We start from the raw sequence: 46,462 nt of genomic DNA, 5'->3' as shown, positions 1-46,462 counted from the left end.
ACGTTAATAATTAACCAACCAGCAAGTTGCTAAGACACTTGAATTGATGATGAGACAGTCAGACTGATCTACTAAAAACCTTAGCTCGCCATAGGCTCATAATGAAGCCGCAAGGATGATAAGGACAGTAGAAGCAGATATCCATCAGGGCCAGAGGCATACCTCAATAACAGGCCGAATATATGGGTGCAATGAACTCTTCTCAAAATTGATATCGAATGTCTTGCAAACCGGATGGGTCCATATATGACGAACTGGCAGTTAGATATGGAAGTTGTTCGTCTTGGAGAATCCAAGGGCGAAGGCCTACGGCCGCTTTGAGCGCGAGATATGGATATCGAGCTGGCTATTTAACATGGACGTTTTTGATAGGACGAGCAGTCCTCATTGGTCGGGTATGGGGTGAGTGACAATTGTCTAACGGTGAGCTGAGCGGCAACAGCGATCTTATCCACACGCCTCAGTGCTTCGACTCTAAATTCAGCGATTTTCTATGTCGCCATGATTCACCTTGCTAAGTGATTTAACTCACTTAGCAAGGTGTCTAAAGGTGTTGCTAGGTCTCAAATAGTCTACTGGTCAAATCCGTTGCGATTCTGACTGCTGAGATTATGCTAACTCAGGCACTGCAGAACCACTTCGTTCAACCCTACAAGCTCCAAAGTGAATAACCTGATATTCTGCTCCAGATTTTTTGATCGCTTCAAAAATATCAGAGAGATGTCGTTTATGCTTTTTATCCGTGACCAATGCAATATCAACATCTGGACTATATTTTCCATTTTGATGTTGCTGTATTAAGGCATGAGTATTTTCATGATGGTATAAGGCATAATCTTTCACTCTCCCGCCCTCAGTGACGCCATCTTTCTTATAAGTCGCCAAGTTCAGCATGTCATCTCGAATACTCTCAACCGACTTATTTCGACTATTCGCTAAGAGAACTAAATCGCTTTCACTGAGCCCTAGATGGGGCTCTAATCCTTTAAGCGCATCATTTGGTCGTTTATTCACTTCTGAAAGTACACTCGGCCCTTTAGTGAAGTTTTTATCCTCAGTATAGAAATCTATACGTAATCCAGTGGGTACATGTGTCCATCCATCACCGACCTGGCGGCGAAAGGCGGTTGACTTATTCTCAAGCTCTTTCCATCCGCCGTGAGTCAAAATAACTAATTGTTTAGCATGACCTGTTTGGCTTATCGCTATGCCATTATGATTGAAGACCCTTGGTGATATTTGTGCTGCTACATTTGGGATATTCCGAACACTTTTTACATTTTTGGAAAAATCATTTTCGCTTTTCCCTACAGTGCCAAATATTGATTGAGTGGAAGCTATGGGAATAATGGGTGATAAAATTGATTTTGGCATACAGACCTAAAAAGTTGAACTATAAGAGTTGGCATTCTTATCTTATATATCATTAATATCACTAGAAAATTTCCGAAGTATTCTGTAAAAATATTCCGTTAGTTCTTTTTACACTGAAAGAGATAAAAGAATAGATACACCTAATCTTAATGGCGCGTAGTCAACTTCTGGCTATGTGATTCTCCGTGATGAGGATGCCGGGTTTATGAAAGCACCGGGATTACATTGGCAAGATGATCTTAGTCTTATAGTCACTAGACCGATAAGAGCGGACTGATAAGTGGTGAGCTGGCATTTAGCTTCTTCTGTCACGAGTGTTCTTCTCCTGAGGTTGAAGTCGTGATGATTGAAAGCCAGATTAATCTAAACTATAGGGTATGTGGGCTGTGAAGAGATTCACAGCAGATGTAGTTTATATCTTTACTATCTGTTAGTAATTTGATGACCCGCCCATTGTTAAACTTTCAGCAATCATGGCAGTAAAAAAGACTTTCAGGTTTCTGAGGAGTTTAGGGAGATTAAGCACTGGCATGTAAGTGACCGTTGGCGGCATGGATGCCGCCGTCGAGCCTATAGGGATATATTTACGGCGAGTCACTGGAATGACAGTGCTTAATAATTACATTATTCGCTGACTTGAAAATTTCTAGATCTTTAGAACACACCAATAAGTGAAATACGGCGTAATGTAAAAACAAAACCCCAGTAAAAACTGGGGTTTATTATTTAAGCCTATGCTGGCAAACGTTAGCCAGCCAAGCATACAAATTATCGCGTTATTTGATAAACGCGAACGCATCACCGTAGAGATGTGCTTCTTCTACACCAATCTCGCGGAAGATTTCCCGTGCTGCACCCACCATGTCGAAACGGCCAGCGATATAGATGTCGTAGCCATTTAAGCTGACAAAATCTTGTTTGATTTGCGCTAACAGATTAGCGGTTTTGCCTTGCCAATTAGCGGGAGCTTCTTCGATAACTGGCACGAAGTGTAACCAAGGGTGAGCGTCGTGCCACTCGCGGGCGATGGTTTCAAAATACATGGCATCTTGGGTGCGACAACCCCAATACAGCATAGTTTCAACTTGTTGGCCGAGGGCGATTTGGTGCTCAATGATACTTTTAATGTAAGAGAAACCTGTGCCGCCGGCGATTAACAGGCGAGGACGAATGCTTTCGTGACGCAGGTGGGCTTCGCCGCCTGGGGCTTCGATGTCGATAGTGCTGCCGTCAATAGCGCAGGCTTTCAGGCGCTCGACCACTTGCATTGGGTAGCTTTCACTTACAGCGGCGCCAATGTGTAATTCGATCAGCTCGGCGTTTGGCGCTGATGCGATAGAGAAGGGGCGTTTATCTTTTTCACCCATGACAACACATAAGTATTGCCCCGCTTGGAAATCGAAGGCGGTTTCAGGCCTTAACAATACTTGATATACGGCATCGTTAAATGGGTTAACTTTCTCTATCTTACAACGTATGGTTTTCATCAAACTTCCTTTGCACCTTTCTTCAACAGTATGTGTCTAGGTGTCGCTTTAGAGGCCTGTTATTGGCCTATTCTCTTGGCTAAAGCCGATACTTGAGTAATGGCTTAAGCTGAATTATAGGGTTGGGCTGTCGTCTATGCCTAACTCATCCCAGATTGAGTCGATCTTTTGTTTTACTTTTGGATCCATCACGATTGGCGTGCCCCATTCGCGGTTGGTTTCACCTTCCCACTTATTGGTGGCATCGAGTCCCATTTTTGAGCCTAAGCCCGCAACGGGTGAAGCAAAATCGAGGTAGTCGATCGGGGTGTTTTCGATCATCACGGTATCGCGTTTAGGGTCCATACGGGTGGTGATCGCCCAGATCACATCCTGCCAGTCACGGCAGTTCACATCTTCATCCACTATGACAATAAACTTAGTGTACATAAATTGGCGCAGGAAAGACCAAGCGCCCATCATCACTCGTTTGGCATGTCCCGGATATTGTTTGCGAATGGAGATCACTGCCATGCGGTACGAACAGCCCTCAGGTGGCAGATAAAAATCAACGATCTCAGGATATTGCTTACGCAAAATCGGCACAAACACTTCGTTTAATGCGACCCCCAGCATGGCAGGCTCATCCGGTGGACGGCCAGTGTAAGTGCTGTGGTAGATGGCATCTTTACGCTGAGTGATGTGAGTAACGGTAAATACTGGAAACTTATCGGTTTCGTTGTAGTAACCCGTGTGATCGCCGTAGGGGCCTTCTTCCGCCAGTTCCTCAGGATCGATATAGCCTTCGAGGATGATTTCACTGGTGGCGGGCACTTCTAAGTCACAGCTTAATGCCTTACAGACTTCGGTACGTTCACCGCGTAGTAAACCGGCAAAAGCGTATTCGCTCATGGAGTCGGGGACTGGGGTGACGGCACCTAAAATGGTCACAGGATCGGCGCCGAGTGCGACCACAACCGGATAACGCTCACCGGGGAATTGTTGTTTAAAATCAGCAAAATCTAACGCGCCGCCACGGTGGGACAACCAGCGCATGATCAGCTTGTTTTTACCCAGTAATTGTTGGCGATAAATGCCTAAATTCTGACGACTCTTGCGCGGGCCTTTGGTGATGGTTAAGCCCCAGGTCACCAGTGGCGCGACATCGCCCGGCCAGCAATGCTGAATAGGCAATTTAGTTAAATCGACCTCATCGCCGGTTTTGATGATTTGTTGGCAAGGCGGATTACGCACTGTCTTTGGCGGCATATTCAAGGCTTGCTTGAACATAGGGATCTTAGCTATCGCGTCTTTAAAACCCCGAGGTGGCTCGGGTTCCTTTAAAAAGGCTAACAGCTCGCCCACTTCGCGCAGGGCTAATGGGTCGTCTTTGCCGAGTGCCATTGCCACACGTTTTGGCGTACCAAACAGGTTTACCAACACGGGCATGTGATGATTTTTGGGATTTTCAAATAATAGCGCAGGGCCTTGAGCGCGTAATACGCGATCGGCGATCTCTGTCATTTCTAAATGAGGATCAACTGGGTAGCTAATGCGTTTGAGTTCGCCATTGGCTTCTAAGTGATCAATAAAGCTGCGTAAATCCTTAAAACTCATGTGGAAATAGCCTCTGCGGTGAAAATCCGTGTGGCGCGCACTATAGCATTTTTCTGTTTTAGGGTTAACCAATTCAGTGATCTTCAAGCTTAGGAAGCGTAAAATGGTTACCAGTAAGTCGCGATAGATCTCGCTTACGCCCTTTATTTCGAGGTTTATATGAATATTCCTGTATGGTTTGCTCAAGAAAAGTGTGTTCAAAGTCAATCACATGGCGCGCATAAGCGGTCGCTAAAGTGCTTGGTTTTATCGCTTGCCGTGGGGATCTCACTTTTGGGGGCGCTCAGTGTGCCGACTGTGGCGGTGGCCGGAAATAGAGGCTATTCGGATCAAGACGAACGCCACGGTCATCGTGATAGCTACAGTCGTGGCGATAGTCATTACAATAATCGTCATGACAATTATTACGACAACCGCCATGTGCGTAAAGATAATCGCCATTATCGTCCCTATTATCGACCTTATTACCCTTGGGGTTTAGGACTGGGTTTAGGGCTCGCTACGGGGTGGGGATCGGGTTGGAATGTCGGTTATGGTGTGAACACCCATTGGAACAATGATTGGGGTTGGAATACGTCGCGTGACGCTTACGCTCGAAATTACTGGAACTCGCCCTATTCGGGCATAGGTTTGTCGATTCCTATGCGCTACGACGATGAACCTGTGGCCATTTCTGCACCTGTACGGGTAACAACCAGTATGCAGTATTCTGCGAGTGAAGGCCGTATGGTGTCGAGTATGCCTGTAAATATGGCCGGACAATCGACTGGGCAACTGGTGTCGCAAACTAGTAATGCCGCAGGCAAAACAGCTGCAACTCCGCGCCCACGCGCACCGCACAGTGTGTCTAGCTTGCCGAGCAATGCTAGGGTTGTACAGCAGGATGGTCGTACACTTTACGAGTGGCAAGGCACGCTTTACGCCTACGACTGGAACAGTCAAACCTATCAAGAACAGTTAGTCAGATAGATTTACATTACGTAAATGACTGAGAAATTGGAGCCCCTTAGTAGGCTCCAATTTATTTATCATCTTTTATCATCTTTTATTATCTTTTTATTAGTGAGTTATACCAATCACATTAAATATCTAATCAGTTCAGAGCCTCACAGGTATCTCAATCCAAGGCGCATTGACGCAGAAATGGTATTCCCTTTTAAGTCAATGCAACACGGGAGTGGGATGCCTGTGTGGCTCCCGAAGGGCGGGTTTCAACGCGCTTTATACTGCGTTTAAGGCTTTCGACAGAGCACCACTATGCCTTCAAGCCTTCGCCTTGTCTAAAGCGCGTTGAACTCCCGCTGAATGAACAGATATTTGATTCGATTGGTATTAGCTAGTTGTCGTTTTATAGCATAGCGGAGAAGAGGTTTGAATACTGTTAGAAATCAGGCTGCCCAAAACCAGCATAAGGGCGCCAGTACATTATGGGTGTTACTTGCCTTAGCACTCGGAACATTCGCTTTAGGCACCACAGAATTTGCTTCCATGACCTTAGTGCCTTATATCGCGAGTGATTTAGGGGTAGAGGTTGCCCATGTGAGTTATGCCATTAGTGCCTATGCGCTGGGGGTTGTGGTCGGTTCGCCAATTATCATGGTGCTAGCCGTTAGGGTCAGACGGCGAACACTCTTGATTGCCTTAGCCGCGTTAATGGCGGTGGCCAATGGCTTAAGTGCGTTAGCGCCATCATTGAATTGGTTAATCTTTTTTCGTTTTCTCAGCGGCTTGCCCCACGGCGCTTATTTCGGCGTGGCTATGTTGCTCGCCGCCTCTTTAGTGCCACCAGAAATGAAGGCCCGCGCCGTATCGCGGGTGATTATTGGCCTTACGCTGGCGACGATTATCGGTGTGCCGTTTGCGACTTGGATGGGGCAAACTGTGGGCTGGCGCTCGGGCATTGGCATAGTGGCGATTCTGGCGACCATTACCGCGATAATGGTGTATTTTTTAGCACCTAATCAAGCCGTGCCCGCTGATGCGAGTCCCAAAAAAGAGCTACAAACCCTTAAAAATCGTGAGGTCTGGCTGACGCTCGGCATCGCCGCCATTGGCTTTGGCGGTATCTTCTGCGTGTATACCTATCTGGCTGAAACCTTAATCCAAGTGACACAAGTCGAGCCGTTTAAGATCCCAATCATGATGGCAGTATTTGGTATTGGCGCAACATTGGGGACCTTAGTGTGTGGTTGGGCGGCGGATAAGTCGGCCTTAGCGGCGGCGTTTTGGTCGTTAGTGTTAAGCACTGTGGTATTAGCGATTTACCCGAGTTTGACCGGACATTACTGGGCGCTGATGCCCGTGGTATTTTTTGTCGGTTGTGGGTTAGGGCTTGCCACTATTGTGCAAGCCAGATTGATGGATGTGGCACCCGATGGGCAAGCCATGACAGGCGCTTTAGTGCAATGCGCCTTTAATCTTGCCAATGCTATTGGCCCTTGGGTGGGCAGTTTAGTGATCCTGTCTGGACAAGGCATTGCCGCGACAGGTTATGCGGCGTCTTTGTTGTCATTGGGAGGACTGTTGATGTGGTGGCTGACCCACAGAGAAAGCCGTCGCGTCGTTACCCTAAATACAGCGAACTGCGCCGACTAGCGAGTGCTAAGGAAGAGACGCAGTGGTCATATTCTGCGTCTCGAATCCGCACATTTAGCCCCTTTGTATGGTGATATCGGCGATATAACCATGCTCTGTGGCAACTAAGGCTTGTTTGAGCATGCCTGCCGCTTCATCGGCGGACATAAAGCTTGAGGTATCTAAAGCCTTACCGCTACTGGGCCAAAAGCCTGTGTCCATGCCGCCGGGATACACGGCAATCAACTTCATTGGGCTTTGTTTAAGCTCTAATCGCACCGACTCGATAAATCCCCGCACCGCCCATTTTGCCGCGCAGTAAGTGGATTCTCCCGCCTTGGCGGCCAGTGCTGCGGTGGACATGACCACAACCACAGTGACTGCTTGATCTTTATAGCGTTTCACTAATTCCCGCACTAACAGAATCGTCGAGGTGACATTGTTATTGAGCAGGCTCTGGATATCGCTGGCGGTTTGGGTTTCAATCGCACCAAAGTAGCCGCTGCCCGCACAGTGGATCACGGTTTTAGGGGCTTGCGTTAGGCCATCGAACAGGGCTTCGAGACTCGATTCACTGGCGAGATCGGCGGTGATCGCGGCGATCGTTTTGTTGGAGAAGGGCGTTAATGCATTGGCGACGGTTTGTAGACGCTCGGCATGGCGGCCTGTGAGTGTCAGTGCTTCGTTCTCTTTGGCGTAGAGCGATGCGAGTGCCGCGCCTAAACCACTGCTGGCGCCGGTAATTAATATCATAGTGACCTCGGTTAATGCTGTCTTGGCTTGAAAACCGCATCTTAAACTCAAGTGCGCTTCAATTCATGGGAAGGCGAGCGGTTAGATTAAGGTAAATAGCGGCTGATCGAATGCCACTTCATTGCCGTCTTTGGCCCAAATAGCGCTGATCACGCCATCGCGCTCGGCTTGGATGGGATTCATCATTCTCATCGCTTCGATAATGCAGACAACTTCACCTTGGCTCACACGTTGACCGACTTTAACCAGCGGCACATCATCGAGTTCTGCCGCCGCGTAAAAAGTGCCGACCATAGGTGAGACTTGTACAAAACCTTCTGTACTTGGCGTAATGCCTGTTTGCGAATGGCTTGTTTGCTTTGCCTGTTCACTCAAAGGCGCTACTCGTGCTATGGCTGGCGTTTGCGATGACTGCATATTGGCTGGCATAGGGCTGTAGCGGGTGATGCGAATTGATTCTTCACCTTCTGTGATCGCCAGTTCTGCTATGTCAGATTCTTGTACTAACTCAATGAGTTTTTTAATTTTACGAAGATCCATTGCCATTTATCTGCCCTTGCAAAGCACGCTATTGAATGGGATTACTGTTGCTGGTTGAGCCGCTTAATGGCTGCCGCCAGTGCAAACTCATAACCTTGTGAACCGAAACCGCAAATCACGCCTATCGCCTTATCGGAAAAATAGGAATGGTGGCGAAAGGCTTCACGGGCGTGCACATTGGATAAATGCACTTCAAAGAACGGAATTGCCACGCCAAGCAGGGCATCACGCAGGGCGACGCTGGTATGGGTAAAGGCGGCGGGATTGATAATAATCATCTGGGCATCGGTTGCATGAATCGCATTGATTAGCTCAAATTCGGCGTTGGACTGAATATGTTCGAGCTCAACTCCCGCCAACTTTGCCTGCTGATTTAACTCCGCCACTATGTCGGCTAAGGTTTGATGACCATAAACGCTGGGCTCGCGGCGGCCTAAGAGGTTGAGATTGGGGCCATTGACGAGCAAAATTTTGTGACTCATTGCGCTTTCCTTTACGGCATGCCTTGGGATTTATGCTGGGATTAAAGTTGGAATAAATTTATTTCAGTTTTCTACATAGGCCATTAACTTAACCTGTTCAAATCGATTTTGCATTATCCGTTAGTCAATTGTGTGCGAGCTGATCATGTGCGAGCCGATTATACCTTTGAAATCCTGTGCCATTGTTGGCTGGGTTCAATTGCGGTTATTTCTCTGGTACCGAGTTAGCAATTGCCTAAGTTGACTGTCAGTTGAGTTAATTGTCATCTAAGTTAACTGTCACCTAAGTTAATAGTCACTCTTCTGTTGACGCATGGCCTTAGTGGCACCTTTTTGTTTCTTGGTTTCTAATCGCCGAGTTTGGCTGCCTTTAGTGGCGCGGGTGGGGATGCGTTTTTTCTGCACTTCACCGACACTGGCAATCAAGGCGATAAATTGCTCCAAGGCTGTTTGGCGGTTGGCATCTTGGCTGCGACTCGCTTGACATTTGATGATGATTTTGCCGCTTTTAGTGATGCGGTGATCCGCCTTGTTGAGCAAGCGTTCTTGGTAAAACTCGGGTAATGATGAGCTTTTAATATCGAAAATCAGCTGCGCAGCGGTGGACACTTTATTTAAGTGCTGGCCGCCTGCACCACTCGAACGGATAAATTGCCACTCGATTTCATTTTCCTGAAGTTCCACACGGTTTGAGATTTTTATCATGGCAAACTTAGGCATTTTTCAGCATGGATTGAGAAGCCATCAATAATGACTTATGGCTTTCCAATAGATTTGTTATCATCGGGCGCATTCTTTGCCGCTGCATTGGCTAAAGCCATTGCCTGCAAAAGTGTTCTCGATTCGGAGTGCCTCTATGTTATGCCAAATCCCCGATATTGCTAAGGGTGTTATCAGTCTTTTTGCCAGTGGCCGACTATCCTCCACCGATTATCGGACCCGTTTACAGCCAGCGATTAAGAGTTATCGTAAGGATTGGGGCCAAGTTTGCCTGTATATTGAGGCGGATGTGTTACTCGAAGGCTGGGAATTTGAGTCGCTGACTGGTAGTGGTGAAGTCCAGTTACCGAATTTTGAAGCCTTAGTATTTGTGGGCGGCCCTGATTGGGTAGGAAATGCGGTGCGCTTACTCGGGCCTTTTATGCAGGGCGAAGTGGCTTGGTTTCCACTCGAACAGAAAGCCAAAGCGATTGCTTGGATCACTAAGCGTTCGAATATTTAATGGTCTAATTTAGGCCATATTTACAAGGAATTAAGTATGTCATTATTGAAATCGGGCTCTGTTTCTTCGCTGACAGTTTCTAAGGTCAGTGCGATTGCGTTAGTCTTGGCATTTACCGCTGGACTGAGTGCCTGCGCGCCAGAAGTGGGCAGTGATGCTTGGTGTAAACAGATGAAAAATAAGCCGTCTGGCGATTGGACTGCTAACGAAGCCGCTGATTACGCTAAGCACTGTGTATTTTAAATAAGCACTGTGTATTTAAATAAGTGCTGTGTGTTTAAATAAGCACTGAGTGTTTAAGTCAGCGTTAGCCTTTAGAGATCACAGCTTGAAAGACTTTGCTTGCGAGCTGTGAACTTATGTTTATCATACGGGTCAGATGTTCGGTTATCCGTTATTTGCTATAGGTGATATTTGAATTCTACCGCTAAGCCATTTTTTACTCGAATGGTAACCCTACTGATAGCCATTATCGTGCTGCAATTTGCCGGCGCGAATTTGGGTGCGCATCAGTTACATGCGGGCAATGGTGCGGAAGAAGCTGAGAATCATCCCCATCTGCAATTTAGTGCCCAAGTGACCACTTTGGCCCAATGTGTCGATTGCGTTTGCCCAAGCGAGCAAGCCTTAGGCTTTGCGGACTCCACGGGTGTCACCAGTAATCACGCGGGTGAGAACCAAAGCAACGGATTTCATTCCCACTTAGTGAAAACCACTGAAATACAAGATTTTGACCTATGCCTCGACTGTCAATGCCATGGCGGTCATGTGGCGCTGTTATCTCAGGCAGTGAGTCAGCCTGTACAGGCGTTAGAAAGCGTCTATCTGCCTACCGATGTATCCTATTTCCCGCCTGAAAATTTACCTAAATACCGCCCTCCTATCGCTTAATTCTCCAATATTCGGCTTATTTCTCGGCCTAGGACGATTGATTCATCTGATTGGATCTCATTCTATTTTGCCGCGTGATAAGTCCGTTATGTTCATCCCCCAAAAGATACGCTTGAACTGATGCTCGCAGCGTTAACTGTTGGAGCCGTCATTGGCTTTTTAGCCGTTACTGTATTGCTTGGCGGGATGATTCGATCGGCGCTTATTTGCCATGCCCAGAACGATATGATTGCTTTGCATTGAGCTATGTAAATGAAGCTCACATCTAGCCGTTTCGCTTTGGGCGCAAAAGTCAGCCGATCCACATTCGATATTGTTAGGATTTGCGATGAAAAAAACGATTCTCGCCCGTACTTTAGTTTGTCTGTTTAGATCGGGCTTGTTTAGCTGCGGATTAGTATTGGCCGCCGGATTGGTAGCCTTTGCCCTCGCGGCAGAAAATGATTCTCTTGAAGTCAACGTCCTTGAAGTCAAGGTCCTTGAAACCAAAGCCTCTGAGGCTAATGCCCCTGAAATAAATGCCTCTGAAGTTGAGGCATTTAAGGCGCAATCACTGGGTTTACCCGCCAAAGAAACCGACACGGCACATGTCAACTTTGGCCAATGGTTGCCTGAGTTACTTACACAGTTCAATCAGTTACCTGAAGTTCAGGTGCAACTAGTAAGGCAGCAACAAGCCAAACTGGCCATTCAGGCGGCAGATCGCGCTGTGTATAACCCAGAACTTGGGCTTAATTATCAAAATGCTGATACAGATGCTTATAGCTTAGGGCTGAGTCAAACCCTCGATTGGGGTGACAAGCGCGGCGTGGCGACACAGCGTGCCGAGCTTGAAGCGCAAATCCTTTTAGCAGACATAGGGTTAGAGCGTAGCCAAATGTTGGCCGAACGCTTACTGGCCTTGGCAGAACAGGCGCAAAGCCGTAAGGCGCTGACCTTTGCCGAGCAGCAATTAAGGTTTACCAAGGCGCAGCTCAATATTGCTGAGCAGCGATTGGCGGCGGGGGATTTGTCTAACGTCGAGCTGCAATTGATACAACTCGAAGTCGCCTCTAATACTGCCGACTACGCCTTAGCCGAGCAGGTGGCCTTAGTGGCCGATGGCAAAGTAATTGAATTACTTGGGGATAATAATTTCGCTTTTAGTGAGTTTATCAAAGAGATCCATTTCTTTGTGACTCAGGCTAAGCAAGCGCCAGCGGCCGAGTTGGGCACCTCTACATCAGCCTTGCCAGCACTGGCGAGTGCTTATCAGCAAGTGCTGCTCGCCAGAGTTAATGTCATGCAAGTCAAAGCGGAAGCTTCGGCTGACCCGACTATTAGCCTAGGCGCTGAAAAGGAAGGCACGGACAATAAGCTCGGTGTCGGCGTGTCGATTCCTCTACAAGTTCGCAATAACTACAGTGAGTTACAGGCAGTGGCCGATAAGGGCATCGCTATCGCGGAGCAAGGCTATCTTGCCCGTGAGCGAGTGCTTACCGCTAAGCAGAAACAATTCCTCTATGCGTTACCGCGTTTACTTGAACGTTACCAAGACTGGCGTGAGTTAGTGCAAGTGTCAGGTGCTAAAGCCGCTAAATCCTTAAGCCAACAATGGCAGGCGGGGGATGTGAGTACTAGCGAGTACTTACAGAGCCGTCGTCAGTTAGCCGCCAGTTATTTGGTGGGCTTAAACCTAGAAACGGCTATCTATCAAAGTTGGTTAACTTGGATGGGCGAAAGCGGCCAGCTTATGCCTTTTATCGAAAAGCTCAACTCAGTCCCTTCGATAACATCTAATACCACCGCACGCACAGTAAACCCATGAGGTCACAATAATGAATTCAAATACTCAACACGAAAATGTCCTTCAACTGGATGCTGTAACGACGCTTGAAAAGCGTCGGTTTAACCTATCAAAAATTGCGCTCGCATTATTCGTGCTGAGCACGCTGGCATTTCTCGCTCAGCCTGTATTGGCTGGCGGTGATCACGCATCCGTCGCTAAGGAAAGCGGCGATTCGGTAACGCAAACGTCGCCGACGGATGAACACGGCGAACAGGCGTTGAAATTGACCGAAGCGCAGCAAGCCTTGGCGGGGATTAGCTTGTTACCTTTGTCGAGCAATAGCTTGAACCTCGCCAATTTGAATCTCGATATTAGGGCGACGGCGACCTTAGTGGTGGATCGCGATCGAACCGCGACCCTTGCGCCGCAGCTCGATGTGCGTGTGTTGGCGCGCCATGTGGTGCCGGGACAAGAAGTGAAAAAAGGTGAGCCTTTACTTACCTTGGGTGGCGCAGCCGTTGCGCAGGCACAGGCGGACTACATTAATGCCGCTGCCGAATGGAGTCGAGTCAAACGCATGAGTGAAGGTGCGGTTAGCGTCAGTCGGCGGATGCAGGCGCAGGTGGATGCCGAACTTAAACGGGCGATTTTAGAGGCAATTAAGATGACGCCCGCGCAAATTCGTGCACTGGAATCGACGCCAGAAGCCATAGGCAGTTATCAACTCTTAGCGCCAATTGACGGCCGAGTGCAGCAGGATATCGCCATGCTAGGTCAAGTGTTTAGCGCGGGCACGCCCTTAATGCAACTGACCGATGAATCCTATTTATGGGTGGAGGCGCAGTTAACCCCAACTCAAACTACGCATATCCAGGTTGGCAGTTCAGCCTTAGTGCAAGTAGGGGATAAGACGTTGGCAGGTAAGATAATCGGTCGCTCCCATGAACTCGACAGCGTAACGCGCACCGAGCAAGTGCTGGTGAGTATGCACAATCCTGATCATGTGTTGCATGCGGGGCAATTTGCTGAACTCTACTTTGCTGGCTCTACTACCGATCCAAACGGCAGTGGCATAGTGCTGCCCGATGCGGCGCTGACCCGTGGCGGCGATGGCGACTGGCAGATTTTTATTCAAGATGAGGATGGCTTCGAGTCCATTGAGGTAGAAGTGGTGCAGCGTCAGCGCGGCCTGAGTCTAGTGCGTGGACCTGAGCTTGAAAAAGCCCAGCAGGCACAGCTCAAGGTCGTGGTGGCTGGCGCGTTCTTCTTGGCATCCGAGCAGGCGAAAGCAGGCTTCGATATTCACGCCCACTAATATGAGCGCCCTCATTTTGGAGATTTTCTATGTTGCAAAAGTTAATCGAAGCCGCGATTAAAAATCGGCTGTTAGTGGTATTGGCTCTGCTCGCCGTGATTGTGGGCTGCGTGGCCATGCTGCCTAAGTTGAATCTCGATGCCTTTCCTGATGTGACTAACGTGCAAGTGACCATCAATACTGCGGCCGAAGGCTTAGCCGCTGAAGAGGTGGAAAAACTTATCAGTTATCCGGTGGAATCGGCCATGTACGCCTTGCCAGCAGTGACTGAGGTGCGCTCGTTATCGCGTACTGGTTTGTCGATTGTGACTGTGGTATTTGCCGAGGGGACAGATATTTACTTCGCCCGTCAGCAAGTGTTTGAACAGTTACAGGCGGCGCGGGAGATGATCCCAAGCGGCGTCGGAGTGCCTGAAATCGGCCCGAATACTTCGGGATTAGGGCAGATTTATCAGTATATTCTGCGTGCAGAACCTAACTCTGGCATTAATGCCGCCGAGCTGCGTAGCTTAAATGATTATCTGGTGAAGTTGATATTGATGCCCGTGGGCGGCGTGACTGAAGTCTTGTCTTTTGGTGGCGATGTGCGCCAATACCAAGTGCAGGTCGACCCGAATAAACTGCGTGCCTATGGCTTGTCTATGGCGCAGGTGACCGAAGCGCTAGAGAGCAATAACCGCAACGCTGGCGGTTGGTTTATGGACCAAGGCCAAGAGCAACTTGTGGTGCGCGGCTATGGCATGTTGCCCGCAGGAGACGCGGGATTGGCGGCGATCGCGCAGATCCCTCTGACCGAAGCCAGCGGTACGCCAGTGCGTATTGGCGATATCGCTCAGGTGGATTTCGGCAGCGAGATCCGTGTCGGGGCAGTGACTATGACGCGCCGCGATGAATCTGGCCAAGTGCAAAATCTCGGTGAAGTGGTGGCTGGTGTCGTGCTCAAACGCATGGGGGCAAACACTAAGGCGACGATTGACGATATTGGTGCGCGGGTGAGCCTTATTGAGCAGGCATTGCCCGATGGAGTGTCCTTTGAGGTGTTTTACGACCAAGCGGATCTGGTCGATAAGGCTGTGACCACAGTGCGCGATGCGCTGCTAATGGCCTTTGTGTTTATCGTGGTGATCTTGGCGTTGTTCCTCGTCAATATCCGCGCGACCTTGCTGGTGCTGCTGTCGATTCCAGTGTCTATCGGGCTCGCACTTATGGTGATGTCCTATTATGGCTTGTCGGCAAACCTGATGTCGCTCGGCGGTTTAGCTGTGGCGATTGGTATGTTAGTCGATGGCTCTGTGGTGATGGTAGAGAATATTTTCAAACACTTAACTCAACCTGATCGCCGCCATTTACCCGAGGCGAGGGCGCGTGCCGATGGTGAGGATGATCCCTATCACAGTGAGGAGGATGGTGCTAAAGCCTGTGATGATGTCAGCGAATCGAATATGGTTATTCGGATAATGCTCGCGGCGAAAGAGGTATGTAGTCCAATCTTCTTCGCCACCGCCATTATTATCGTCGTATTTGCGCCATTATTTGCCCTTGAAGGGGTTGAAGGCAAGCTGTTCCAGCCGATGGCGGTCAGTATTATTTTGGCAATGATGTCGGCGTTGCTGGTGGCGCTGATTGCCGTGCCAGCCCTTGCTGTGTATCTGTTTAAGCGCGGTGTGGTGCTCAAACAAAGTGTGGTTTTAGCACCGCTGGATGCCGTTTATCGCAAGCTACTCACGGCAACGCTTGCTAGGCCAAAGGTGGTGATGCTCAGCGCTTTGGTGATGTTCGGCTTGAGTCTATTATTGCTACCAAGGCTGGGTACCGAATTTGTGCCTGAACTGGAGGAAGGCACGATTAACTTGAGGGTGACGCTGGCACCAACGGCGAGTTTAGGCACTTCGCTCCAAGTCGCACCTAAGCTTGAGGCTATTTTGCTAGCATTTCCCGAGGTGGAATATGCCCTGAGCCGCATTGGTGCGCCTGAACTGGGCGGCGATCCCGAGCCTGTGAGTAATATAGAAGTCTATATTGGCTTGAAACCGATAGCAGAGTGGCAGTCGGCAAGCTCGCGCTTGGAACTGCAACGCTTGATGGAGGAAAAGCTCAGTGTGTTCCCTGGACTCTTGTTGACCTTTTCGCAGCCGATTGCGACTCGGGTAGATGAATTACTTTCGGGGGTAAAAGCCCAGCTAGCGATTAAAATCTTCGGCCCTGATTTAGCGGTATTGTCACAGAAAGGCCAAGCGCTTACCGATCTCGTTGCGAAAATCCCCGGTGCCGTCGATGTGTCGCTTGAGCAAGTGAGCGGCGAGGCACAATTGGTCGTGCGGCCCAAACGCGAGCTATTGGCGCGTTACGGCATCAGTGTCGATCAAGTGATGAGCCTCGTCAGCCAAGGTATTGGCGGCGCGAGTGCAGGACAAGTGATCGATGGCAATGCCAGATACGACATCAATGTGCGACTCGCGGCCGAGTTTCGCCAAAGCCCGGATGCGATTAAAGACTTATTGCTCAGTGGCACAAATGGCGCCACAGTGCGTTTAGGGGAAGTCGCCAGCGTCGAAGTGGAAATGGCGCCGCCGAATATTCGCCGTGACGATGTGCAGCGCCGTGTTGTGGTGCAGGCCAACGTGGCGGGACGCGATATGGGCTCGGTTGTAAAAGATATTTATGCTCTAGTGCCAAAGGCGGATTTGCCTGCGGGATATACAGTGATCATTGGCGGCCAATATGAGAATCAGCAGCGGGCGCAGCAAAAGTTGATGCTAGTGGTGCCGATTTCTATCGCCTTGATAGCCTTATTGTTGTACTTCTCCTTTGGTTCATTCAAGCAAGTGTTGCTCATCATGGCGAACGTGCCCTTAGCTTTGATTGGCGGCATAGTGGCCCTGTATGTCAGTGGCACTTATTTATCTGTGCCTAGCTCTATTGGCTTTATCACTCTATTTGGGGTGGCGGTGCTCAACGGTGTGGTGCTGGTGGATTCGATTAATCAGCGCAGGCAAAGCGGCGAAGCACTCTATGATTGTGTTTATGAGGGCACAGTTGGGCGTTTGCGCCCTGTATTGATGACGGCACTGACCTCGGCCTTAGGCTTGATCCCGATTTTATTATCATCGGGTGTCGGCAGTGAGATCCAAAAGCCCTTGGCAGTGGTGATTATCGGTGGCTTGTTTAGCTCGACGGCGCTGACCTTACTCGTCTTGCCGACCTTGTATCACTGGCTATATCGCGGCGATAAGCGCATTGATGAGCTCGGTTAATCACAAGTAAGCCGTTATCGTGGGCAATAACTTGTTATGTTTCGGGTTATTGCCTTTCGTTGTAGGCAGGGTTATCACATAGACTAAAAGGCTTAAAATCAGTGAGCTAAAGAGTGATAGATGGGCTAGTCTTAGAGTCGACATTAAGGACATTCATTTCTGGAGAACATTATGATTGCGGTAATTTTTGAAGTCATCCCTACAAAGGAAGGGAAGGAAGAGTATCTGCACGTGGCGGCTGAAATGCGCCAATATTTAGAAGGCCGCAAGGGATTGATTTCGATCGAACGTTTTCAGAGCTTAACCGACGATGGCAAAGTACTGAGCCTGTCGTTCTGGGAGGACCAAGCTTCTATCACCCAATGGCGTAATCAGATGGCCCACAGCATTGCCGAGCAAACGGGTATAGTGCCTTGTTTGTTTAACTCTTATCGCATTCGGGTGGCAGAAGTAGTGCAAGATTACAGTGAAACTGTGCATGTTGAAGCTGAGTAATCACTTATCTCGCTGATGTAAAAACAAAACCCATCTCTAGAGATGGGTTTTTTATGCGTGACACTTAAGTTTGAGATTATTTTTCTTGTTGAGCTTTCAATAGATCGCGGATTTCAGACAGCAACTCTTCTTCTTTGGTCGGTGCTGGTGGCGCTTTAGGCGCATCTTCTTCCTTGCGTTTTAGGGTGTTAATGGCTTTTAAACCCATAAAAATGGCGAAGGCGATAATCGTAAAGTCGATAATAGTTTGAATGAATTTGCCATAGGCAATGACCACAGAAGGCGCATCGCCTTGAGCTGCCTGTAGCACTATGCTCAAATCACTAAAATTCACACCACCTAGGATGATGCCAATTGGTGGCATGATGACATCGGCCACGAAGGACGAGACGATTTTGCCGAATGCGGCACCTATGATGATACCAACGGCCATGTCGATCACATTGCCACGGGACGCAAAAGCCTTGAACTCTTTAATTAAGCTCATTAGGTTTCCTCCAAAATTGAGATTAAATGTTAAATTTTATTGTGCAAACTGTATCAGGAAAACCTAAGGTCTTTTGCAGCCTGTTACCTTGCCAAGCTTATAGGGGCTTATGGATTAAGGCAATTCTGACATAGAGGATTTATCCTCAAGGCAATGATTTTCACTTTACAAAGTAACAATTGTTACTGTTTTGGGTGTTCGATTTATTCATCTAGATCGGCATGGCCGATAAAATCAGGGACTTCTAAGACTTGCGATCCCCAACGTTTAAATAGGGAGCTATAGATGAATTCGATAAAGACGCGGTATTTTCGCGGTAGATACGCCCGCTGTGGATAGCTAAGCACTACCTTAGTTTGCACCATTGGATAGTCATCTAGTAGCGGGATTAAATCGCCTTTTTCTAATGCGACTTGGGCTATGATGGATGGCACTGCTGTGATCCCAAGCCCCGCTATGGCGGCCTCGCGAGCGAGGGTGACATTGTTTACCGTCAGTTGAGTCTTGGGCTCGGCGACAATCCAAGTTTTACCATCGAATAATTTCCACGCACCTTCGATATGCGCCGACTGCAAGCGAATCGCTTTATGTTTGGCTAAGTCCTGTGGCACCTTGGGTGTTCCATGGGCAGCTAAATAAGCTGGGCTTGCCATGAGCGATTTATGGGCGTTGACTAAGGCATAGCTTTGTAAGCGAGTGTCGCCAGAATCGGCAATTTGAAATAACAGATCGATGCCTTCTTCTATCACATCAACCTTTCGATTGGTGAGTTCAGCCTCTATGGTGATTTCGGGATAAAGCGTTAAAAACTGCGCGAAAATTGGCCCTAAAAACAATTGGCCTAATTCAATTGGGCAGACAATTTTTAGATTGCCTTTAATCAATTGCTGTTGGGCGGTGAGCTGATTTTCGGCGCTCTGCAGATCGCTGAGGATCTTATTGATCCTGTTGTAATAACTCGATCCTGCTTCGGTGAGTTTTAGGGCTCTGGTGGTGCGAAACAGCAGTTGTGTGCCAGTATCGGCTTCGAGCTCGGCTATCTTGCGACTGACGGTTGCCTTAGTGAGCCCAAGGGCTTTGGCGGCACCCGTAAAGCTACCTTGCTCGACCACTTGAGCGAAAATTTGCACGCGATTGAGATCCATCATTGTTACACCTGTGAAACAGTGGGTTGATTTTTTACTGACTAATAAACTTAGTGAGACAGTAGTACACTAGATATCACTAATCAAGGAGTCATTCATGTCCAAAAGTAAACTCATTATCGCCGTTCCACTGTTACTCGCTGCAGTTGCGGGAGGCGGTTATTACTGGTGGACACAGGTACGTTTTATCGAAACTACGGATAACGCTTATGTTGAGGCCGATATTTCCCATATCAGCGTTAAAGTGCCTGGCTACGTTGTGTTAAGCGATGTAACCGATAACCAGCATGTGCAAAAGGGTGAGTTATTAGCTCAGCTGGAAGATAACCAGTTTAGTGCCAAAGTGAGTCAAGCCGAAGCCTCACAGGCGAGTGCGAAGGCGGACTTGCAAACCTTAGCCGCTAAGGTTGAGTTGCAACGGGCTTTAATCACTCAAGCCAGCGCAGGCGTGGTGGCGGCAAAGGCCGATAAAATACGTGCACAACAACAATTGAGCCGTTCAAAAAAGCTTAAAGTCAGCAATTACAGTTCCCAAGATGATGTCGACCAACTACAGGCCGGATTTGATTCTGCCGCCGCCCGTCTCGATGAAGCTCAAGCCGTGTTAGTGGCAAAGCAACGTGAGTTAGCGGTTTTTAATGCCCAATTAGATCAGGCGGGTTCAGTAGTAGAGCAGGCCGATGCGACTTTAGAACTGGCGAAAATTCAATTAAATGATACCCGCGTGACCGCACCTTTTTCTGGGGTGATTGGTAAACGTGGCGCTATGGTGGGGCAGTATGTGCAACCCGGCCAAGCACTCTACAGTTTGGTTCCGGATGGGGCAGTGTGGATCACGGCGAACTTTAAAGAGACCCAGATCCAACATATGCAACCAGGACAGTCGGTGCAGGTCAGTCTCGATGCGTTTCCCGACAAAACCTTTATAGGTGTTATCGATAGTCTGTCACCGGCGTCCGGAGCCAAATTCAGTCTACTGCCTGCGGAAAACGCCACAGGTAACTTCACTAAAATCGTGCAGCGTATTCCCGTGCGTATTCGCTTAGATTTAACTGAGGAAGAAGCACACATGCTACCGGGCTTAAGTGCAGTCGTAAAAGTGGATACGGCATCTGAGTCATCAACATCGGCAATCGCTGCAAATACAGGTCGTTAGTATGAGCGCAACCGGCTCTATCACTGCGTCTGCCGATATGGAGGCGCAGGGCATCAGTGTACCTAGAAAGCCTACCGATTATGAGCGTGGCAGTCGCCGTTCATGGATTGCGGTATTTGGTGGTTTGATCGGCGCCTTTATGGCGATCCTCGATATTCAAATCACCAACGCATCGATGAAGGAGATTCAAGGCAGCCTTGGGGCAACGCTCGAAGAAGGCAGCTGGATTTCAACCGCGTATCTGGTTGCTGAGATGATCGCGATCCCGCTCTCTGGCTGGCTCAGCACAGGATTGTCGGTCAGGCGTTATCTGTTATGGACCACGGCTGCTTTTATCTTTGCTTCTGTGCTTTGCTCAATCGCGTGGAACTTAGAGGCCATGATCGCCTTTCGGGCGCTACAGGGTTTCTTTGGTGGTGCACTAATTCCGCTGGCCTTTAGGCTTATTCTTGAGTTTTTACCCGATAACAAACGTGCCGTCGGCATGGCGTTATTTGGCGTGACGGCGACTTTTGCGCCTTCAATCGGCCCGACCTTAGGCGGTTGGCTGACCGAGCAATTTAGCTGGCATTATCTGTTTTATATCAATGTGCCACCGGGTTTGTTGGTGATGGCCATGTTGGCCTACGGTTTAGAGAAGCAGTCGGTCGTTTGGGATAAGCTGAAGAATGTCGATCTGGCGGGCATAGTCACTATGGCGCTAGGGATGGGTTGCCTTGAAGTGGTGCTCGAAGAAGGTAACCGCAAGGACTGGTTTGGCTCGGAGCTCATTCGTAATCTGGCCATTATTGCCGTCGTGAATCTGGTGTTGTTTGTTTGGATCCAGCTAAGGCGTAAAGAACCGTTAGTGAATTTGCGCCTGCTCGGTAAGCGTGATTTTGTGCTCTCTACCGTGGCGTATTTTTTACTGGGCATGGCACTATTCGGCGCTATTTATTTGATCCCGCTTTATCTATCACAAGTCCATGATTACACACCGTTAGAAATTGGTGGTGTGATTATGTGGATGGGATTTCCGCAGCTATTGGTCTTACCCTTAGTGCCGAAATTGATGGAGCGCTTCGATAGTCGTTATCTCGCTGCTTTTGGCTTTTTAATGTTCGCCATTAGCTATTACATGAATAGCCAGATGACCGCAGATTATGCCGGACCGCAGATGATCGCTTCGCAAGTCGTGCGGGCCTTAGGTCAGCCTTTTATTCTGGTGCCTATTGGTATGCTTGCGACTATGCATTTAAAACCCCATGAAAATGCCTCGGCATCGACGGTATTAAACGTGATGCGTAACTTAGGTGGTGCTTTTGGTATCGCGCTGGTGGCGACCCTGACTGACACTTTGTCGCGCGGGCATTTGGCTCATATTAAGGAATCTTTACCCGCAGTGAGCACGCAAGCACAGGATTATTTAACCCAAAGCGCAAGTATGTTGCAGGCGGGAGGTTCAGATCCCTATACCGCCGCCGCGCAGGCGAAAGCCTTGCTGGGCAAAACCATGAGTCAGCAAGCTTATATTCAGGCCTATAACGATGTGTTTTACATCATGGGCGCTCTGCTACTCATCGCCGTATTCGCTGTGCTGCTGATCCGTAAACCGACAGGGCCTGTGGCCCACGATGCCATGGTTGAGTAATAACGTTTTTCGTTATCCTGTTGTCGCCATAGATTTCCCCAGATCTATTGGTTTGCGCAACAGCTTTGCGCCTTAGTCCTCGCGGATTAAGGCGCTTTTTTATGGTCTTTATGCTGTGGTAGACTCAAAGTTCTTTTTCGATGATTTGCAGAGGGATATCGTTTGCAGTGGCAAAATCTTACATTTAATCAATTAAATGCCAATAGGCTATATGACATATTGAAGCTAAGAGTCGATGTGTTTGTGGTAGAGCAGGCCTGCGCTTATCCTGAGCTTGACGATAAGGATAGGCATCCAGAAACCCAGCATTTGATCGGTTTATCGCCAGACGGGGAACTGCTTGCCTACGCGCGTATTTTGCCGCCGGGGTTGAGTTATCCTGAGGCGAGTATCGGCCGTGTGGTGGTATCGCCAGCGGGTCGAGGCAAAGGGCTAGCCATGCCTTTAATGCAGCACGCCATTGAATCAGCACTGACGACTTGGCCCGATGCGGGGATCCAAATTGGCGCCCAAGATTACCTCAAAGCTTTCTATCAAAAACTCGGCTTTGTCGCCTGCTCTGAGATGTACTTAGAAGATGGTATTCCCCATTTGGATATGCGCTATCAATCAGCATAAGCGGCTATCAATATGAGTTATCTACATCAATTATCAACATAAGCGATCAACAAAAGCTAGGCATATAAACATTCAACATTAAGCCAATAAGGAACTGAGATGTCGACTTCAACGGACTATAGAATCAATCAACAGCAAATTGCCTGCGTGGCGAGTTTTCTGGCTAAAGAGGGCAAAACCGAAGCACTAATAGCTGCGCTCGCGAGCCTTATTCCTGATACGCGCCGCGAAGCGGGTTGTATTCGTTACGAACTCAATGTGAGCCGTGATGAACCACGCCGCGTGACGTTTGTAGAAAAGTTTGTCGATATTGCCGCCTTTGATGAGCACTGCGCTAAAGATGCGATTCAACACTATTTCCACCAAGTTATGCCCGAATTAGTCGAGTCATACCATGTGGAAACCTATCATCAAGTGATTGTTTAACCATGAGATAAACGATTAGGAGCTTGCAGTGTTGATTAACGCTATCGAGCCAGTATTTAGATCTCTATCTGAATGGAGCTCATTGATACTGCAAGTGACTAATGGCCGCAGCTGGAACCATTGCACTTTAACTCTTTAGTGCTAAAGGGTGTATTAGTAAGGATAAGGCAAAGTTGCTGGCTTAAGTTGCATTTGTCATCAATGTACCGAGTAGTTATCTACGACAAGAATGACAACCTAGACTTTGATTGTATGACTTCACTGGGATTAATAAAGCTGCCTTGCTACTTTGCTTAATTGAACCCATTCGAATTTCATCGCAGAGTGAGTTTTATATCCATTCCAATCTAAAAAGCCGAGTGGTTTATCACTCGGCTTTTAATATATCTTAGATATCGCTTTATTTAGTGAAAAACACTAATGTCCAAGGGACTACGTATGCTTGGAGTACTGTGATCACGCCAATGAAAGTACAGAAAAATAGACTGTGCTTTAGCGTAAAGCGGAAAAGATCTGATTCTTTACCTGCCAATCCCGTTGCAGCGCAAGCAACGGCAATAGATTGTGGCGAAATCATTTTGCCCGTTACTCCTCCCGTAGTGTTTGCGGCGACTAATAACTCCGGTGTTACACCTATTTGGTTTGCTGTATTGGCTTGCAGCGCGCCAAATAGGGCATTTGATGAGGTGTCTGAACCTGTTAAAAACACACCTAACCAACCTAAGAATGGTGAGAAGAAGGGGAATGCCACGCCAGTGCCAGCGAGCACGAGTGCTAAGGTTGAAGATAGACCTGAATAGTTAGCGACAAAGGCAAATGCTAATACTAATCCAATCGACAATATCGGGAATTTTAATTCAATTAAAGTGTCTTTAAAGGATGTCAGTGCATTACTTACTGACATTTTAAGGACCACAATTGAGATCATTGCTGCGATTAAAATGGCTGTTCCAACAGCGCCTAATAAATTAAGTTTATATATTGCTGCATAAGGGGTTTCCTTAGCGACAATAGGTGCACTTTTGATAACGAGATTATGTAAGTAAGGTACTTCAATACTGATAGTGGCAAAACTTAATGCCAGTTGTACATCTTTAAGACTCCACAGGGTTACAATCGCTGTGAGAATAATAAAGGGAGACCATGCTTTAAATATCTGGCTATTAGAAAAAGTAGATTTAGGGGTAGTAACTCTTTGTTTCATTCCTGAGAAAGTGAATATTTCTTTTGGTTGCCAGACTTTTAAAAATAACGTTAAACAAATTAGACTGACTAACGCCGAAGTAATATCGGGTAATTCGGGGCCGATAAAGTTTGAGGTCAAAAATTGGGTAATCGCAAATGAAACGCCTGCTACTAATGTTGCGGGCCAAGTTTGACGTATTCCCCTGATGCCATCCATCATTGCGATGAGCCAGAAGGGGACAATAATCGATAAAATTGGCAACTGACGGCCAGCGAGTTGTCCAATATGGAATGGATCTAGTGATGAAACCTGACCCGCTACGATAATTGGGATACCCATAGCTCCAAAGGCGACGGGTGCCGTATTTGCGATTAAGCAAAGTCCTGCTGCATACAATGGATTGAATCCAAGCCCGACAAGTAACGCAGCTGTAATAGCAACAGGTGCACCAAAACCCGCAGCACCTTCGAGGAAGGCTCCAAATGAAAAGCCAACCAATAGCATTTGTAATCGTTGATCTTCCGTGACTGAGATGACTGACGAGCGAATAACCTCAAATTGACCTGTTTTAACGGTGATTTTATATAAAAATACTGCGGTAATAATAATCCAAGCAATTGGCCATAGCCCATAACTAAAACCATATATAGCAGAAGCAAGCGCGATACTAATAGGCATTTTGTAGGCGAGTATCGCGACTGCTAAGGCAATTAATAAGGTTAATGCTCCAGCGATATAGCCTTTAAGTTTTAACACAGTTAAGGCTAGGAAGAAAAACACAATAGGCAGTAAAGCAACCATTGCGGTTAGCCACAAGCTACCGAGTGGCGTGTATGTTTGGGTCCAGGTCATAGGGAGGTTTCCGTAATTGTTATAATATGTTGATAAATCGTGTCGCAGCCGCAACATAGCAGATACTAGTGTTTAGTGATGTAGGATCAATCTTAAATGTTGTAATAAGTGATATGGGTCACGAGATGTGTGGATAAATGATGACGGGGAAATGCCTAAATAATAATCAAGTAAAATATTGCCTGTTTTAGCTATATTCACCAATCATCTAATTTAGGTTGTATTAATATTTATTGTGTTATCAAGATTATTTTTTGTGAGTCGTGAAATTAACTAGAGTATTGTGATTTTATGAAAAACTAGGCTGTACTGGTTTAGTTTTTTGGTAGTGTTTATAACAGATGGTATATAAATATTTGTTTATCTTTAGATATAGAAATTAATAGCAATCAATGCAATGCAACTAATAATGCAGTTATCTTATTGTGGCCTGAATTGAGCTATAGATGTTGCCATACTCTTGTCTATGAGTTTGCTTGGCTGGAAATTTACCTTGCTATATGTGGCTGCGAGTATGACAGTAGGTTGAAATTTTTAATTTTGCAGCACAGTTCGTTAAGGAAGTAACATGAAACAAGTCAAAGTATTAGGCAGTGGTTGCGCTAAATGTAGCAAAACCGCTGAGATGATTGCGGACATATCAGAAGAAATGGGTGTGGATGCGATTGTAAAAAAGGACACAGATCCTCAAAGCCTATTGAAATTTAAAGTGATGAAAACCCCAGCGGTAGTGATCGATGGTGAGCTCATACATAGCGGCTCAGTACCGACGCGCGATGAGGTTGAGGGGTGGTTAAGGGACTAAGCTGTTGTAAATACAGGCTCATATTAGTGAGTTCGCTGAATAGTTGCACGGATTATGCTCGTTAGAAAGCGCTTAAGCTAAAAATGCACACCATTGTCATCCTGAATCCTTGGCAATGGTGGTGTAATATCATCAGTATACGATTAATGATTTCAAATAAAATTTGTTTAAAAACAATGTATTGATGCTGCGTGGTAATTTATTATGGGGTTTTATTGGCTATTGTTTAGTCGGCATTGCATTATCTGGGCGAGTTTATTAAGTCTATGTTGTATGAGGTTGTTTGCAGATTTCGACTTCTTTTATCAGTATCACTGCTATGATTTTGATTCAGTGACCTCGTCAAGTTGCGGGATGAGTGCCAATGCAAAAGTGGCTTAGGGTATTAACACGTTTCTACAGTTGGTTATTTTTTACTGCACGTCTGTTTCGTTTAGGGCTTTTTCTAATGCTAAGTTTATTCGCTTTGCCTTTGTTTGCTGCTCAAACATCTCCCAGATTAACCCAAGTATTAACGCCCGCTACGGATTGGAAAAACTCCGCTTATATCACCCAAGCATTTAGTGACGTCGCCCTACAAAATGAGTATGACCTTGCTAAACATAGCGTGCGTAAGTGGCGCATACCGGTACGAGTGTTTATTGAGCATCAAGTGGGTGATAAGGCGCTCCACACTCAATTAGTTTTGATGCACTTAACACACTTAGGCCAGATCACTGGCCTCGATATTCAACGGGTAGATACGCTCTCTGAGGCGAATCTGCACTTAGTTTTTACCCGTCAATCCCTATGGGCAAGTGAGGTGATGCGCTTAATGGGACCGAGATCGGCGAAAAATGTCCATGGTTCTGTGTGTATGGCAAAGTTTGCTCTCAATTCACGGCAAGAGATTGAACGTGCTTGGATTATTATTCCTGTAGATCAAGCCAAAATGCACGGTAAGTTAGTGGCTTGCGTAGTGGAAGAGATTACTCAAGTGCTTGGTTTACCCAATGATTCAGAGAAAGTATTTCCCTCCATCTTTAACGACAAAACCCCGCAGGACTTACTCACCGGGCTTGATTTCATTTTGCTTAAATTACTCTATAGCCCAAGTATTAGCGCTGGAATGACGGCCGCAGAGGTCAAGCAGCCTTTGCAGATCTTGCTCGAACAATGGCTGCGCGATGGCACTATTGCTAACGCTGGCAAAACGGTACGTCAAGGTCAGTTGTACCCATTGTTAGGTTATTGATGACTAAGCATTACAGCTAAAGTTGACATTGCTCGCACGTGACTAATTAATCCTTTTTGTTTTAGGAATAAGGGCATAGTCTATCTTTATATGAGATAAACACCTTGGAGGGACACCATGCGAATGACATTGCAGTTTTTAGGGGCGACAGAGGAAGTGACGGGTTCGTGTCATTTACTCTCGGTTGATCATGAACACTTATTGCTCGACTGTGGTTTGATCCAAGGCGGTAAATCTGATGAGTTGCGTAATCATGATCCCTTCGCATTTGATCCTGAGTCTATTTCTGCTGTCGTGCTTAGCCATGCCCATATCGATCATTCTGGGCGTTTACCACTCTTAGTCAAAGCGGGTTTTGATGGGCCTATCTACACCCATAAAGCCACGGCAGAGCTGTGCGCTATCATGCTCAAAGATGCGGCTATGCTGCAGACCCGCGATACCGAAAGAGTCAATAAAAAGCGTGCTAAACATGATCTTGAACCCCTAGAACCGCTATTCACCGTTGAAGATGCTGAACTCGCGATAACTCAATTTGTACCATTGGAATATGGTCAAGTGACTCGGGTTATTCCCCATGTGGATATTTGCCTCTCAGATGCAGGGCATATTTTAGGTTCCGCCTTAGTCGAGTTGTGGTTAGGTGAGGGCAAATCCCAGAAGAAAATCGTCTTCAGTGGCGATCTTGGCCGTGCAGGTATGCCGATTTTACGTAATCCTACCTTAGTGGATACGGCAGATTTAGTCTTAATGGAAAGCACCTATGGCAATCGTTTTCACCGCAGTTGGACGGATACCTTAGCTGAATTGAAAGCCATTTTTGCTAAGACAGTCAACGAGAGCCAAGGCAATATATTGCTCCCTGCTTTTTCGGTTGGACGAGCACAGGAGTTATTATATCTATTTCATTTATATGCTAAAGAATGGGATCTCGGCCGTTGGAAAATCTGCCTAGACAGCCCGATGGCAATTGAGGCGACCCGCGTCTACGTTAATAATTATCCGCTGATGGATGAGGACTTTAAACGCTTTACCCGCCAACATCCTGGGCAGCATCCGTTGTTGTCGAATGTCGAATTTATCCAAACGACCGAAGAGTCGATAGCGCTGAACGACGTGCATAAGGGATTGATCATTATCGCAGGGAGCGGCATGTGTAACGGTGGACGTATTCGTAGCCACTTAGAGCATAATTTATGGCGACCAGAATGTGATGTGATTATTTGTGGTTATCAAGCGCTTGGAACACCAGGGCGTGCCCTCGTCGATGGCGCTGAGGAACTGTCTATTCATGGTAACAGCATTAAAGTCGCGGCTAAGTTACACACAGTGGGTGGACTTTCAGCCCATGCGGATCAAGCAGAGTTATTACGTTGGTATCACCATTTTGAAGGCCAGCCGCCGTTAATTTTAGTCCATGGAGAACCCGAGGCGCAGCATGGATTAGTCGATGTGATTAACCAAGATCCTCAGACTAAACCAAAGGCTATAGCAATTGCGACCCAGGGTGATCGATTGGATTTAAATGCACTGCCGCAGTTAGTGTGGAAGCCTTAAAAGATTTGAAAGTACAAGTTCAAAAGTTGGGTGGAAATGCCATTATCTTCTACACGTGTGGCAAAGTGAGTTATCCTGCCTGTGAGTTGTATTTTGAATGTAATGGTGAAGGTTTTTCTATCGAAGATTAGCGTTTAGTTTTATAAAAAAGCTCACATAGTTGTGAGCTTTTTTTATTTTAAATCAATCTAGTTACTGTATTAGTCCGAGTTGTTGTCAAATTCAGTATCATCGAGTAACTCAAAGGCGGGGACGACATTTGGTACGTCTTTAAATAAGCGAGTGAAATGGCGCTGTACACCTTTCAAATCGATTCCTGCTAAACCTGATGCAAAACCAAACCAAGCATAAAGGCCACTAAAGTTATCAAACATGGGCGGTAGATATTTAGGCGTAGTTAGAATGCCCTCTTGGCAAGCTTGGTATAACACGGGGATATCTTCAATCGCCAATTTACCGAGGAATAGCATAGGAATGAGTTCAGGAAGGCCTGAGGTGATGGCGCTGCGGATAAAGTTAATGTTTTCCACATAGCCACGCACATAGGAAATATCCTTAGTGAAGAAACTCCCGCCTTCCACCATACCACCACGGAAAACCCTTTGGGTGACACGGTAACTGTCTGTCGCACTTAGATTCAATCCTCTGAAATAATTGAATACCTCTATAAAGTCAGCACCATTTTCAGCCATATCGACCGCGGCAACACGGTCACTAATTCGCCGAGCCCGTCCTGGATTTGAGCTTAGCGTCAGCATTTCCAGTAAAACGGCTAGACCTTCTTGGGTTGCTGCTACGCGCGGAGAACCGACACTGAGCCAAGTGGCGTGGGGTTGTGCTCGGCCGTTTAGCGTCGTGCCAACATGCACCCAACCTTCGTGAACTTCATATACATTAAGATCCGATTCGCTGAACATTGCTTTGCTATTGAGCTTAACGGTATCGCCACCGACTGCAGCGTCAGAGACGATACCGTCACTAAGGCGTACACGCATATCATCGCTATGGAAGTACTTTTCTAAACGTTGGCTGAGCACGTTAACCGCTTCTGGCGCGCTAATAATTTTAGGGTGGTGTTTATTCATGTGCCTCGCCGCGGGCAGCGAGAAAATGTAGCTGAGTTTATCGCCTAACTGGCGCAAGGTATGGCGATCGCCATGCAGTTTATGGCTAGCACTGCCGTACAATTCTTGGCTGAGCTTACCAAAGGTTGGCGTGCCTCTGCTCCCCAACATATCAATGACAAGGCGATACTGATCGACGTTTGCCACTAATATCTTGCCGAGTTTGTCTCGTTTACCCAAACGTCTATGGATGTCCTGCTTTAGGGAGGCTAGCTCAGCTTGGGTTTTAACAGGATCAAAAGGTAAAGCAATGTTTTGATAAAACTCTTGCTTGATAGCCGGAAGTACCGTGCCCTTATTGGAGAGAAAACGTTCCTCCATTTCCCGCGGCCATTTTATGGCATCTAAGATTTTTATTGGCGTTTGAATGCGAATTAATTCATCGGAAAAACGGCGTAGATCTTGTTGATATTGGGCTAACGACTCAGACATTCCCGTATATCCTGCAGGTAATTTCAGCGAGAGAGATGTGGCTAATCATAGCCTTAAACCTCATTTATTCATATTGATTCGCAGGCTAGCGGAGAAAATATACCGATTAAATAAATTAGCTGTTATCGATTTTGTGAATCATTTTGGTGCACTTGTTATAATTCTAGCGCTATGTCTATGGGACATAAATAAGTAACCATCTGTTTAATAATATTTTATTGATATGACATTAAAGCTGCTTTGTTCTTGATATAGAAATAGATTGATTGGAGCAAAACATGACAGCGATGAGTTATTTGAGTGTGCTAAGGCTGAATGCTTGTTAATCAAAACTCAAGCTGACAAGAGTGGTAAAAATGACAGTGATGACGCGATATTAAATCTGGAGGTTAGTGAGCTAGAGCAGAGTCACACCCAGCACTGTTGGCTGGGTGAGATATTCGATTTTAGTGGGCCAAAACTCAGTGAGTTCGAAACAAATGATCACCGACTGAGATCATCATCCCATCATTTTGACCACTAGATAGCGAGATAGAATTGGCTAGAAAAAATCGTCATCTCCTAATGCACGTTTTAACTCCGCCCGCTCGAGGTAGTCTTCTAAACGCTTTTTGACTTCGCGTCTATGCTGCATTGCCTCGGCGGCTTTGCTGTTTCTTGGTGTGGTCATTGCCTCAAGTTCAGTATCGTTGGGCACGACTTCAGTAATATGAGCCATAACGAATTCCTCTTGTTGTTCCTAACGACTTTCTAACTAAAAAGAGTATGGTAGAAAAGCAAATAATTTTGTGAGTTAGGGTGAAAAATTCTTCCCGTGAGTCGGATGATTCAGCTTACTGCTGTTTGGCGTAGGCCCGAGACAGCAATTGAATATTTGATTAATTTAGTTTTTGCTTATTTTGTGATTAAGAGCACGGTATAGTCATAGATATATTCGGGTTAATTCCGAGTTAAATAGTAGGATAAACTTGAATTTAGTCATAATTACAACAACACTTGTACCAGTGTTTGTTGTTAATCGTTTGCTAGGGAATTGGCTTACATGGACAAGGATCAGTTTTCTAAATCACTCCCCCCATCTAATAATATCTACTTTAGCGTGCTGAGCTCTAGCTGGCTGATGATAGTGGCTGCCTTACTTTTCATGGGGATCTCTTGGTATGTGCTTGAGCAATATCTTAGGGATAGAGGTGAAGAGCGTTTCGAAAATAGCGTTCAAGAATTAACAGAAGCCGTAAATCGCAGAATGCTTGCCTATGAACAAGTCTTGCGTGGTGGCGTTGGCTTATTGTTATCGTCGAGTAATGTGACACGTCAGGAGTGGCAAACTTATGTCATCAATGCTCATTTATCTGAGTATTACCCAGGTTTTCAAGGTTTTGGCTATGCTCAGTTACTTCAACCTGAAGCATTAAGTGCACACATCCAACAAGTTCAAGCTGAAGGTTTTAAAGACTATAAAGTTTACCCAGAAGGAACGCGTGATCAGTATTGCGTGATTGTGTACTTAGAACCCTTTGATTGGCGTAATCAAAGAGCCTTGGGTTATGACATGTGCTCCGAGTCTAATCGATATAAAGCCATCACTCGCGCTATTACCACTGGACTGCCGACAGTTTCTGGCAAAGTCGTATTAGTTCAAGATACATCTGATGATGCGAAAGCGGGTTTTTTAATGTATTTACCGCTTTATCAAGGCACCACAACAACAGAGGCTGAGCGTAAACAGCACGTGTTTGGACTTGTGTATGCAGCGTTTAGGATGGATGACCTCATGCAAGGGATTATGGGGGAGCGATTCTCAGGCTTGAAACTTGCCATTTATGAAAGTCCGCAGGCAAGCGCTGACAGTTTAATGTTTACCAGCAGCAAAGTGGCCCCGAATGAGCAGGATGTGTTTTATCACTCACAGACTGACTTAGTTGGAGGGCAGTTGTGGCGCTTAGACATTTCATCACAATCGCGTTTTATCTCGAGAGCGGAGCAGACCCAAGGTATGTGGCTCCAATTTATCGGTTGTGGTTTTATTTTGGCATTGTTTTACTCAGTGTTAATTATGGCGCGTAATCGATATAAGGAGTCTTTACTGACTTCAGAGTTAATTGCTAACGAAAAACGCTTTAGATTAGTAATTGAAGCCTCTCCAAGTGCGCTATTTATGGTGGATAAATCTGGATTTATTACTTTAGTGAATACCCATGCTGAACGTTTGTTCGGCTATACCAGAGACGAGTTACTCGGTCGTTCCATCAATATGTTATTGCCCGAAACCCTAAGGGATGCTCATCAGCAGCACATGAGTAACTATTTAGTGCAGCCTATTGCGAAAAATATGTCGATGCGGGATGACCTGTTTGGCTGTTGCAAAGATGGTAGTCGACTCGCAATTGAAGTGGGATTGACGCCTATTCATTTTAGTAATGGCATTTCTATTCTCGCGACAATTAACAATGTCTCTGAACGTAAACGAATTGAAGTTCAGCGTGCAGAACATATGCTTGAGCTTGAGCGTATCAATCAAGAATTAGACAGGTTTGCCTATATTGCTTCCCATGATTTGAAATCCCCCTTACGTGGTATCGAGCAGCTAACCTCTTGGTTATCTGAGGATTTAGTCGATAACACCAATGAAAATGTACAGAAATACCTAGGGCTTATCCAAAGTCGTATTCATCGAATGGTATTATTACTCGATGGACTATTGATGTTTTCTCGGATTGGTCGTGTTGATACCGAAACTACTGAAGTGAAAAGTCGGCAACTGGTTGAAGACATGTTTGCGCTCGTCGCGCCGCCACAGGGATTTGAATTAGTCCTAAAAGGTGAATTTCCAAATTTTTATACCGTAAGACCATTGTTGGAATTAGTTATACGAAATTTAATCAGTAACGCCATAAAACATCATGACTTAGGTACAGGTGTGATTACGGTTTCATGTGAGGCGGTTGATCAGCAGTATCGATTCAGTGTGATAGATGATGGTCCGGGGATATCAAGCTCATATCATGAAAAAGTCTTCGAGATGTTTCAAACACTTAAACCAAGGGATGAAGTTGAAGGCAGTGGTTTAGGCTTATCACTTGTGAGGAAAACGGTTGAAAGTTTAGGTGGAGAGATTCAGCTTAAATCGCAGGGCCGAGGTTGTTGTTTTTGCTTTAGTTGGCCTAAGAAAATAGTGAAAAAGGAGCTTCTATGAGCGCAGCAAATCACTATCAACAGGTCACCATTTTATTGGTTGATGATGATGACGTGGATTACATGGCCGTGCAGCGGGCGATGAGACAATTGAGGTTACTCAATCCCTTAGTGCGTGCTCGGGATGGGATCGAAGCATTAACTATTCTAACGAGTTTAGACACGATCAAAGGCCCGTATCTTATTTTGCTCGATCTTAATATGCCAAGAATGAATGGGTTTGAGTTCCTTGAGCGAATACGTTCAGATCCTTCTCTTTCTTCGTCTGTCGTTTTTATGCTCACCACGTCGAGTACCGATGAAGATAGGATGAAAGCCTATAGCCATCATGTGGCTGGTTACATGGTTAAAACTGATATGAAAGACGGTTTTAACAATATTTTTAATATGCTTGAAGGTTACTGGCGAATAGTGGAGCTCCCATCCGCATAAGGTGAGTATATGGATTTACTACTGATCGATGATGATGAAGTTGATAGAACTGCGATCATCCGAGCACTCAGACAGTCAAAGTTGACTTTTAATGTGGTCGAAGCAAATTGTGCATTTGATGGTTTAAATCTCGCATTAGAACGTCATTTTGACGGTATTCTATTGGATTATTTATTACCCGATGCTAATGGCTTAGAAGTGTTGATCAAGCTCAATGCCATGACGCAAGACCAGACCGTAGTCGTTATGCTGAGTCGCTATGAAGATGAGAAACTGGCTCAGCGCTGTATTGAACTAGGGGCACAGGACTTCTTGCTTAAAGATGAGGTCAACTCGCGGATACTAACCCGTGCAATTCGTTATGCGAAACAAAGATCTTCAATGGCGTTGGCGTTACGTAATAGTCACCAAAAACTAAAAGAGCTAGCTGAACACGATTCGTTGACTAAGCTGGTTAATCGCTATGGTTTTGAACTTTGTCTTAATCGAGCGATAGCAAGGGCCAAACGTTGTCACGACTATTTAGCCGTTATCTTGCTCGATTTAGATGATTTTAAAGCGATCAATGACACTCTAGGCCATCAGACGGGGGATATTCTTTTAGTTAAAGTAGCCGCTCGATTAAGTGAAGTACTACGAGATGGCGACATTATTGCCCGTTTAGGTGGGGACGAATTTGTCGTGCTAGTCACTGATAATGATTATAAATATTTCCCTATGATTGTGGCTAATCGATTGTTAAAAGTGTTTGAGGACGTGTTTTGTCTCGGTGATAACGATGTGCTTATTGGTGCCAGTATCGGCGTGGCTTTTTATAATGAAGCGGCTTCGAACAGTTCTGAGCTGATGAAATGTGCCGATATCGCTATGTATCGCGCTAAAAAAATGGGCCGAAACCAGATTCAGTTTTACTCAGAAGCTTTAGATAAAGAGGTGCGTTACCGTAATCATATCGAGTCGAGTTTGCGTACTGCCTTAAAAAGAAATGAATTTAAGGTTCATTATCAAGCGCAAGTGAATGCGAAAACCCATCAGCTGGTGGGGATGGAAGCCCTTATCCGATGGCAGCATCCTGTAGACGGCATTATCACCCCAGATCAATTTTTACCCATAGCCGAAGAAATTGGATTAATGGAGGACATTGATGATTGGGTGCTTGAACAAGCCTGTATTCAGGCACAGGTTTGGTTAACCCAATTACAGCCAACAGGGAGAGAATTTACCATTGCCGTTAACCTGTCTGCATCGCAAATTGGAAATGAGAACCTGTTTGATAAAATAGCGAATACGCTGACTAAGACAGGACTTCCTGCTGTAGCATTAGAGCTTGAAATTACTGAGAATTGCCTTATTGAAGATCCCCATGAACATGCCAAAATGCTCGATAGAATCGCAGAGTTAGGGGTGCGTTTTGCCCTCGATGATTTTGGGACGGGTTTTTCGTCCTTAGAACATATCAAATTGTTTCCCATTAGCGTGCTGAAAATCGATAAAAGCTTTGTCGCTTCCTATGATAAGGATGATAAAGACACTCGTTTGCTCGCTGCATTACTTAACTTCGCCCATGGGTTTAATGTCATATCAGTAGCTGAGGGCGTTGAAACGATTGAGCAGGCTGAGTTTTGCACTTCTCGCCATTGTACTGTATTACAAGGTTATTTGTTTTCTCGTCCCTTAGATGCAACGGAGTTTGAGGCTAAGTATATTCTGCCGCTGTTAACTTAAACCGAGTTCCGAGTGTGATAGGTCTTGAAGTATTTCATTAGCATAATGATTTCGTCTGGTGAGGAATATTTTCTTGCTTTACACTGAGCAATAGACAAATATCAGCCCCTTTTTCTGTCGCTGTGCTTTTGGTGCCGCAGAACGGTTTATTCACTCATGCTTAAGTTGGTCACTCAGCAATGAAAATAGGTATTTTATCCCAATTCCCTCAGTTGTATTCAACACAACGTTTAGTCGCGGCTTGCCAAAGTCGTGGACATGAAGCGGTAGTGATCAATACGCTGAATTGCTACATGAATATTAATTCTATTAAACCTAGCATTCATTATGAAGGTACTGAATTAGTTGGGTTTGATGCCATCATTCCGCGTATTCATGCTAGCGTGACTTTTTATGGTTGTGCCGTTGTACGTCAGTTTGAAATGATGGGTGTATATGCCGCGAATGATTCAATCTCCATTGCGCGTTCGCGGGACAAATTGCGGGCACTGCAACTACTTTCCCGCAAAGGGATTGGCATGCCAGTGACGGGTTTTGCCAATAAGCCAAATGATATCCCTGATCTCATCAATATGGTGGGCGGCGCTCCGTTAGTCATTAAATTACTCGAAGGCACTCAAGGGATTGGTGTGGTTCTCGCTGAAACTAAAACGGCTGCTGAGAGCGTGATTGAAGCATTCTTGGGACTCAAAGCGAATATCTTAGTGCAGGAATACATTAAAGAATCCAATGGTAGTGATATCCGTTGTTTTGTTGTCGGTGACAAGGTTGTTGCTTCGATGAAACGTCAAGGTCCCGAGGGAGATTTCCGCTCAAATCTGCATTTAGGTGGTTGTGGTGAGGTGGTAAAAATCACCTCTGTTGAGCGTAAAATGGCTATTGCCGCTGTGAAGGCGATGGGATTGGTTGTCGCGGGAGTAGATATTTTACGTTCTAACCGTGGCCCACTGATCCTTGAGGTTAATTCGGCGCCAGGCATTGAAGGGATTGAGCAAACAACAGGGATTTCAGTGACTGAGCCCATTGTTGAATATATTGAGAAAATGGTTGCGGCCCGTAAAACAAACCGGTCAATTATTGCCTAGTAGGTGATGGTGATAAAACGACGCCACTTTTTAAGGTGGCGTTTTGTTATGCTTAGAGCCTATAGATCAAAACTGTAGGAATATCCGAGTACTAGTTTGGCATCATCATCGGTGAGATCGGTATCAGAGACCATAAATGACACTGTGCCTATACTGGTATCTGCGCTGAGAGTCACGTTATAGTCGGCATAATTATCTTCGCCAAACCAAGATTGGACGACATCACCGTTTGAGTAACCATAGTGCACTGATAAATTCAGCTTTTCAGTGAGAGGAACGGATACCGTCGCGGCAAGATAACTGAGATCTTTATTATCTAAAGGATCGGCGGCCAGATCGTCACCGGCATTGATGACTTGGGAGTAAGCCAGTTCGAGCCATTTCCACGTGACAGCAGCATGGAGCTCACCAAAATCAATACTGCCCGGCGCGTCTGGATAGGCGTAGTAGAGATAGCCAAAGTCGTAGCTGATGTCTTCGGTAATACTGCCGCCATAACCTGCATACAGATCAAGCTCGTAGCTAGTATCATCACCAAAATCCACATTCGATGCCCAAGTTCCCGCATAAAATCCAGAATCGTGGCTGTAGTCAAGGCCACCTTGGATTGCGACCGCATCTTTAGTTTGGGTCGCACCGCGCCATAGATAATTAGAGGTACCGCCAATGTTGCCTGATACGGCTGCAAAGGCGTTGCCTGCCAGTAACATTCCCGTCGATAAGGCCAAAACGCTGTACAGTGATTTCTTCATGCTCATCCCCTCGATTGACTTATTTATCGATTCACCATTGGCACACTCAAAGTCAGCTGTGTTCATTAGTGCATCTTGGTTTTTTCTAAGGAAGGATTTGCTAATCACATGCCACTATTACAATGCCATGTAAAACAAGGTATTAGAGCTCGCAATGTTAATGAAATGTTTTTATTTGCCAGTTTGTGGGGCAGAGGCGCACTTTTGTTGTGCAAAAAATATTCAGTGCTTCACTGGGATTGGGCAAAAAAAACGCCTCACAATGGAGGCGTTGTATTGAATTTTATAACTTAGTTAACGCTGTCACGTAGGGTTTTACCCGCTTTAAACTTAGGCACTGTCGCTTCAGCAATTTGAATTTCTTTACCCGTTTGTGGGTTACGGCCAGTGCGAGCGGCACGAGTCGCTGTTTCAAAAGAACCGAAACCTACGATGGAGATTTTGTCACCATTTTTCATTGATTCGGTAATAGCTGCTTCAAAAGACTTCAATGCGCGTGCTGCTTCTACTTTCGTTAGATCGGCATTTTCTGCAATTTTGGCGATTAGTTCAGTTTTGTTCATTTTTATTGTCTCTTCTTTCCGTAGATTTATTTGAAATAAGCGTGCCTAACATGCCATAAGGTTTAGCACTTGGAAAGCCTTTTGCGTCTAGCGTGCAGCAGGATGTTCAGTAAAGCGCAGAATATTTACTCAGTTCGTGATTTAAGTTTTATTCTGGTTTTATTCTTCTAACAGTTGATAGAGTAATTTTTTAACAAGTTTGGGTTCAAAGGGTTTGTCACATAAGGCATTTACACCCGCTTGGGAGACATTGCTGAGGTGGGTATCGTTGGCTTCGGAAGACACCATCAAGATGGGAATGTGCGATTGTTGGCTTTCATTGCGGATAAATTGTGTCAAAGCTAGCCCATCTACACTCGGCATATTGTAATCAGTGATCACTAAGTCGAACATATTGTGTTTCATTAACGCTATGGCTTGCGCGCCATCCTCGGCCTCGGTAATCAGCTTCATCCCTAAGTTACCAATCGTACGTTTAATGACGTTTCTTGCCATACGGCTATCATCGACCACTAATACACGCACATCTTGTACATCGAAATTACTCAGGTCGAGTTCATCGTGGCTGAGTAAATCAATCGTGGCATTCAATGCTGTACCTAAATGGTCGGCACTGAAGGGTTTAGGTAGAATCGCTACTACACCCGATTGGCGGAATATTTCAAGTTGCTCACGGCGGCACTCACTCGAGACCAGCATAAATTGGATATCTTTGCAGTCAGCGTTGGCCCTTAAGTAGCCCAAGAGATCGATGGCAGTGCCATCATCGAAATGCATGGCGCTCGCAATAAGGTCAGGTTTATGGCGAGCAATAATATCTTTAGCCGCTTCTATGTTTTCTGCGGTTTGAATGCTGAGAATGCCTTCTTGTTGTAAGCGCTGAATAATAATTCGACGTTGTGTCTCTGAAGGTTCTACCAAAAGAATAGAAAGTTCGCTGGGCGATAAATGGCTCATAGTCTACTTCAAGTTAAGAGTCGTAAGTATTTTACTGGGTCGCTAAGCTACGCTATTGATAACAGCTTAGCAACAAAGTCCATTACTGAGTTTGGCGGGTCAAATAGTGTCTCGTGACCTTAGAAAATGCGATCCAATACTGCACGAGTAAAATAACAATAATGCTCACTGTGAGTGGCAACATAGGAATGTTGTGGCCAGAAACAACCACTTTTACATCCTCAGGGGTAATGCGATAGGCAATAATTGCTGTAATCCCCAGAGCCGAGAATCCTAAGGTTTGCATGCCAATATAAATCTTCAACACTAAGCTAGACCACGGCGCGCGTATGAGTATGCCAACGAGCACGGGGAGGACACCTAGGGTGAATACATCAAGGGATTGAGTCATCACAGTACGCCAAAGTGCAGCAATGCTGAAGAGGCAATATAACGTGATCAGTAGTATAAGACGTTTAGGCATAGATTGAAGTGCACACCAGTAGCAAAGAAGATGAGCAAGTGTAGGAAATGCCCTAATCCGAGTCCAGTATAACCGTAATATCGTGTAGAATATGCCTTTTTGCTAGAGGCTCTAATAGGTGACGTTTATGACAGAAGTTGAGTTTTGGGGTTTAGTCACGCGAACGGAAGCGGCGCAATCACAGGAGTCTTTGACTCAAGCACTGAAGCAGAAACTTGCCGAATTGAGTAATGAAGAGTTAAAAGCTTTCGATAAAATCTTTGGTCAGCAGATGCGCCGTAGTTATTTGTGGTCTGTTTGGGGGGCGGCTTACATTATTACGGGCTGTGATTCTGAATATGCTTTTGCCGAGTTTAGGTGTTTTTTGATTTCACTTGGTAAAGAAATTTTCGAAGGTGTGGTTAATCAGCCTGACACCCTAGCACGTTTAGTCGCTTGGCCAGAGCGAGATGCCTATGCTTACCCTTTTGTAGATGAATACGACCTTATCGCAGGGCAATTATACGAAGATAGAACTGGTGAGGAACTGCCCTTTATGCCATCGGGCAAGGCGACGCCCGTGGGGAAAAAATTTAGCACTAAGCCCAAGGATTTAAAGCGGCAATATCCTGAACTGAGTGCCCGTTTTCCATTTTAATCTTGGCAATACCTTATGAGCGTAAGCAAGCGTTGGTAGTGACATCGAAGGTCATGCCGTATTTAGGGCAGATGTCGCTCATAAACTCATGTTCTTGCGCGGTTAATTGTTGACTAAAATCTTGCTTAAGCTGCTCTGTCATTTGATGTTCAGCCGCATTTTGCGCCTGGGCCAATTTGTTCAAATGAACAGTAACAGCTTGTTGCTGGCTGATGGTCAATGGTGCGGCATGGCTTGAAAGGCTGATACTTGTTCCGATTGTCAGCAGTGCCAATAAAGCGAGTTTTCGTGAATATGGGTTGAATAGATAAGCCGTTTTTAGGTTCATAGGTAAGCTCCAAGTTAAAAATTACGTTTAACACGTTAGTTCTAAATCGTGCATCCTTAGACGGTAAAGAAAACGAGTTTTACTGTGAGGAGCTGAGTTTATTGTATAAATATTGAACCTATGCTGAATGGTTAGTTAGTGCTCATTCTTCATTTCTTCGCATTGAAATCCTTGCTTACGAGTATCGAACTGGCACATAGATCCACATTCCCAAGGCACATTGTCGTAGAAGGCAGATTGTTCGCGTGCAAAATCGCGGCAAGTATTATAGCTGTCAAAGTTATCGGTTTTTTTATACTTTCCTGAATCATAGCCATGGTTGTAGATAAAGGCTGACCAAGTTTTAGGGCCAGTATTTTTGTCACTCGGGGAGATAAACCAAATCGCACTCACGACGCAGGTAAACAGGATAAGAATGAACACAGGTACAACAGGGAATTTCATTTTTTATTAAGTGGGCAATGTAAACAATAGCGGAAGGATAACGCTTTTTTTGTCGTTATGCGCGTGAAATGTTCACAAATTGATAACTATGCACTTACTTGGTGCAATCTCGATACAAAAAGATACGTATCGGTTGTGATGGTTAAATAATATTTACTTAATTATACAAAAGCTTACGACACATTTGCTGTACTTATATCCGTTTTGCGTTAAGCTCTAGTTCAGGTTAGATTTTGTACTGTGGTTCTCAGAAAGTTATTTAGGCCTTGGAGGCAAACATGAAAATTCAGTCCCTTTTACTCGCAGGTGTATTAAGTTGCAGTGCGGCTTGGGCGGCCGATGAAGCGCCTGTGGATCCCGTCACCGAAGATGGTGTGGTTAAAATTGTTTGGCAAAGTCCTAAAGATTATCGCGATATAAAATCATCAGGGGAGCTCCAATCCCGTTATGAGAAGCGCTTATTTGAGACCTTAACTGAAAACATCAATAAAGAAGCCGCGAAGATTTTAAAGCAAAATCAAAAGCTTGAAATGACCATTACCGATGTTGATCTTGCGGGTGATATGCGTCCAACATTTGGTGCGACCGCCAATGATTTACGCATTATCAAAGACATTTATCCGCCGCGTATGACTTTTTCTTATCAAGTCATGGAAAACGATAAAGTGATTATCGCGGGCGATGAAAAACTGTCGAATATGGGATTCATGGATGGGATCCAATCTTTAAATGATAAACCTTTTATGTATGAAACCAAAATGTTAACCGAGTGGTTAAAGAAGACGATTGCACCACAACTTTAATATCTCATATCGGTCGCTAATGCTGAGGATTTAAGCTGTTTAGCTATGCCGTTAGTACCTGAGTGTCGATAATCAGATGATTTTCTAACAGGTAAAATCCGTTATTTGCGGATTTTGCCTGTTTTTTTGCCCTAGCGCTTAAGGTCGATAGACTGTGTTCATGGGCGTTAAAGGTGAGTGCGGGTGGTAAAATGCCTACACACAGACTGATCAATTGATGGTAACAGGCTTCACCTTTTCTATCGTCGGCGAGCATTTCTTGGGCCAGCCAGTGCTCGGCGCTATAAAACAAATGCTTATGGGTTTCAAAATCCGCTAGAATTCGCTGGCAACGGCTGATCATATGCTCACAGGTGCTGATAATTACAAAGTCATCGCCGCCGACATGGCCAACAAAGCAATTGTCGCTTTTATACTTCAGTAACAGATTCGCCACTTCACAAATCACTTCATCGCCACGGCAAAATCCATAAATATCGTTATAGGGCTTAAAGTTACACAGATCAAAATAGGCTAGATAAAAATGTTTCTTTTGGATCTTAAGGCGTTTTAATTCCTCTTGAATGGGCACATTACCCGGCAAGTCTGTAAGAGGATTCGCATGGCGCGCCATCTTAATTCTGTGCTCTGTGATCCTTTGTAGCAAATCCTTGGTATGGCCTATGCCGAGTAGTTTACCACGGCGAAGGATAATGAACTGTTGTGCTACCGTATTAGCACTCTCTGAGGTCAGTAATTGACTTACGGTGGATAACGGTTCGTTGGCCTCAATCTGGATAACTTGCGGATCCATCACTTCACTCACTGCATGATTTTCATGTAAGGCGCGACCATAGGGTGTGCTGAAGAGTTCAAGTAAGGTCGCGCGGCTGATAATACCGAGTGGCAACTGGTTATCGACCACTACAACCGCCTGTAATGCAGGTTGCGAGATAAAGGTGTCACTTAAGAATTTGAGTTTAAGCGTGGGCACTACGGTTATGGCACTCGTGCACAGGCTCTCGGCCGATTCGCTGTATCTAGGTTGAATTTGAGTATTGCTCGGCACTAAGGTCGCTTTCATCGCGCGGCAGGGGAGCACTTCTGGACGACCGAGTAAGTAGCCTTGGCAATAGACGATACCCAGTTGTTTGAGTACGGCTAATTCCTCTTGCGTTTCAATTCCTTCGGCTATCACTTTGCAGGTTAAACTTTGGCATAACTCCACAATCGAGCGGACAAATTCCTGTTTGACGGGAGTCGAATCAATCTGATGGATAAAGTGACGGTCGATTTTGACATAGTCAGGTGACAATTCTGACCAGAGTCTCAGACCCGAATAACCTGCACCTAAGTCATCGATCGCCGTTAAAAAACCTTGGCTACGATAGTGATTTAAGCAGGATTTGAGTAAATCGATATCATCGGCGGGATATTGCTCTGACAGTTCAATCACAACCTGTGATGGCGCTATGCCGAGTTGTTGCAGCAGTTGTAAGGTCATGCCCTTGGGGTGGGCGGGATCTAATAATGCCTTGGGCGAGATATTGATAAACAGCTTGCCTTGAAACTGACGCAACTTAAATTGCTCGAGTGAAATACGGCGACAAAGGGTTTCTAGCTCGCTTAATTTACCTTGATGTTCGGCGGTCTGAAATAGCGGGACTGGGGAGTATAACGGGCTGTGTTCAGGGCCACGGCTTAACGCCTCAAAACCATGAATTTTATGTTCTAATATATTGAAAATTGGCTGAAATAAGGGACTGATTGCAGCTTTAGAGATTATTTTATCGAGCTCTTTAGCCAGATCTAAACTTGTCATTACGTCAGCCCCTTCGTCTATGTGAGCGGAGTCTATGACTTAGAAATGACAAAATGATGACAGTTTTGGGGAAGCTTAGTGCTATCTATCTGTGTTGGTGGGCTTGATTGGATATACCATGGAAAGAGCTGAAATCTAAGGTGAGTTCCAGCTCCTAATCTCGGTTTAGCTTTGCTTCTTAAAGGCCTGCAATGTTTGCAGTAATGCGCCTAACTGACGCACATAGGTTTCGAGTTCTTTAGGATCGAGCGTTTGATGTTCTTCCATGCGAGTTAAGTCATCGACCAACTCTTGCACATAGGGCAGAAAGCGATTACTCGAAGCGATAAAACCTTGTTCTGCCGTGAATATGCTGGTGAAGTTTCCATGGCCAGCTTTCTTTAGCTCATCTAACTTAGCGTCGGCGTCTATGGCTTGGCGATAGGCGATTTGAAGATTTTCTTTCAGTTGCTCTATAACCTTGGTATGTGGCATAACAGCGTCTCATTGCAAAATTTGCAGGAATTATAAGGGGCAAAGGATATGGCAACAAGCCAATGGCGACTAATTGCATCAATCTGTTTTATGGCGTTAGCGGGTTTGAGCGCAAAAGTGGTGGGTGCAGAAACCGATAAACCACCATTTTATCAAGTGCAATGGCAAGGCAAGAGCGCGTATTTGCTGGGTTCGATTCATATTGGACGTGCCGACTTTTATCCTTTACCCACCCAAATTGAAACCGCGTTGGGTAAAGCTAAGGGCTTAGTTGTAGAAGTCGATATCAATAAAGTCGATAGCACAGCCTTACTGCAACAATACGGCCGCGCCGATAAAACTAAGGGTTTAGATTGGCAGAGCCGAGATAAGCAAACGGTCGAGAGCATGACGCCCTATTGCGCGGCCACGGCAAATGTTTGTCAGTCGATACAATCTTTCGCACCTTGGCTGCAGGCTACTCAAGTTAACTTATTGCGTTATAACGACTTAGGTTACAGCACGGATTATGGCGTTGATATGCAGTTGATGGCTCGATATGCGACTTTGCCTGTGTATCCGTTGGAAACCGCCGAGTCACAATTTCAATTGTTAGCGTCTTTTAATAGTCAAGAGCAGTGGTCTATGGTGCGTGAGGCGATTAGCGCATCGGATGCGGAGCTTTTATCGTTAATAACGGCTTGGCGTTCAGGTAATGAAACTGAGCTTGATTCCATAATGCAGGAGCAAATGGGCGGCGAGGGCGACACTAAAATGCTAGAGAAAATCCTCTGGCAGCGAAACCATGTGATGGCCGATGGCATTATAAAATTAATGGGCTCGACTGATGTGACTTCACCTTTGTTTGTGGTGGTTGGTGCTGGCCATGTGGTGGGGGATAAAAGCGTGGTGCAATTGCTAGAACAAGCAGGCGCCAAAGTTAGCGCCTGCTGGAAACAGACTTGTCAGTAATCGTTTAGGCAGCGCGTTTGTAACGACGCGCGTTCACACTGCAAAGCTTTGCCCTAAAAAGTGCACATATCGGCCGAGGGAAATATAGGGTTCGCGTTGCGAGTACTCCAGCTCCATTTGTAGCAGCTTGTGATAGTCGAAATCCGCAGGCTGACTCTTTTTCAAATAGTCGTGGATTACACGCACGCCAGACTGGCTGATGAGTGACATTTGCCACTCGTTAAACCAATCTTTAACTTCTTGAATATAAAGTGGATGAGTGGGAGTTAGTCGCACTTTCTTCTTCACTTTTAAATCAGCGGCGACGTAATCGAAATTGCCCGACACTAAAGCATGAAAGCGCATGGCTTCTTTGTTGTAAAACATCAAAGAGAATAATCCGCCGGGTTTTAGCATAGTAAGTAAACCCGCTACAGTGGGCTTAGCATCCGTTAACCATTCGACGACTGCATGACACAGTATGATATCGAAATAGCCATGGTTATCGACCGATAATGCTTGGATAGGCGCATTGATAAGCTGGATAGCTAATGGTTCAGGTGAGGCATCAATTTGTTCTTTGGCTTGAGCCAGCATCTCAGCAGAGATGTCGCAGAGTACAACTTCGTGGCCGAGGCGCGCTAATCTTTGGCTAAAGTAACCAAAACCACCGCCTGCATCTAATACTCTGAGTTTTTTATCCCCCAGTTTTGCCAGCGCGGGGACGAGGTCGCGCCATAGCACTGCGGCACGAATTTCGCCCTTGGGCGTACCATAGATGTTTTTCGCAAATTTTTGCGCGAGCTTATCAAAATTCTTATCTTGCACGTGATAACTAGGTTAAGGAGAGTGGAACGATAGTGTGGCACAGTCGTAAATTTTTCGCACTCTGGAGATGTTATTGCCGAGTTGAGATGGATAAATTTGCATCGTTAATTATTAATCTATTGATTTTATTTGTAGTAATTATTCCTACTAAACTTAGGGATACACAGAACTCAGTGCTCTGGGTTATAATCACGCCGTTTTCGCCAAACCTGACTCTATATACCCAAGCGACCTGAAGATACGAGTTTCAGAGCGCCTAGGGTGCTTCAATTCAAGGCGTATCAATGACAGAATGTCGGCCACCTTTTGAATTGATGCAACACGGAAGTGAAGTGCCCTAGGCGCTCCGTCCCGGCGGGTTTTAACGCACTTTATGCTGTGTTGGTTATTTTGAACTTAGTCCACTAGGTCCGCAAATAACCGCAATCGCCATGGATAATGGAATGGACCCATCCACTTTTAATCGGCCTCGCAATGGGCCACGATGTAGTCGCTAAAACTCATCAGAAAGAGGACGGGTCCACCTATGAAGATTACTACAATCGGTTTAGATATCGCAAAGTCTGTTTTTCATGCTGTTGGCGTCGATAAAGCGGGTAAGTTAATCAAAAAGAAAATGCTTAGACGCAAGGACTTACTTCC

At 45.9% G+C, this 46,462-nt stretch carries 46 protein-coding genes and 2 pseudogenes; 27 read left to right on the top strand and 21 right to left on the bottom strand.

From position 1 onward, the window contains the following. Positions 1–609 precede the first annotated feature (609 nt). The 3 genes from L5M10_RS14910 to ubiD form a co-directional block, all read right to left on the bottom strand. Positions 610–1,374, bottom strand: a complete 765-nt coding sequence (locus L5M10_RS14910; protein ID WP_173247763.1) for a putative adhesin — start codon at positions 1,372–1,374, stop codon at positions 610–612. A 776-nt stretch (positions 1,375–2,150) separates the two neighbouring features. Further along, the gene (gene fre / locus L5M10_RS14905) at positions 2,151–2,861 is read right to left on the bottom strand and encodes an NAD(P)H-flavin reductase (protein WP_063883664.1); all 711 of its coding nucleotides are present in this window, start codon (positions 2,859–2,861) and stop codon (positions 2,151–2,153) included. A 114-nt stretch (positions 2,862–2,975) separates the two neighbouring features. Further along, the gene (gene ubiD / locus L5M10_RS14900; RefSeq protein WP_113939206.1) at positions 2,976–4,457 is read right to left on the bottom strand and encodes a 4-hydroxy-3-polyprenylbenzoate decarboxylase; all 1,482 of its coding nucleotides are present in this window, start codon (positions 4,455–4,457) and stop codon (positions 2,976–2,978) included. Positions 4,458–4,616: 159 nt separating this feature from the next. On the opposite strand from ubiD, the gene L5M10_RS14895 reads away from it, so the two are divergent. Together L5M10_RS14895 and L5M10_RS14890 are read left to right on the top strand one after the other, a co-directional pair. Then, positions 4,617–5,426 (top strand): hypothetical protein, encoded by an 810-nt coding sequence (locus tag L5M10_RS14895; RefSeq protein WP_263255489.1) that lies wholly within the window; start codon positions 4,617–4,619, stop codon positions 5,424–5,426. Positions 5,427–5,828: 402 nt separating this feature from the next. Beyond that, entirely contained in the window at positions 5,829–7,052 is a 1,224-nt protein-coding gene (locus tag L5M10_RS14890) for an MFS transporter (RefSeq protein WP_219251012.1), read from the top strand. A 54-nt stretch (positions 7,053–7,106) separates the two neighbouring features. On the opposite strand, the gene L5M10_RS14885 is transcribed toward L5M10_RS14890, so the two are convergent. From L5M10_RS14885 to arfB, 4 genes are all read right to left on the bottom strand, one after another. Beyond that, complete coding sequence (locus L5M10_RS14885) at positions 7,107–7,784, bottom strand: SDR family NAD(P)-dependent oxidoreductase (protein WP_113939203.1); 678 nt, start codon at positions 7,782–7,784, stop codon at positions 7,107–7,109. 81 nt (positions 7,785–7,865) lie between these two features. Further along, positions 7,866–8,330 carry an acetyl-CoA carboxylase biotin carboxyl carrier protein gene (accB, locus tag L5M10_RS14880; protein ID WP_263192065.1) on the bottom strand — a complete coding sequence of 155 codons (465 nt, stop codon included), beginning with the start codon at positions 8,328–8,330 and terminating at the stop codon, positions 7,866–7,868. Between the two features lie 35 nt (positions 8,331–8,365). Then, positions 8,366–8,806, bottom strand: a complete 441-nt coding sequence (gene aroQ / locus L5M10_RS14875; RefSeq protein ID WP_263192066.1) for a type II 3-dehydroquinate dehydratase — start codon at positions 8,804–8,806, stop codon at positions 8,366–8,368. Between the two features lie 288 nt (positions 8,807–9,094). Continuing rightward, complete coding sequence (arfB, locus tag L5M10_RS14870) at positions 9,095–9,526, bottom strand: alternative ribosome rescue aminoacyl-tRNA hydrolase ArfB (protein WP_263143115.1); 432 nt, start codon at positions 9,524–9,526, stop codon at positions 9,095–9,097. A 136-nt stretch (positions 9,527–9,662) separates the two neighbouring features. Between arfB and L5M10_RS14865 the strand changes: the two genes are divergently transcribed. The 7 genes from L5M10_RS14865 to L5M10_RS14835 all read left to right on the top strand — a co-directional run bounded on the left by L5M10_RS14865 (position 9,663) and on the right by L5M10_RS14835 (position 17,751). Further along, complete coding sequence (locus L5M10_RS14865; protein ID WP_105250333.1) at positions 9,663–10,028, top strand: STAS/SEC14 domain-containing protein; 366 nt, start codon at positions 9,663–9,665, stop codon at positions 10,026–10,028. Between the two features lie 36 nt (positions 10,029–10,064). Then, positions 10,065–10,271: a DUF3012 domain-containing protein gene (locus L5M10_RS14860; RefSeq protein ID WP_263255488.1), complete on the top strand. Its 207-nt coding sequence runs from the start codon at positions 10,065–10,067 to the stop codon at positions 10,269–10,271. Positions 10,272–10,475: 204 nt separating this feature from the next. Then, complete coding sequence (locus L5M10_RS14855; RefSeq protein WP_198572034.1) at positions 10,476–10,919, top strand: hypothetical protein; 444 nt, start codon at positions 10,476–10,478, stop codon at positions 10,917–10,919. A 328-nt stretch (positions 10,920–11,247) separates the two neighbouring features. Continuing rightward, complete coding sequence (locus L5M10_RS14850) at positions 11,248–12,726, top strand: TolC family protein (RefSeq protein WP_076498646.1); 1,479 nt, start codon at positions 11,248–11,250, stop codon at positions 12,724–12,726. A gap of 10 nt (positions 12,727–12,736) precedes the next feature. Next, on the top strand, positions 12,737–14,002 hold the full coding sequence (locus L5M10_RS14845; RefSeq protein WP_263255486.1) for an efflux RND transporter periplasmic adaptor subunit: 1,266 nt from the start codon (positions 12,737–12,739) through the stop codon (positions 14,000–14,002). Positions 14,003–14,031: 29 nt separating this feature from the next. Further along, the gene (locus tag L5M10_RS14840; RefSeq protein WP_263255485.1) at positions 14,032–17,256 is read left to right on the top strand and encodes an efflux RND transporter permease subunit; all 3,225 of its coding nucleotides are present in this window, start codon (positions 14,032–14,034) and stop codon (positions 17,254–17,256) included. 171 nt (positions 17,257–17,427) lie between these two features. Continuing rightward, positions 17,428–17,751 (top strand): antibiotic biosynthesis monooxygenase family protein, encoded by a 324-nt coding sequence (locus L5M10_RS14835; RefSeq protein ID WP_025008611.1) that lies wholly within the window; start codon positions 17,428–17,430, stop codon positions 17,749–17,751. Between the two features lie 76 nt (positions 17,752–17,827). Here the strand turns inward: L5M10_RS14835 and mscL are convergent, their stop codons facing one another. Both mscL and L5M10_RS14825 read right to left on the bottom strand, forming a co-directional pair. After that, positions 17,828–18,238 (bottom strand): large-conductance mechanosensitive channel protein MscL, encoded by a 411-nt coding sequence (mscL, locus tag L5M10_RS14830; protein ID WP_105250328.1) that lies wholly within the window; start codon positions 18,236–18,238, stop codon positions 17,828–17,830. A 203-nt stretch (positions 18,239–18,441) separates the two neighbouring features. Then, positions 18,442–19,386 carry a LysR family transcriptional regulator gene (locus L5M10_RS14825; protein WP_263163689.1) on the bottom strand — a complete coding sequence of 315 codons (945 nt, stop codon included), beginning with the start codon at positions 19,384–19,386 and terminating at the stop codon, positions 18,442–18,444. Between the two features lie 94 nt (positions 19,387–19,480). Between L5M10_RS14825 and L5M10_RS14820 the strand changes: the two genes are divergently transcribed. The 5 genes and pseudogenes from L5M10_RS14820 to L5M10_RS14800 form a co-directional block, all read left to right on the top strand. Further along, positions 19,481–20,539 (top strand): HlyD family secretion protein, encoded by a 1,059-nt coding sequence (locus L5M10_RS14820; RefSeq protein WP_263255484.1) that lies wholly within the window; start codon positions 19,481–19,483, stop codon positions 20,537–20,539. 1 nt (position 20,540) lies between these two features. After that, on the top strand, positions 20,541–22,169 hold the full coding sequence (locus L5M10_RS14815) for a DHA2 family efflux MFS transporter permease subunit (RefSeq protein WP_131524254.1): 1,629 nt from the start codon (positions 20,541–20,543) through the stop codon (positions 22,167–22,169). Positions 22,170–22,331: 162 nt separating this feature from the next. Then, positions 22,332–22,787 carry a GNAT family N-acetyltransferase gene (locus L5M10_RS14810; protein WP_131524255.1) on the top strand — a complete coding sequence of 152 codons (456 nt, stop codon included), beginning with the start codon at positions 22,332–22,334 and terminating at the stop codon, positions 22,785–22,787. A 99-nt stretch (positions 22,788–22,886) separates the two neighbouring features. Beyond that, entirely contained in the window at positions 22,887–23,213 is a 327-nt protein-coding gene (locus L5M10_RS14805; RefSeq protein ID WP_113939190.1) for a putative quinol monooxygenase, read from the top strand. Between the two features lie 31 nt (positions 23,214–23,244). Beyond that, positions 23,245–23,340, top strand: a pseudogene (locus L5M10_RS14800) (radical SAM protein); the annotation flags it as partial. A 273-nt stretch (positions 23,341–23,613) separates the two neighbouring features. Here L5M10_RS14800 and L5M10_RS14795 read toward each other — a convergent pair. Next, on the bottom strand, positions 23,614–25,251 hold the full coding sequence (locus tag L5M10_RS14795) for a lactate permease LctP family transporter (protein WP_113939189.1): 1,638 nt from the start codon (positions 25,249–25,251) through the stop codon (positions 23,614–23,616). Between the two features lie 568 nt (positions 25,252–25,819). On the opposite strand from L5M10_RS14795, the gene L5M10_RS14790 reads away from it, so the two are divergent. The 4 genes from L5M10_RS14790 (at position 25,820) to L5M10_RS14775 (ending at position 28,978) form a co-directional block, all read left to right on the top strand. Then, positions 25,820–26,056: a thioredoxin family protein gene (locus tag L5M10_RS14790; protein WP_263255483.1), complete on the top strand. Its 237-nt coding sequence runs from the start codon at positions 25,820–25,822 to the stop codon at positions 26,054–26,056. A gap of 448 nt (positions 26,057–26,504) precedes the next feature. Beyond that, the gene (locus L5M10_RS14785; RefSeq protein ID WP_263255490.1) at positions 26,505–27,290 is read left to right on the top strand and encodes a DUF2927 domain-containing protein; all 786 of its coding nucleotides are present in this window, start codon (positions 26,505–26,507) and stop codon (positions 27,288–27,290) included. A 117-nt stretch (positions 27,291–27,407) separates the two neighbouring features. Next, positions 27,408–28,847, top strand: coding sequence for an MBL fold metallo-hydrolase RNA specificity domain-containing protein (locus L5M10_RS14780; protein WP_105250321.1), 1,440 nt, complete (start codon positions 27,408–27,410; stop codon positions 28,845–28,847). Continuing rightward, positions 28,835–28,978, top strand: a complete 144-nt coding sequence (locus L5M10_RS14775; RefSeq protein WP_263255482.1) for a hypothetical protein — start codon at positions 28,835–28,837, stop codon at positions 28,976–28,978. The genes L5M10_RS14780 and L5M10_RS14775 overlap by 13 nt, the downstream gene beginning before the upstream one ends. 69 nt (positions 28,979–29,047) lie before the next feature. Here the strand turns inward: L5M10_RS14775 and L5M10_RS14770 are convergent, their stop codons facing one another. Together L5M10_RS14770 and L5M10_RS14765 are read right to left on the bottom strand one after the other, a co-directional pair. After that, positions 29,048–30,403 carry a flavohemoglobin expression-modulating QEGLA motif protein gene (locus L5M10_RS14770; RefSeq protein WP_263163680.1) on the bottom strand — a complete coding sequence of 452 codons (1,356 nt, stop codon included), beginning with the start codon at positions 30,401–30,403 and terminating at the stop codon, positions 29,048–29,050. Positions 30,404–30,944: 541 nt separating this feature from the next. Next, the gene (locus L5M10_RS14765) at positions 30,945–31,121 is read right to left on the bottom strand and encodes a PA3496 family putative envelope integrity protein (protein WP_006079984.1); all 177 of its coding nucleotides are present in this window, start codon (positions 31,119–31,121) and stop codon (positions 30,945–30,947) included. Positions 31,122–31,445: 324 nt separating this feature from the next. Between L5M10_RS14765 and L5M10_RS14760 the strand changes: the two genes are divergently transcribed. The 4 genes from L5M10_RS14760 to rimK all read left to right on the top strand — a co-directional run bounded on the left by L5M10_RS14760 (position 31,446) and on the right by rimK (position 36,840). Further along, on the top strand, positions 31,446–33,599 hold the full coding sequence (locus tag L5M10_RS14760; RefSeq protein ID WP_173247621.1) for a CHASE domain-containing protein: 2,154 nt from the start codon (positions 31,446–31,448) through the stop codon (positions 33,597–33,599). After that, positions 33,596–34,030, top strand: coding sequence for a response regulator (locus tag L5M10_RS14755; protein WP_105250317.1), 435 nt, complete (start codon positions 33,596–33,598; stop codon positions 34,028–34,030). The genes L5M10_RS14760 and L5M10_RS14755 overlap by 4 nt, the downstream gene beginning before the upstream one ends. 9 nt (positions 34,031–34,039) lie before the next feature. Continuing rightward, positions 34,040–35,755 (top strand): putative bifunctional diguanylate cyclase/phosphodiesterase, encoded by a 1,716-nt coding sequence (locus L5M10_RS14750; protein WP_131523939.1) that lies wholly within the window; start codon positions 34,040–34,042, stop codon positions 35,753–35,755. Positions 35,756–35,934: 179 nt separating this feature from the next. After that, a complete protein-coding gene (gene rimK, locus L5M10_RS14745; RefSeq protein WP_113939182.1) occupies positions 35,935–36,840 on the top strand; it encodes a 30S ribosomal protein S6--L-glutamate ligase in 906 nt (301 codons plus the stop codon). A 59-nt stretch (positions 36,841–36,899) separates the two neighbouring features. On the opposite strand, the gene L5M10_RS14740 is transcribed toward rimK, so the two are convergent. After that, positions 36,900–37,592 (bottom strand): TorF family putative porin, encoded by a 693-nt coding sequence (locus L5M10_RS14740; RefSeq protein ID WP_263171819.1) that lies wholly within the window; start codon positions 37,590–37,592, stop codon positions 36,900–36,902. 108 nt (positions 37,593–37,700) lie between these two features. Here L5M10_RS14740 and L5M10_RS14735 point away from each other — a divergent pair, with 108 nt between their 5' ends. Then, positions 37,701–37,886, top strand: coding sequence for a hypothetical protein (locus L5M10_RS14735; RefSeq protein WP_263255481.1), 186 nt, complete (start codon positions 37,701–37,703; stop codon positions 37,884–37,886). Here the strand turns inward: L5M10_RS14735 and L5M10_RS14730 are convergent. The 3 genes from L5M10_RS14730 to L5M10_RS14720 form a co-directional block, all read right to left on the bottom strand. Then, the gene (locus L5M10_RS14730) at positions 37,883–38,155 is read right to left on the bottom strand and encodes an HU family DNA-binding protein (protein ID WP_006079990.1); all 273 of its coding nucleotides are present in this window, start codon (positions 38,153–38,155) and stop codon (positions 37,883–37,885) included. The two genes, L5M10_RS14735 and L5M10_RS14730, sit on opposite strands and share 4 nt — an antisense overlap. Positions 38,156–38,314: 159 nt before the next feature. Beyond that, complete coding sequence (locus tag L5M10_RS14725; RefSeq protein ID WP_105250312.1) at positions 38,315–39,112, bottom strand: response regulator; 798 nt, start codon at positions 39,110–39,112, stop codon at positions 38,315–38,317. A gap of 82 nt (positions 39,113–39,194) precedes the next feature. Further along, positions 39,195–39,575: a hypothetical protein gene (locus L5M10_RS14720; RefSeq protein ID WP_105250311.1), complete on the bottom strand. Its 381-nt coding sequence runs from the start codon at positions 39,573–39,575 to the stop codon at positions 39,195–39,197. Positions 39,576–39,702: 127 nt separating this feature from the next. Here L5M10_RS14720 and L5M10_RS14715 point away from each other — a divergent pair, with 127 nt between their 5' ends. Beyond that, positions 39,703–40,212: a DUF4240 domain-containing protein gene (locus tag L5M10_RS14715; protein WP_173247618.1), complete on the top strand. Its 510-nt coding sequence runs from the start codon at positions 39,703–39,705 to the stop codon at positions 40,210–40,212. A 13-nt stretch (positions 40,213–40,225) separates the two neighbouring features. Here the strand turns inward: L5M10_RS14715 and L5M10_RS14710 are convergent, their stop codons facing one another. Together L5M10_RS14710 and L5M10_RS14705 are read right to left on the bottom strand one after the other, a co-directional pair. After that, positions 40,226–40,540 carry a hypothetical protein gene (locus L5M10_RS14710; RefSeq protein ID WP_113939177.1) on the bottom strand — a complete coding sequence of 105 codons (315 nt, stop codon included), beginning with the start codon at positions 40,538–40,540 and terminating at the stop codon, positions 40,226–40,228. A gap of 135 nt (positions 40,541–40,675) precedes the next feature. After that, entirely contained in the window at positions 40,676–40,984 is a 309-nt protein-coding gene (locus L5M10_RS14705) for a hypothetical protein (protein WP_105250308.1), read from the bottom strand. A gap of 278 nt (positions 40,985–41,262) precedes the next feature. Between L5M10_RS14705 and L5M10_RS14700 the strand changes: the two genes are divergently transcribed. After that, positions 41,263–41,787: a DUF3016 domain-containing protein gene (locus tag L5M10_RS14700; RefSeq protein ID WP_263255480.1), complete on the top strand. Its 525-nt coding sequence runs from the start codon at positions 41,263–41,265 to the stop codon at positions 41,785–41,787. Positions 41,788–41,830: 43 nt separating this feature from the next. Here the strand turns inward: L5M10_RS14700 and L5M10_RS14695 are convergent, their stop codons facing one another. Together L5M10_RS14695 and L5M10_RS14690 are read right to left on the bottom strand one after the other, a co-directional pair. Then, entirely contained in the window at positions 41,831–43,588 is a 1,758-nt protein-coding gene (locus L5M10_RS14695; RefSeq protein WP_263255479.1) for a GGDEF domain-containing protein, read from the bottom strand. Positions 43,589–43,753: 165 nt separating this feature from the next. Continuing rightward, positions 43,754–44,062: a prephenate dehydrogenase gene (locus L5M10_RS14690; RefSeq protein WP_105250305.1), complete on the bottom strand. Its 309-nt coding sequence runs from the start codon at positions 44,060–44,062 to the stop codon at positions 43,754–43,756. A gap of 48 nt (positions 44,063–44,110) precedes the next feature. Here L5M10_RS14690 and L5M10_RS14685 point away from each other — a divergent pair, with 48 nt between their 5' ends. Continuing rightward, complete coding sequence (locus L5M10_RS14685; RefSeq protein ID WP_263163662.1) at positions 44,111–45,013, top strand: TraB/GumN family protein; 903 nt, start codon at positions 44,111–44,113, stop codon at positions 45,011–45,013. A gap of 33 nt (positions 45,014–45,046) precedes the next feature. Here L5M10_RS14685 and L5M10_RS14680 read toward each other — a convergent pair whose 3' ends face one another. After that, positions 45,047–45,820: a methyltransferase domain-containing protein gene (locus tag L5M10_RS14680; protein WP_263255478.1), complete on the bottom strand. Its 774-nt coding sequence runs from the start codon at positions 45,818–45,820 to the stop codon at positions 45,047–45,049. Between the two features lie 526 nt (positions 45,821–46,346). Between L5M10_RS14680 and L5M10_RS14675 the strand changes: the two are divergent. Continuing rightward, positions 46,347–46,462, top strand: a pseudogene (locus L5M10_RS14675) (IS110 family transposase); the annotation flags it as partial.

This window comes from Shewanella sp. SM32, assembly GCF_025654235.1.
Lineage (GTDB): Bacteria > Pseudomonadota > Gammaproteobacteria > Enterobacterales > Shewanellaceae > Shewanella > Shewanella oncorhynchi.
This window is presented reverse-complemented; position numbering and strand designations above follow the sequence as displayed.

Bases quoted from the DNA above. Each gene is read 5' to 3' on its own strand.
- L5M10_RS14910 (WP_173247763.1), bottom strand. From the start codon at position 1,374: ATGCCAAAATCAATTTTATCACCCATTATTCCCATAGCTTCCACTCAA.
- fre (WP_063883664.1), bottom strand. From the start codon at position 2,861: ATGAAAACCATACGTTGTAAGATAGAGAAAGTTAACCCATTTAACGAT.
- ubiD (WP_113939206.1), bottom strand. From the start codon at position 4,457: ATGAGTTTTAAGGATTTACGCAGCTTTATTGATCACTTAGAAGCCAAT.
- L5M10_RS14895 (WP_263255489.1), top strand. From the start codon at position 4,617: ATGAATATTCCTGTATGGTTTGCTCAAGAAAAGTGTGTTCAAAGTCAA.
- L5M10_RS14885 (WP_113939203.1), bottom strand. From the start codon at position 7,784: ATGATATTAATTACCGGCGCCAGCAGTGGTTTAGGCGCGGCACTCGCA.
- accB (WP_263192065.1), bottom strand. From the start codon at position 8,330: ATGGCAATGGATCTTCGTAAAATTAAAAAACTCATTGAGTTAGTACAA.
- aroQ (WP_263192066.1), bottom strand. From the start codon at position 8,806: ATGAGTCACAAAATTTTGCTCGTCAATGGCCCCAATCTCAACCTCTTA.
- arfB (WP_263143115.1), bottom strand. From the start codon at position 9,526: ATGCCTAAGTTTGCCATGATAAAAATCTCAAACCGTGTGGAACTTCAG.
- L5M10_RS14865 (WP_105250333.1), top strand. From the start codon at position 9,663: ATGTTATGCCAAATCCCCGATATTGCTAAGGGTGTTATCAGTCTTTTT.
- L5M10_RS14860 (WP_263255488.1), top strand. From the start codon at position 10,065: ATGTCATTATTGAAATCGGGCTCTGTTTCTTCGCTGACAGTTTCTAAG.
- L5M10_RS14855 (WP_198572034.1), top strand. From the start codon at position 10,476: ATGGTAACCCTACTGATAGCCATTATCGTGCTGCAATTTGCCGGCGCG.
- L5M10_RS14850 (WP_076498646.1), top strand. From the start codon at position 11,248: ATGAAAAAAACGATTCTCGCCCGTACTTTAGTTTGTCTGTTTAGATCG.
- L5M10_RS14845 (WP_263255486.1), top strand. From the start codon at position 12,737: ATGAATTCAAATACTCAACACGAAAATGTCCTTCAACTGGATGCTGTA.
- L5M10_RS14840 (WP_263255485.1), top strand. From the start codon at position 14,032: ATGTTGCAAAAGTTAATCGAAGCCGCGATTAAAAATCGGCTGTTAGTG.
- L5M10_RS14835 (WP_025008611.1), top strand. From the start codon at position 17,428: ATGATTGCGGTAATTTTTGAAGTCATCCCTACAAAGGAAGGGAAGGAA.
- mscL (WP_105250328.1), bottom strand. From the start codon at position 18,238: ATGAGCTTAATTAAAGAGTTCAAGGCTTTTGCGTCCCGTGGCAATGTG.
- L5M10_RS14825 (WP_263163689.1), bottom strand. From the start codon at position 19,386: ATGATGGATCTCAATCGCGTGCAAATTTTCGCTCAAGTGGTCGAGCAA.
- L5M10_RS14820 (WP_263255484.1), top strand. From the start codon at position 19,481: ATGTCCAAAAGTAAACTCATTATCGCCGTTCCACTGTTACTCGCTGCA.
- L5M10_RS14815 (WP_131524254.1), top strand. From the start codon at position 20,541: ATGAGCGCAACCGGCTCTATCACTGCGTCTGCCGATATGGAGGCGCAG.
- L5M10_RS14805 (WP_113939190.1), top strand. From the start codon at position 22,887: ATGTCGACTTCAACGGACTATAGAATCAATCAACAGCAAATTGCCTGC.
- L5M10_RS14795 (WP_113939189.1), bottom strand. From the start codon at position 25,251: ATGACCTGGACCCAAACATACACGCCACTCGGTAGCTTGTGGCTAACC.
- L5M10_RS14790 (WP_263255483.1), top strand. From the start codon at position 25,820: ATGAAACAAGTCAAAGTATTAGGCAGTGGTTGCGCTAAATGTAGCAAA.
- L5M10_RS14785 (WP_263255490.1), top strand. From the start codon at position 26,505: ATGCTAAGTTTATTCGCTTTGCCTTTGTTTGCTGCTCAAACATCTCCC.
- L5M10_RS14780 (WP_105250321.1), top strand. From the start codon at position 27,408: ATGCGAATGACATTGCAGTTTTTAGGGGCGACAGAGGAAGTGACGGGT.
- L5M10_RS14770 (WP_263163680.1), bottom strand. From the start codon at position 30,403: ATGTCTGAGTCGTTAGCCCAATATCAACAAGATCTACGCCGTTTTTCC.
- L5M10_RS14765 (WP_006079984.1), bottom strand. From the start codon at position 31,121: ATGGCTCATATTACTGAAGTCGTGCCCAACGATACTGAACTTGAGGCA.
- L5M10_RS14760 (WP_173247621.1), top strand. From the start codon at position 31,446: ATGGACAAGGATCAGTTTTCTAAATCACTCCCCCCATCTAATAATATC.
- L5M10_RS14755 (WP_105250317.1), top strand. From the start codon at position 33,596: ATGAGCGCAGCAAATCACTATCAACAGGTCACCATTTTATTGGTTGAT.
- L5M10_RS14750 (WP_131523939.1), top strand. From the start codon at position 34,040: ATGGATTTACTACTGATCGATGATGATGAAGTTGATAGAACTGCGATC.
- rimK (WP_113939182.1), top strand. From the start codon at position 35,935: ATGAAAATAGGTATTTTATCCCAATTCCCTCAGTTGTATTCAACACAA.
- L5M10_RS14740 (WP_263171819.1), bottom strand. From the start codon at position 37,592: ATGAAGAAATCACTGTACAGCGTTTTGGCCTTATCGACGGGAATGTTA.
- L5M10_RS14735 (WP_263255481.1), top strand. From the start codon at position 37,701: ATGCCACTATTACAATGCCATGTAAAACAAGGTATTAGAGCTCGCAAT.
- L5M10_RS14730 (WP_006079990.1), bottom strand. From the start codon at position 38,155: ATGAACAAAACTGAACTAATCGCCAAAATTGCAGAAAATGCCGATCTA.
- L5M10_RS14725 (WP_105250312.1), bottom strand. From the start codon at position 39,112: ATGAGCCATTTATCGCCCAGCGAACTTTCTATTCTTTTGGTAGAACCT.
- L5M10_RS14720 (WP_105250311.1), bottom strand. From the start codon at position 39,575: ATGCCTAAACGTCTTATACTACTGATCACGTTATATTGCCTCTTCAGC.
- L5M10_RS14715 (WP_173247618.1), top strand. From the start codon at position 39,703: ATGACAGAAGTTGAGTTTTGGGGTTTAGTCACGCGAACGGAAGCGGCG.
- L5M10_RS14710 (WP_113939177.1), bottom strand. From the start codon at position 40,540: ATGAACCTAAAAACGGCTTATCTATTCAACCCATATTCACGAAAACTC.
- L5M10_RS14705 (WP_105250308.1), bottom strand. From the start codon at position 40,984: ATGAAATTCCCTGTTGTACCTGTGTTCATTCTTATCCTGTTTACCTGC.
- L5M10_RS14700 (WP_263255480.1), top strand. From the start codon at position 41,263: ATGAAAATTCAGTCCCTTTTACTCGCAGGTGTATTAAGTTGCAGTGCG.
- L5M10_RS14695 (WP_263255479.1), bottom strand. From the start codon at position 43,588: ATGACAAGTTTAGATCTGGCTAAAGAGCTCGATAAAATAATCTCTAAA.
- L5M10_RS14690 (WP_105250305.1), bottom strand. From the start codon at position 44,062: ATGCCACATACCAAGGTTATAGAGCAACTGAAAGAAAATCTTCAAATC.
- L5M10_RS14685 (WP_263163662.1), top strand. From the start codon at position 44,111: ATGGCAACAAGCCAATGGCGACTAATTGCATCAATCTGTTTTATGGCG.